Annotated in this window: 57 protein-coding genes (1 of these 57 cut by a window edge); 23 read left to right on the forward strand and 34 right to left on the reverse strand. The window is 31.9% G+C overall.

The window, feature by feature from the left end; all coding sequences use genetic code 11:
- From PQF96_RS03285 to PQF96_RS03305, 5 genes are all read left to right on the forward strand, one after another.
- Positions 1-158, forward strand: the 3' portion of a protein-coding gene (locus tag PQF96_RS03285) for a hypothetical protein (protein WP_167571735.1). The gene continues 10 nt to the left of window position 1, outside the view; 158 of the gene's 168 nt are visible here — the last part of the coding sequence; the start codon falls outside the window, past its left edge; the stop codon is at positions 156-158.
- An 18-nt stretch (positions 159-176) separates the two neighbouring features.
- Positions 177-752 carry a cob(I)yrinic acid a,c-diamide adenosyltransferase gene (locus tag PQF96_RS03290; RefSeq protein ID WP_109437179.1) on the forward strand — a complete coding sequence of 192 codons (576 nt, stop codon included), beginning with the start codon at positions 177-179 and terminating at the stop codon, positions 750-752.
- A gap of 136 nt (positions 753-888) precedes the next feature.
- Positions 889-1,110: a DUF2795 domain-containing protein gene (locus tag PQF96_RS03295; RefSeq protein ID WP_008272287.1), complete on the forward strand. Its 222-nt coding sequence runs from the start codon at positions 889-891 to the stop codon at positions 1,108-1,110.
- Between the two features lie 234 nt (positions 1,111-1,344).
- Positions 1,345-4,716 carry a preprotein translocase subunit SecA gene (secA, locus tag PQF96_RS03300; RefSeq protein ID WP_271765078.1) on the forward strand — a complete coding sequence of 1,124 codons (3,372 nt, stop codon included), beginning with the start codon at positions 1,345-1,347 and terminating at the stop codon, positions 4,714-4,716.
- A 419-nt stretch (positions 4,717-5,135) separates the two neighbouring features.
- A complete protein-coding gene (locus tag PQF96_RS03305; RefSeq protein WP_271765079.1) occupies positions 5,136-7,064 on the forward strand; it encodes an Ig-like domain-containing protein in 1,929 nt (642 codons plus the stop codon).
- Positions 7,065-7,164: 100 nt separating this feature from the next.
- On the opposite strand, the gene PQF96_RS03310 is transcribed toward PQF96_RS03305, so the two are convergent.
- From PQF96_RS03310 to PQF96_RS03325, 4 genes are all read right to left on the reverse strand, one after another.
- The gene (locus PQF96_RS03310) at positions 7,165-7,851 is read right to left on the reverse strand and encodes a peptidoglycan DD-metalloendopeptidase family protein (RefSeq protein ID WP_271765080.1); all 687 of its coding nucleotides are present in this window, start codon (positions 7,849-7,851) and stop codon (positions 7,165-7,167) included.
- Between the two features lie 3 nt (positions 7,852-7,854).
- Positions 7,855-9,183: a flavin-containing monooxygenase gene (locus tag PQF96_RS03315; protein WP_271765082.1), complete on the reverse strand. Its 1,329-nt coding sequence runs from the start codon at positions 9,181-9,183 to the stop codon at positions 7,855-7,857.
- A 91-nt stretch (positions 9,184-9,274) separates the two neighbouring features.
- Positions 9,275-9,664, reverse strand: a complete 390-nt coding sequence (locus PQF96_RS03320; RefSeq protein ID WP_109437184.1) for a hypothetical protein — start codon at positions 9,662-9,664, stop codon at positions 9,275-9,277.
- Positions 9,648-10,235 (reverse strand): RNA polymerase sigma factor, encoded by a 588-nt coding sequence (locus tag PQF96_RS03325; RefSeq protein ID WP_109437185.1) that lies wholly within the window; start codon positions 10,233-10,235, stop codon positions 9,648-9,650. Before PQF96_RS03325 ends, PQF96_RS03320 begins: the two co-directional genes overlap by 17 nt.
- 150 nt (positions 10,236-10,385) lie before the next feature.
- Between PQF96_RS03325 and PQF96_RS03330 the strand changes: the two genes are divergently transcribed.
- Positions 10,386-10,736: a DUF6249 domain-containing protein gene (locus tag PQF96_RS03330; RefSeq protein ID WP_109437186.1), complete on the forward strand. Its 351-nt coding sequence runs from the start codon at positions 10,386-10,388 to the stop codon at positions 10,734-10,736.
- 355 nt (positions 10,737-11,091) lie between these two features.
- On the opposite strand, the gene PQF96_RS03335 is transcribed toward PQF96_RS03330, so the two are convergent.
- From PQF96_RS03335 to PQF96_RS03350, 4 genes are all read right to left on the reverse strand, one after another.
- On the reverse strand, positions 11,092-11,730 hold the full coding sequence (locus PQF96_RS03335) for a hypothetical protein (protein WP_109437187.1): 639 nt from the start codon (positions 11,728-11,730) through the stop codon (positions 11,092-11,094).
- A 526-nt stretch (positions 11,731-12,256) separates the two neighbouring features.
- Positions 12,257-13,627 carry a hypothetical protein gene (locus PQF96_RS03340; protein ID WP_271765083.1) on the reverse strand — a complete coding sequence of 457 codons (1,371 nt, stop codon included), beginning with the start codon at positions 13,625-13,627 and terminating at the stop codon, positions 12,257-12,259.
- Positions 13,611-14,225 (reverse strand): hypothetical protein, encoded by a 615-nt coding sequence (locus PQF96_RS03345; protein ID WP_109437189.1) that lies wholly within the window; start codon positions 14,223-14,225, stop codon positions 13,611-13,613. Before PQF96_RS03345 ends, PQF96_RS03340 begins: the two co-directional genes overlap by 17 nt.
- On the reverse strand, positions 14,209-14,700 hold the full coding sequence (locus tag PQF96_RS03350; protein WP_109437258.1) for an RNA polymerase sigma factor: 492 nt from the start codon (positions 14,698-14,700) through the stop codon (positions 14,209-14,211). Before PQF96_RS03350 ends, PQF96_RS03345 begins: the two co-directional genes overlap by 17 nt.
- A gap of 290 nt (positions 14,701-14,990) precedes the next feature.
- On the opposite strand from PQF96_RS03350, the gene PQF96_RS03355 reads away from it, so the two are divergent.
- The 3 genes from PQF96_RS03355 (at position 14,991) to meaB (ending at position 17,013) form a co-directional block, all read left to right on the forward strand.
- Positions 14,991-15,215 (forward strand): hypothetical protein, encoded by a 225-nt coding sequence (locus PQF96_RS03355; protein WP_271765084.1) that lies wholly within the window; start codon positions 14,991-14,993, stop codon positions 15,213-15,215.
- Positions 15,216-15,293: 78 nt separating this feature from the next.
- Positions 15,294-15,848, forward strand: a complete 555-nt coding sequence (locus PQF96_RS03360) for a DUF2911 domain-containing protein (RefSeq protein WP_271765085.1) — start codon at positions 15,294-15,296, stop codon at positions 15,846-15,848.
- An 88-nt stretch (positions 15,849-15,936) separates the two neighbouring features.
- The gene (gene meaB / locus PQF96_RS03365) at positions 15,937-17,013 is read left to right on the forward strand and encodes a methylmalonyl Co-A mutase-associated GTPase MeaB (RefSeq protein WP_143915465.1); all 1,077 of its coding nucleotides are present in this window, start codon (positions 15,937-15,939) and stop codon (positions 17,011-17,013) included.
- Positions 17,014-17,018: 5 nt separating this feature from the next.
- Here the strand turns inward: meaB and PQF96_RS03370 are convergent, their stop codons facing one another.
- Complete coding sequence (locus PQF96_RS03370) at positions 17,019-18,290, reverse strand: acyloxyacyl hydrolase (RefSeq protein ID WP_271765086.1); 1,272 nt, start codon at positions 18,288-18,290, stop codon at positions 17,019-17,021.
- Positions 18,291-18,780: 490 nt separating this feature from the next.
- On the reverse strand, positions 18,781-19,059 hold the full coding sequence (locus PQF96_RS03375; protein WP_271765087.1) for a hypothetical protein: 279 nt from the start codon (positions 19,057-19,059) through the stop codon (positions 18,781-18,783).
- 436 nt (positions 19,060-19,495) lie between these two features.
- Here PQF96_RS03375 and PQF96_RS03380 point away from each other — a divergent pair, with 436 nt between their 5' ends.
- The gene (locus tag PQF96_RS03380; protein WP_271765088.1) at positions 19,496-21,739 is read left to right on the forward strand and encodes a transglycosylase domain-containing protein; all 2,244 of its coding nucleotides are present in this window, start codon (positions 19,496-19,498) and stop codon (positions 21,737-21,739) included.
- Between the two features lie 52 nt (positions 21,740-21,791).
- On the opposite strand, the gene PQF96_RS03385 is transcribed toward PQF96_RS03380, so the two are convergent.
- From PQF96_RS03385 to PQF96_RS03405, 5 genes are all read right to left on the reverse strand, one after another.
- Positions 21,792-22,136 (reverse strand): hypothetical protein, encoded by a 345-nt coding sequence (locus PQF96_RS03385; RefSeq protein WP_109437196.1) that lies wholly within the window; start codon positions 22,134-22,136, stop codon positions 21,792-21,794.
- Positions 22,137-22,264: 128 nt separating this feature from the next.
- A complete protein-coding gene (locus tag PQF96_RS03390) occupies positions 22,265-22,837 on the reverse strand; it encodes a phosphatase PAP2 family protein (RefSeq protein WP_271765089.1) in 573 nt (190 codons plus the stop codon).
- A gap of 18 nt (positions 22,838-22,855) precedes the next feature.
- Positions 22,856-23,083: a hypothetical protein gene (locus PQF96_RS03395; protein WP_109437198.1), complete on the reverse strand. Its 228-nt coding sequence runs from the start codon at positions 23,081-23,083 to the stop codon at positions 22,856-22,858.
- Positions 23,084-23,151: 68 nt separating this feature from the next.
- Positions 23,152-24,237: an OmpA family protein gene (locus PQF96_RS03400; protein WP_271765090.1), complete on the reverse strand. Its 1,086-nt coding sequence runs from the start codon at positions 24,235-24,237 to the stop codon at positions 23,152-23,154.
- A gap of 161 nt (positions 24,238-24,398) precedes the next feature.
- Positions 24,399-25,769 (reverse strand): MATE family efflux transporter, encoded by a 1,371-nt coding sequence (locus tag PQF96_RS03405; RefSeq protein ID WP_271765091.1) that lies wholly within the window; start codon positions 25,767-25,769, stop codon positions 24,399-24,401.
- Between the two features lie 98 nt (positions 25,770-25,867).
- On the opposite strand from PQF96_RS03405, the gene PQF96_RS03410 reads away from it, so the two are divergent.
- Positions 25,868-26,233 (forward strand): hypothetical protein, encoded by a 366-nt coding sequence (locus PQF96_RS03410; RefSeq protein WP_109437201.1) that lies wholly within the window; start codon positions 25,868-25,870, stop codon positions 26,231-26,233.
- A 5-nt stretch (positions 26,234-26,238) separates the two neighbouring features.
- Here PQF96_RS03410 and PQF96_RS03415 read toward each other — a convergent pair whose 3' ends face one another.
- Positions 26,239-26,793 (reverse strand): hypothetical protein, encoded by a 555-nt coding sequence (locus tag PQF96_RS03415; RefSeq protein WP_271765092.1) that lies wholly within the window; start codon positions 26,791-26,793, stop codon positions 26,239-26,241.
- A gap of 515 nt (positions 26,794-27,308) precedes the next feature.
- Here PQF96_RS03415 and PQF96_RS03420 point away from each other — a divergent pair.
- Positions 27,309-27,818, forward strand: coding sequence for a hypothetical protein (locus tag PQF96_RS03420; protein ID WP_271765093.1), 510 nt, complete (start codon positions 27,309-27,311; stop codon positions 27,816-27,818).
- Between the two features lie 158 nt (positions 27,819-27,976).
- Here PQF96_RS03420 and PQF96_RS03425 read toward each other — a convergent pair whose 3' ends face one another.
- From PQF96_RS03425 to PQF96_RS03470, 10 genes are all read right to left on the reverse strand, one after another.
- Positions 27,977-29,365 (reverse strand): M20/M25/M40 family metallo-hydrolase, encoded by a 1,389-nt coding sequence (locus PQF96_RS03425; protein ID WP_271765094.1) that lies wholly within the window; start codon positions 29,363-29,365, stop codon positions 27,977-27,979.
- 20 nt (positions 29,366-29,385) lie between these two features.
- Complete coding sequence (locus PQF96_RS03430) at positions 29,386-30,264, reverse strand: PPK2 family polyphosphate kinase (RefSeq protein ID WP_271765095.1); 879 nt, start codon at positions 30,262-30,264, stop codon at positions 29,386-29,388.
- A 122-nt stretch (positions 30,265-30,386) separates the two neighbouring features.
- Positions 30,387-30,908, reverse strand: coding sequence for a hypothetical protein (locus PQF96_RS03435; RefSeq protein WP_160114241.1), 522 nt, complete (start codon positions 30,906-30,908; stop codon positions 30,387-30,389).
- Between the two features lie 51 nt (positions 30,909-30,959).
- The gene (locus tag PQF96_RS03440; RefSeq protein ID WP_109437207.1) at positions 30,960-32,123 is read right to left on the reverse strand and encodes a sigma-54-dependent transcriptional regulator; all 1,164 of its coding nucleotides are present in this window, start codon (positions 32,121-32,123) and stop codon (positions 30,960-30,962) included.
- A complete protein-coding gene (locus PQF96_RS03445; protein WP_271765096.1) occupies positions 32,123-33,022 on the reverse strand; it encodes a DUF6268 family outer membrane beta-barrel protein in 900 nt (299 codons plus the stop codon). Before PQF96_RS03445 ends, PQF96_RS03440 begins: the two co-directional genes overlap by 1 nt.
- A 46-nt stretch (positions 33,023-33,068) precedes the next feature.
- The gene (locus PQF96_RS03450) at positions 33,069-33,956 is read right to left on the reverse strand and encodes a mechanosensitive ion channel family protein (protein ID WP_200825129.1); all 888 of its coding nucleotides are present in this window, start codon (positions 33,954-33,956) and stop codon (positions 33,069-33,071) included.
- Between the two features lie 4 nt (positions 33,957-33,960).
- Positions 33,961-35,259: an ABC transporter permease gene (locus PQF96_RS03455; protein WP_271765097.1), complete on the reverse strand. Its 1,299-nt coding sequence runs from the start codon at positions 35,257-35,259 to the stop codon at positions 33,961-33,963.
- Positions 35,252-36,181: an ABC transporter ATP-binding protein gene (locus PQF96_RS03460; protein ID WP_109437209.1), complete on the reverse strand. Its 930-nt coding sequence runs from the start codon at positions 36,179-36,181 to the stop codon at positions 35,252-35,254. Before PQF96_RS03460 ends, PQF96_RS03455 begins: the two co-directional genes overlap by 8 nt.
- 284 nt (positions 36,182-36,465) lie before the next feature.
- The gene (dnaJ, locus tag PQF96_RS03465) at positions 36,466-37,578 is read right to left on the reverse strand and encodes a molecular chaperone DnaJ (protein ID WP_109437210.1); all 1,113 of its coding nucleotides are present in this window, start codon (positions 37,576-37,578) and stop codon (positions 36,466-36,468) included.
- 6 nt (positions 37,579-37,584) lie between these two features.
- Entirely contained in the window at positions 37,585-38,127 is a 543-nt protein-coding gene (locus PQF96_RS03470) for a nucleotide exchange factor GrpE (RefSeq protein ID WP_109437211.1), read from the reverse strand.
- Positions 38,128-38,292: 165 nt separating this feature from the next.
- On the opposite strand from PQF96_RS03470, the gene PQF96_RS03475 reads away from it, so the two are divergent.
- Positions 38,293-38,964, forward strand: a complete 672-nt coding sequence (locus tag PQF96_RS03475; protein ID WP_109437212.1) for a YceI family protein — start codon at positions 38,293-38,295, stop codon at positions 38,962-38,964.
- A gap of 65 nt (positions 38,965-39,029) precedes the next feature.
- On the opposite strand, the gene PQF96_RS03480 is transcribed toward PQF96_RS03475, so the two are convergent.
- The 3 genes from PQF96_RS03480 to PQF96_RS03490 all read right to left on the reverse strand — a co-directional run bounded on the left by PQF96_RS03480 (position 39,030) and on the right by PQF96_RS03490 (position 41,325).
- On the reverse strand, positions 39,030-39,935 hold the full coding sequence (locus PQF96_RS03480) for a TIGR01777 family oxidoreductase (protein ID WP_271765098.1): 906 nt from the start codon (positions 39,933-39,935) through the stop codon (positions 39,030-39,032).
- A 176-nt stretch (positions 39,936-40,111) separates the two neighbouring features.
- A complete protein-coding gene (gene mnmD / locus PQF96_RS03485) occupies positions 40,112-40,807 on the reverse strand; it encodes a tRNA (5-methylaminomethyl-2-thiouridine)(34)-methyltransferase MnmD (protein ID WP_271765401.1) in 696 nt (231 codons plus the stop codon).
- 11 nt (positions 40,808-40,818) lie between these two features.
- Positions 40,819-41,325 (reverse strand): DUF4920 domain-containing protein, encoded by a 507-nt coding sequence (locus PQF96_RS03490; RefSeq protein ID WP_109437214.1) that lies wholly within the window; start codon positions 41,323-41,325, stop codon positions 40,819-40,821.
- A gap of 181 nt (positions 41,326-41,506) precedes the next feature.
- Between PQF96_RS03490 and PQF96_RS03495 the strand changes: the two genes are divergently transcribed.
- The gene (locus PQF96_RS03495; protein ID WP_109437215.1) at positions 41,507-42,574 is read left to right on the forward strand and encodes a branched-chain amino acid aminotransferase; all 1,068 of its coding nucleotides are present in this window, start codon (positions 41,507-41,509) and stop codon (positions 42,572-42,574) included.
- Positions 42,575-42,637: 63 nt separating this feature from the next.
- Here PQF96_RS03495 and PQF96_RS03500 read toward each other — a convergent pair whose 3' ends face one another.
- Positions 42,638-43,024, reverse strand: a complete 387-nt coding sequence (locus PQF96_RS03500) for a pyrophosphohydrolase domain-containing protein (protein ID WP_143915450.1) — start codon at positions 43,022-43,024, stop codon at positions 42,638-42,640.
- A gap of 431 nt (positions 43,025-43,455) precedes the next feature.
- Here PQF96_RS03500 and PQF96_RS03510 point away from each other — a divergent pair, with 431 nt between their 5' ends.
- The 3 genes from PQF96_RS03510 to PQF96_RS03520 all read left to right on the forward strand — a co-directional run bounded on the left by PQF96_RS03510 (position 43,456) and on the right by PQF96_RS03520 (position 46,636).
- A complete protein-coding gene (locus tag PQF96_RS03510) occupies positions 43,456-44,118 on the forward strand; it encodes a hypothetical protein (protein ID WP_271765099.1) in 663 nt (220 codons plus the stop codon).
- 83 nt (positions 44,119-44,201) lie between these two features.
- Complete coding sequence (locus PQF96_RS03515) at positions 44,202-46,013, forward strand: sensor histidine kinase (RefSeq protein ID WP_271765100.1); 1,812 nt, start codon at positions 44,202-44,204, stop codon at positions 46,011-46,013.
- A complete protein-coding gene (locus PQF96_RS03520; RefSeq protein WP_109437220.1) occupies positions 46,010-46,636 on the forward strand; it encodes a response regulator in 627 nt (208 codons plus the stop codon). The genes PQF96_RS03515 and PQF96_RS03520 overlap by 4 nt, the downstream gene beginning before the upstream one ends.
- A gap of 67 nt (positions 46,637-46,703) precedes the next feature.
- Here PQF96_RS03520 and PQF96_RS03525 read toward each other — a convergent pair whose 3' ends face one another.
- On the reverse strand, positions 46,704-48,755 hold the full coding sequence (locus PQF96_RS03525) for a dipeptidyl-peptidase 3 family protein (protein ID WP_109437221.1): 2,052 nt from the start codon (positions 48,753-48,755) through the stop codon (positions 46,704-46,706).
- Positions 48,756-48,848: 93 nt separating this feature from the next.
- Here PQF96_RS03525 and PQF96_RS03530 point away from each other — a divergent pair, with 93 nt between their 5' ends.
- From PQF96_RS03530 to PQF96_RS03545, 4 genes are all read left to right on the forward strand, one after another.
- Positions 48,849-49,883, forward strand: coding sequence for an SRPBCC family protein (locus PQF96_RS03530; protein ID WP_271765101.1), 1,035 nt, complete (start codon positions 48,849-48,851; stop codon positions 49,881-49,883).
- A gap of 61 nt (positions 49,884-49,944) precedes the next feature.
- Positions 49,945-50,310, forward strand: a complete 366-nt coding sequence (gene crcB / locus PQF96_RS03535; protein WP_109437223.1) for a fluoride efflux transporter CrcB — start codon at positions 49,945-49,947, stop codon at positions 50,308-50,310.
- A 15-nt stretch (positions 50,311-50,325) separates the two neighbouring features.
- Positions 50,326-50,664 carry a P-II family nitrogen regulator gene (locus tag PQF96_RS03540; protein ID WP_109437224.1) on the forward strand — a complete coding sequence of 113 codons (339 nt, stop codon included), beginning with the start codon at positions 50,326-50,328 and terminating at the stop codon, positions 50,662-50,664.
- Between the two features lie 303 nt (positions 50,665-50,967).
- A complete protein-coding gene (locus PQF96_RS03545; protein ID WP_109437262.1) occupies positions 50,968-52,104 on the forward strand; it encodes a porin in 1,137 nt (378 codons plus the stop codon).
- Positions 52,105-52,175: 71 nt separating this feature from the next.
- On the opposite strand, the gene PQF96_RS03550 is transcribed toward PQF96_RS03545, so the two are convergent.
- Positions 52,176-52,790 carry a DUF1684 domain-containing protein gene (locus PQF96_RS03550; RefSeq protein ID WP_271765102.1) on the reverse strand — a complete coding sequence of 205 codons (615 nt, stop codon included), beginning with the start codon at positions 52,788-52,790 and terminating at the stop codon, positions 52,176-52,178.
- A gap of 136 nt (positions 52,791-52,926) precedes the next feature.
- Between PQF96_RS03550 and PQF96_RS03555 the strand changes: the two genes are divergently transcribed.
- The gene (locus PQF96_RS03555; protein WP_143916285.1) at positions 52,927-54,141 is read left to right on the forward strand and encodes an MFS transporter; all 1,215 of its coding nucleotides are present in this window, start codon (positions 52,927-52,929) and stop codon (positions 54,139-54,141) included.
- A 23-nt stretch (positions 54,142-54,164) separates the two neighbouring features.
- Positions 54,165-54,917 (forward strand): DJ-1/PfpI family protein, encoded by a 753-nt coding sequence (locus tag PQF96_RS03560; protein ID WP_271765103.1) that lies wholly within the window; start codon positions 54,165-54,167, stop codon positions 54,915-54,917.
- A gap of 432 nt (positions 54,918-55,349) precedes the next feature.
- Here PQF96_RS03560 and PQF96_RS03565 read toward each other — a convergent pair whose 3' ends face one another.
- Both PQF96_RS03565 and PQF96_RS03570 read right to left on the reverse strand, forming a co-directional pair.
- Positions 55,350-56,672, reverse strand: coding sequence for a hypothetical protein (locus PQF96_RS03565; protein ID WP_271765104.1), 1,323 nt, complete (start codon positions 56,670-56,672; stop codon positions 55,350-55,352).
- A 405-nt stretch (positions 56,673-57,077) separates the two neighbouring features.
- Positions 57,078-57,542: an Lrp/AsnC family transcriptional regulator gene (locus PQF96_RS03570; protein ID WP_109437229.1), complete on the reverse strand. Its 465-nt coding sequence runs from the start codon at positions 57,540-57,542 to the stop codon at positions 57,078-57,080.
- Positions 57,543-57,671 lie beyond the last annotated feature (129 nt).

The following is a 57,671-nucleotide window of genomic DNA, read 5'->3' on the forward strand; positions in this document are numbered from 1 at the left end:
CTCTTTCTGAAGAAACACAACTCATCTTAGTGGTTATTATCATCGCTGTCTTATTTATTATCATTTCATGGAATACAAAACGAAACAAAAGCAAGTTGTATGATCGTGATAAGCGTAATTTTAGAAAGAATTATTTAAAGAAAAAGAAAAATAAATAGTATTAAAATATAATTCAAATGAAGATATATACAAAAACAGGTGATAAAGGAACTACTGCTCTATTTGGAGGAACCAGAGTTCCCAAACATCATATTCGTATAGATAGTTATGGCACTGTTGATGAACTAAATTCACATATAGGTCTTATCAGAGATCAAAAAATCGATGAACTCAGTAAACAAGTATTAATTAAAATACAAGATAAACTTTTTGCTGTAGGAGCTGTTTTAGCAACTGATCCAGAAAAAGCTATTCTTAAAAGTGGTCAGAAAAGACTTAATATACCTACTATTTCTATAGAAGACATAGAACTTCTGGAAAATGAAATTGATCGTATGAATGAATCTTTGCCACCAATGACACATTTTGTATTACCTGGAGGCCATCAAACTGTGTCATTCTGTCACATTGCTCGTTGTGTATGCAGAAGAGCTGAGCGTTTAGCGACAGCATTATATGAAATATCACCTTTTGAAGAAGCTACATTACAATACCTAAACCGACTATCTGACTACCTTTTTGTACTGGCACGAAAGTTGTCCCACGATTTAAGAGCAGAAGAAATAAAATGGATTCCCGCAAAAAAATCTTAAAATTCTACTGTTAAAAAGTTTCTTATAGGAAACCCTAAAAAATCACGTTCTTATAATTATTGTTTAAATAATTAATTTTTTACTTGACTTTTTAAACTAAAAAATTATTTTTGCAAAAAATTAAACCAGTAAGCATATGTATTGGACTTTAGAATTAGCATCATATTTAAGTGATGCACCTTGGCCAGCTACAAAAGACGAGTTGATAGATTACGCAATTCGTACTGGAGCACCTTTAGAGGTTGTAGAAAACCTGCAAGCAATTGAAGATGAAGGAGATTCATATGACTCTATAGAGGAAATATGGCCTGATTATCCTACCGATGAAGATTATCTTTGGAATGAGGATGAATATTAAATAAATGAAATAGTATTAAAAGTCTCGCAAGAGGCTTTTTTTTTGCGTAAATTACGCCGCTTTTGTGGTTATTTACTGCTTAAAAGTATTGTATAATCAGACCTTTTTAGGTCTTGAGATAAGCATGTATTCCAAAATGATTGGAATCAGACTTGACGTTACCTCATTTAGTAGGTTAAACCAATTAGTTTCATTTTGAAATTAAAATCTCAATAAACAACACAACCATATATTATGGGAATTTTAGATTCTGTATTAAAAGTATTTGTTGGAGATAAATCCAAAAAAGACATTAAAGAGATTCAACCAAAGGTTGAACTTATAAAACAAGCAGAAAAGGCATTATCTAGCCTTTCTCATGATGAATTACGTGCTAAAACTATTGAATTCAAAAATAGCATTAATGAAGCTCGTGAAAAAATCAATGAAAAGATTGAAGTACTTATCAAAGAAGCTGATGACACAGAAGATATTGATAGAAAAGAAGATATTTATGGTGAAATTGATGTCTTAAAAGAAGATGCATACAAAGCTACAGAAAAAGCTTTAAACGATATCCTTCCCGAAGCTTTTGCCGTTGTAAAAGAAACTGCAAAACGTTTTGCTGAGAATACATCAATAGAAGTTACTGCATCTGCATACGATCGTGAACTCTCTGGAACCAGAGACCATATCACACTTGACGGCGAAAAAGCAATTTGGTCTACAAGCTGGGATGCTGCAGGTAAAGAAGTAAAATGGGATATGGTACACTACGATGTACAACTTGTAGGAGGAGTCACATTGCATGAAGGAAAAGTAGCAGAAATGCAAACAGGGGAAGGAAAAACTCTGGTAGCAACGCTTCCTGTATATCTTAATGCACTATCTGGTAATGGGGTTCACCTGGTTACTGTAAATGATTATCTTGCCCGTCGTGATAGCGAGTGGATGGCACCTATTTTTCAATTTCACGGACTTACGGTAGATTGTATTGATAATCATAGACCTAACTCTGCAGAGCGTAGAGCTGCTTATAATGCTGATATCACATACGGTACCAACAATGAATTTGGTTTTGATTATTTAAGAGATAATATGTCTCATGCACCAGAGGACTTAGTACAACGCCCTCATAATTATGCTATTATTGATGAGGTAGATTCTGTATTAATTGATGACGCACGTACACCTCTTATTATATCTGGAGCTATTCCAAAAGGAGATGTTCATGAATTTGATGAGTTAAAACCAAAAATTGCAGATGTTGTTTCTGTACAACAAAAGTACCTTACTACAGTCCTTGCAGAAGCCAAAAAACTAATAAAAGAAGGAGACGCTAAAGAAGGTGGGTTTAAATTACTACAGGTATATCGAGGAATTCCTAAAAACAAAGCATTGATTAAGTTTTTAAGTGAAGAAGGAGTTAAACAACTACTTCAAAAAACAGAAAACTTCTATATGCAGGACAACAATCGTGAAATGCACAAGATTGATGCCGATTTATATTATGTAATTGAAGAAAAAAACAACCAAATAGATCTTACTGATAAAGGAGTAGATTATCTTTCTGGTAAAGAAAATCCTGATTTCTTTGTTTTACCACAGATTGGAATGGAAATCGCCAAAATCGAAGGTGAAGGATTATCCAAAGAAGACGAAGCAGAAAAGAAAGAAGATCTTTTTAGAGACTATAGTGTAAAGAGTGAACGTATTCATACCCTTCGCCAATTATTAAAAGCATATTCTTTATTTGAAAAAGATGTTGAATATGTGGTTATGGACAATAAGGTAAAAATTGTTGACGAACAGACAGGTCGTATCATGGATGGACGTCGATATAGTGATGGGTTACATCAGGCAATTGAAGCAAAAGAAAACGTAAAAATTGAAGACGCAACTCAAACTTTTGCAACGGTAACTCTTCAAAATTACTTCAGAATGTACGGTAAGTTATCTGGGATGACTGGTACTGCAGTAACTGAAGCTGGAGAACTTTGGGAAATCTATAAATTAGATGTTGTAGAAATACCAACCAACAGACCTATTGCCAGAAAAGACATGGAAGATTTGGTATACAAAACCAAACGTGAAAAATATAATGCTGTTATAGAACAAGTTACAGAGTTATCTCGAGCAGGAAGACCTGTATTAATTGGTACAACTTCTGTAGAGATTTCTGAATTATTAGGTCGAATGCTTACTATTCGTAAAGTCCCACATAATGTCTTAAACGCAAAACTTCATAAAAAAGAAGCTGATATTGTAGCTGAAGCTGGTAATCCTGGAGTTGTAACTATTGCAACCAATATGGCAGGACGTGGTACCGATATCAAATTATCAGACGAAGTCAAAGCTGCGGGAGGTCTTGCAATTGTAGGAACAGAACGTCATGATTCTCGTCGTGTAGATAGACAATTACGTGGTCGTGCTGGTCGTCAAGGAGATCCAGGAAGTTCACAGTTCTATGTGTCCTTAGAAGATAACTTAATGCGTTTATTTGGTTCTGAACGAATTGCAAAAATGATGGATAGAATGGGATTAAAAGAGGGAGAAGTAATTCAACACTCTATGATCTCTAAATCTATTGAAAGAGCCCAGAAAAAAGTTGAAGAGAATAATTTTGGAGTACGTAAACGACTTCTAGAATATGACGATGTGATGAATGCTCAACGTGAAGTGGTGTACAAACGTCGTTATCATGCACTTTTTGGGGAACGTCTTCGTGTGGATATCGCCAATATGATCTATGATACTGTAGAAGTAATCACAGAAGGAAACAAAGGAGCACAAGATTTTAAAAATTTTGAATTTGAATTGATTCGATACTTTTCTATGAGTAGTCCGATTTCTGAACAAGAATTTGAAAAAATGGATGCGCAGAAGATCGCCGGAGAAGTATATAAAGTAGCATATCAGCATTATCAGGATAAAATGAAACGTAACGCTGATACAGCTTACCCTGTGCTTAAACAAGTATATGAAAACTTATCGAAAAGCAATCCAGATGTTGATAAAATTCCAATCAGAGTTCCTTTTACAGATGGAGCAAAAAGTCTTGAAGTAATCACAAACTTAAAGAAAGCATGTGAAACTGAAGGAAAACAATTAATTACTGATTTCGAAAAAAATATTACACTTGCTATTATTGATGATGCCTGGAAAACTCATCTTCGTAAAATGGATGAATTAAAACAGAGTGTACAATTAGCAGTTCATGAACAGAAAGATCCATTACTAATTTACAAATTTGAAGCTTTTGAATTGTTTAAAGTAATGATTGAAGAAGTTAATAAAGATGTTATTTCATTTTTATTTAAGGGTGAATTACCAACTGGCGACTCACAAGACATTTCTGAAGCTCGTCAAGTACGAAAAAGAGAAAACCTGGAAACTTCTAAAGAAGAAATACCTAATATGGATGAGCGTGCCGCTCAAAATAGAGCTGCAGGGCAAACTCAAGGCCAACCACAAGTTACTGAGACTATTGTACGTGAACAACCAAAAATCGGACGTAACGACAGAGTTACTATCAAACATGTAATGAGTGGAGAGAACAAAACCGTAAAATACAAACAAGCTATCCCATTAATCGAAAAAGGAGAATGGGTTTTGGTTAACGAATAAAACTGTATAAACTCTATACATTATTTAAAAACCTGAAGTTAATTCTTCAGGTTTTTTGTTTTTTACTTAAACTATATTGATTGATGTGTATTTCTATATCCAAAAACCCATAAACCAATCAAAAACAACAACTTACTCTTCAGCAAACACCTCATAAACTAGTCCAAATTTATAAATATCACTAATCTTACTTTGTTAATACGTACCATCTTTCTCTACATTTACTTTTTTTGTAAAAAATAAAGGAAGCGTTGCCTTTTAAAATTAAACGTGTATAATACACCTTCTACTAAAGAAGATGGTTTTGGGGAAAACAAAAAATAATTAAAATTCTAAACAAACATTCTAATATTATGATGTCTAAGAAACAATCAAATATGCAGAGTCACAATACTAATGTAAATCACTATTCATTTGCTATGAAAAAATATATAACAAAATCGATACTTTTCTTATCGATAGTTCTATTAGGGATAGGTTGTAGTGAAGATGAAGCTGATCCTATAAACCCCGACAATGAAAATTCTGAAAACTCAGACATTCAATTCGAGGATAATGATATTTCATTTAATTTGGTTAATCTAAAATGGTCAGCGGTTTCCGGACCAAATAACGAAGAGGTAGTATATGACATTTATTTGGGGGATACCAAAATTAAGGACAGTAACGAAGATACAGATTACACTTTAACTAAATTAGAAGCGAATACAGAATATTCTGGTCGTATTGTACCAAAAACTGTAGATAGTAAAACTTCATTATTAAATAGTAAGACCAATCATAAAAATGCTAAAGAAAGTATTGAATTAGATCCTATCTCTTTTATTGTTAAAACGAAACAATTTGCAGATCCTAGTGCTCCAACACCAGAAATTTCGAATATTACAGTAAATAGTATCATCAATAATGGTGCAACGCTTAATTGGGATACAGCTACTATAAGTGATGGATCTCAAATCACTTATAACATATATCTAGAAGGAGATTTAATTGCCAATAGTCTTACAAATAACACGTACATTTTTGAAAATTTAGAACCCAAAACATTGTACAAAGGAATATTGTTAGCAATAAGTACGAATCAAAAATCAGTTGCTTTAGATTTTGAATTCACAACATTACCCAGCTCAGATGAAATCCCTTTAACTGGTTTCGCATTTTTTAGAGGGGCATCAATAAGCTACCCAGCAAGCGATTGGTTACAATTAATCCCTATATTTTCTCCTATAGATGCAAATGCTGTAGATCTTAACTGGACAAGTAGTGATGAATCAATCGCCACAGTAGATGAATCTGGTTATGTACACACTAAGCCAAAAATAGGAGTAATTACAATTACTGCCTCCTCGGTAGACAATCCCCAAATAACCCAATCAATAGAAATAATAGTAACTGAAAGAATACCAAATGGTGATCGATTTATCTCCACACAACCAAGAAGATCTTCTATTTTAATTGGTGGCGTACAAAAAATTCAAATCAATGACTTTAATGTAAAACCAGATGATATAAGAGATTTTGTATTTACATCGAGCGATCCGAGCATTGCGACTGTAGACAATGATGGTAATGTAGCTGGTGTGGCATTAGGAACCGTAGCCATTACAGCAACATCTGCCAGCAATCCTGATTTGACCGATTCTGTAATGTTACGTGTGGTAAAAGACCCTATCCCAATTACCGATTTTATTTTTTACTATGATAATCCACGCTCATTATTTGTTGGGCAACAACAGAATCTTTATCCAAAAATACTACCAGTAGATGCCACAAATCAAGAACTTATATTCACGTCAACTAATCCAAGTATTTTAGAAATATCAAGAGGGTTTGCCAAGGCCATCACCCCAGGGAACACAAGTGTTATTATTACCTCGGTAGAAGATAATTCAATCTCGGAAACTAGAGATTTTAATGTTATCCCAGACCCTATATCACTTAATCAAAATACAGGTTTATATACTGCTCCTGCAAATTCTGAAGTAGTTATGCAATTATTTGCATATTTAGATGTGGATCCACAATCTAGTGCTCAATTCACAGAAATGACTATACAATATTCTGTGAAAGATAGTTCTGGCACAGAATTACTAAATCAATCTAATCCAACAGACATAGTACAGATAAATGTTTCAGAAAATCCTGATGGAACAAAATATGTAGATGCTTACGCTGAAGCAATAAAGTTTCAGATGCCTGCAGATGGTAAAGTGACTATTAGCATTGTTGAAGTTAGGCTTTTTAATAGTCAAGATTTTTTCTTACAACAGTTAGATCTTGATATTACTAATAATCAAGGGCCAAGAAAAACGCTAACTATTCCGATAGATAGTGTTATACTAGATTAATTTTATATAGCTCTAATTCTATAAAGACAAAGGTGTTCATTAAATGAACACCTTTGTCTTTATAGAATATTTTTTTAGTGAGGTACATAGTATTAAACAACTATATTTTCAACAAAAGATTAGGGTCTGGGCAATTTTGCAAATAAAACTCCAGGTCTTTTTTATTAGAAACTCCAGGGTAATCTCCAATATTTCCTTGCATATCTTTAATAACCTGAAAATGCAAATGAGGAGCATAATCTCCATTTACTGATGCAGTTCCCAAAGCAGCTATAGTTTGTCCCGCTTTTACAGGATCTCCAACAGTAATTCCTGAAAGTGACCCTAAACTTAAATGCCCATACAAGCTATAAAACACAACATCATCTAATGCATGTTCTAGAATAATGGTTGGCCCGTAATCTCCAAAATTATTATTGTTTTTGAAGCTATGAATTTTACCATCAAGAGGGGCGAGTATTTTGGTTTCTGCATCACACCAAATATCTATCCCCAAATGAATATTACGTTCTGTTTCTGGATTATGCTGATTAAAATGAGAACTCCTGCTATAAATCCCCCTTACTTCATTATAACCACCATAAGCTACTTTTGCTTTGTTTTGAGCTATATATTCCTTTATATACACCTCAAATGCTCTTGAAGAGGATACATCTATAGTATCTAAGTCTGGATTGGTGGCAGAAAGATCAATCGCAACATAATCTTCTTTAACGAATTCTGAATCTACCACAGAAATAAAATCATGTGAGATATTTTTTATCTTTTTTTTAAAATTATCATTCATTATCTAAGTACTTTGTGAAATAGTTTTTGGTATTTTCGACTTCCATTTTTTGGGTAATTGTTTTAGCAGTGTTTTCTTAAACAAATGATAATCCACTGTTATAGTATGTCTAGGCGTATTAATTTGCTTATAATGTGGATGAGTCACTTCACGTTGGCACAGTTTTTCAATAGTAGAAGGCATTTCCCATTCTCCCACTAAATAATTTGCTAAAATCTTACTCTGTAATTCTGCTCCCGGCCAAATACACCCTAAAGGTTGAAACATCCCAATAAAAAACAGATCATGATATTCTTGATGAAACATTTTTAAATACAAAGGCACTGGTCCGCTACTATAATCAATAAACGATCTATCAAAAAATGTATGTTTCAAAATATATCCTGTGCAAGCTATGATTACATCAAACTCTTCACTCGTACCATCTTTAAAATAAACCATTTTCTCATTTAGTCGTTCAATATCTTTCTTAGGATGTACTTTACCATGACGAATTTTATATAATAATTCATCATTTATAGTTGGGTGTGTTTCTCCAAATTTTGTTTTCACTTCTGGTAATCCATATAGCTTATTTTTACCTAACATCAAGTTTAACAATTTGTCATTAAGCCAGCTTCTAATTTTTACAGGCATCCATGATGAACGAGCTCCTACAATATCAGAGGGTAGTCCAAAGAAAAATTTAGGGATAATACGATAGCCTCTCCTCCAGCTAATACTTGTTTTTTTACTTACCCTACTAGTTTCTACTGCCACATCACAAGCAGAGTTACCACCACCGATTACCAAAACTCTTTTATCTGCAAAAGGCGAAGCTTTTTTATAATGATGAGAATGTATAAACTGACCTGTAAACATACCTGGATATTCTGGTACTCTAGGTACAGAATGATGACCATTGCAAATCACTAAATCTGTAAAAATCTCTATATACTGTTTTCCCTGATGTGTTATAGTAATATGCCATTCATTTTTATGTATACGTTTACAATGTTTTACCGAAGTCTCAAATTGAATATAAGGGTATAGCTCAAAATGTCTGGCATAGGCTTGAAAATAACGTCTTAACTCGTCATGAGAAGGATAATCGGCTACTGTTTCATCAAAATCGTCAAAAGTAAAATCTTCATATTGTGATAATGTTTTAGAACTTATAATATGGGTAGTTTCAAAAACACTAGAATGGCTTTCTTCTTCTGAATAGATCCAATTACCTCCTACTTCATTATTTCTGTCGAAACAGATGACATTAAGCTCCTTATCTTTTATATTTTTTAGCGCTGTTATTCCGCTAGGACCTGCTCCTATAACACAAATTCTTCTTTCCATTTAGATGATATGATCCCTAATTAATAGATCTGTAAAATAGAAAATGTGTTGCAGTTTAAAAAATATTTCCGGGGAGATATACTAATCACCTCTAAAAACTACTATCTATTCTTCTCTTTAGTATTGGTATTTGTACAAAAAATAAAAGTGCGAGAAATAATATACCATAGAGGGTTGTCTTATGAAGTGTAAAGTCTGAAAATGGATTATCCAGATCTATAACCTTTAAAAAAGAAAAGTCAATGGTATGCAAAATAGATACTTCATTATCAGACAAAAGCAATAAAATCCCTAGTATTGACACAATCACCAAAGCAACTATCAACCATGTTTTTTTTGATATTAAGGGAGTGTAATTCAATGATTTTTGAGAAGAAACTTCTATTTCCTTCATTATATTATTCATAAAATTTGCAGAAGGAGATTCTAATCCTGCCTCTTTAACCAAATGTTGGATATCATTTTTATATTGCTCTTCCATTTTTACTACTAATTTCTGGAGAAATGTGATATTTCAATATCGAATATAGTTTTTTTCTACCACGATAGAGTTTTATTTTCACATTATCTGCCGTTAGATCCGTCATTTCAACAATCTCTTTTACACTTTTTTCGTCAAAGTAATACCATGTTATGATAGCAGCTTCATCTTTAGCAAGCTTCATTATACTATCTGAAATTATCTTTTTTCGTTCTTTGGCTTGTAAATAATTTAATGCATCATTTACCAATTCTATTTCACCCTCATTAATTTCTTCGATAAGTTCTGAGGTTATCATACGCTTACTCTTCTTCAAAGCATCCAAACTCTTTCTGTATGCTATAGTATACAACCAAGTAGAAAATTTCGCATCTCCTCTATAATTATCTAGAGATTTAAATGCTTTTATAAAAGAATCCTGCGCCACTTCTTCTGCTTCTTCTTTATTTTTGATCATACGATATACTACAGTGTACACTAAGTTCTGATAACGCTCTATCAAAACAGAAAAAGCATTCACCTGCCCTTCGAGAACTTGATTGATATAATATTGATCTGATTGATGGTTCATTTCTTCATAAGACGATAGCGTATAAGTATAGGTTACATAAATTTTAATAAAAAGTACAAAATATATTTTTTATCTTTTTTTTGTAACCGCTTTGAATCATACTTCGTCTTAATTAGAAAACGAACAGTATAATCATTTAAATCAAAAATTATGAGTTTTATCGAAGCACTAATACCATTATCCATATTTGGATCTATTTTTGGAATATTCTATTTATTTATTGCAGCTAGAAATAAAGAACGCATGGCACTTATAGAAAAAGGGGCAGATGCTTCTATCTTTTATAGTAGCAAAGAGAAAAGAGTTACCCCTATATGGAAAGTTTTTATCTTAAACCTATCCTTATTATTAATGGGAATTGGGATTGGGATTTTTATAGCTGGAATTTTACATTTATCTATCGGTGTTGATGAAGATATAGCATATCCAGGAACAATCTTTTTAATGGCTGGAGTAGGATTATTTACTGGCTTTAACATGACTAAAAACTTAGACAAATAAACAAGCCTTTGTTTTTGTAAAAAAACTATGCCTGTACAATGATGTACAGGCATAGTTTTTTTACCTATTTTTTATTCTTCATATATCTTTATACATCTTTGTCTTTGTATATCTTACGCAAAATAAAGACATAACAAACCTAATGTAAAGCATCAATAACTTCTTTCTTTCATAGACCCTCTATCCTTATTCATATACATTATTTTATCGTTCACCATTTATTTTAAATAAAACGTAAACCGATGCTATATAACACTGTTCTAAAAATAAGAATGCCTAATTGATCAAAATATATTAATACACAAAAAAACCTTTCAAATTATGAAAGGCTTTTTTTATATCTATCAATTTATTATTACATATCTGCCACTTGATCTTCGTCCACAAACTTCTCTAATACTACAGAATCTCCTCTATCATTTTCTAAAACATACACACCTGCAGGCAATTGACTTAAATCAACATAATTTGTTGTTTTAGATAAAACATGAACTGTATTTTTCACTTCAAATAACTTAATTTTATCTCCGTCTTCAAAATCTATCACTTTAACTATATCTCCTTCTCTTTCTACAGCAAGAAGATTTGTTTCTGCGTTTTCATAGTAATGGATAAATTCTTGTTCTACATTAATATCTGCAGGAACAAAAGTTCTTTCACTATCATTTTCTAATACAAAATCAGTTTCACTATGCTCAATAACTCCTTCAATACTAATTTCTTCTTCTAAACGCTCGATAACTACTGATCTACCTTCATTATTTTCTAACAAATAAGATCCCATTGGTAATTGACTAAGATCTATCTCTCCATGTGTTTTTGATAAAACATGGTCTCCAGTCTCTACTTCAAATAACTTAATTTTATCTCCCTCTTGAAAATCTACAACCATCACTACTAGACCATCCATCTCTACTTCTAAAGATTGATCCATGTCATTTGCATAACTGTTTAAGAATAAAAATAAACTAAAAATATATGCTATCAATTTCATCTTTGTATTCTTTATTCGTAATAAGGTTTAATATTAATTTATTACGGTTTTACCATACAATGATATTACATAATTATTGTTAAACAAATTAAAAATCAGACTTTTAGATCAAACGTTTTTGTTTTTCGACAAAAGACACAAAAAATGTTAAATTTTCCTTTATTTAATGTTAATTCATTGATTTTTAATAGATTACACTTATCGAATACTAAAAAAACCAGATAAAAAGCATTATTCACTAGATTAAAAGAAACATCTACCTATCATTCTTACGTTTTATTCTGTATAATTAAGTACAAAAAATGCAATTTGATACTTTAGATTTAATATTATCTAAGTGTAAATACAATACCATTAATCTATCAACTGTAGTAAATATTTTTTGTTTTACCGCTTGTAAAAGGTTATCATATCTTTTTAATTGCAGGGAAACATTTACTACATATAATGACTAAAAAAGCCCTATCAGTTTAAAAAACCGATAGAGCTTTCTTATAATTAACACTACATTACTTACTACGAAAAACTATTTATTATTTAATACAACTTCACTATATTTTGCATTAATAGTGATCATTTTGTCTGTACTACGTGTTTTTTTAAACCCATTAATAAAAACGTTTCCAAAATTCTTTCTAGTATTTATTTCTAACGTTTTGGGTAAAGAAATTATACTTTGTGCTCCAGTATATGATAAGTTAAATGCTGTATCTGGTAAGTTTAACTTAAAATCACTGTTTTGAACTGCCAAATCCAAAGTAGAGAAAGATTCTCCTAACTTAGCAATGGTAATCACACCAAAACTTCCTGAGATGGCACCATTTTCGCTAAGCTCCTGAATATAAATGTTACTAGAATCTGCATTGACCAATAAATTCTTAGCATTTTGAATTCTACAATTCTTCACATAATTTACCACAAGTCGACCGTTATTCCATTCTCTTACAAATACCGGGGAGTAAGAAGCTTTAATAAACGTCTGTTTACCATCAATTACATTAGCAGAAAGCTTTGTATGCGATAGAGATGCTCTAATATCATTAGATTTTTCTGCTAATTGTACGTCCCCATGACGGATATTAAGTCTTAACTTAGCTCCTTTGGGCATACGTATTTTTATAATTTTACTGGTGTTCTTTGTATTTATTTTTCTGGCACTATATTGATATACTGTAATATTAGCAGTTCCTTTTTGTTGATTTTCAACATCTTTTGAAAATTGAGTAGACCAAGCATCCATCTGTCTACCGTATTGTTCTCCCCAAGTTTCTACACGAATTTCTTTTTGACCAGTCACTCCTTTTGATGTATTATCAAACTGAGCCCATTTTTGGTTTTCCTTACTTACATCATCGCTAAGCTTTTCTCGTATTTGGCTCTCCCATTGTTGAATATATTTTTCATCATTCTTATTAACCTTACCATTACTGTAGTTAACATTAGCTTGATGATCAGAAAGAGCACTTGGCATAGGATTTTTTTCAATGTTCTCCATAATAGGGCTCAACATATCAGTAATTACCGGGCCTAACATTCTTAATTCCTGCAAGTTTTTACTCATTCGAATACTAGAAGCTGTAACATTTCCACTCCATAAATTACCAGCGGCAGAACTAATAGTTACTTCACGATTATTTCCTCTTACATTTATTTGCCAACTATCAAGTATACGTTGACTATTTTCGTTAGATCCGCTACCTTCTAAATACGCTTCTACTGCTATTGTATTTTTATTCCAGGTTTCAAAAACAATATTAGTATGACTTGTATTTAAATTTACAACTACATCATCATCTACGGTAAATTTTTTATTTAACTTATCTTGTTTATCCTGAGCTAATAATCCTACACAGCACAATACCCCAAGTACAGTAACACAATTAAGCTTGTATCTCATTGTAATTTTCATTTTCAATGCTCTCTAATTCTTTTAGTTTGTCTTTTAGTCTATTTAATAATGATAATCTTATAGTTAGGTTTTCCATCATAGCCTCTACGCTTTGTACATTTGGCCCCACCTCTATTAATTCTCTATTTAGTTTTTGATATTCTTTATCAAGATTATCCAATCGAGCCATAAAACTTTCTACTAACTCTCTATTTGTATCATCAATCGTGATCTGTGATAATTGAAATTTTATACTCGTCAATATGCTATTTTCTACTTCTTGATATTCTGGAGATATTTCTGCAAGTGTAGAAGATTGTTTATTCAAATTCACTGTAGCATTTACAACATTAGAATCATTTACATCAACTACTTCTATTCCTTCTGGGCTTTCTCCCCCTAGCTGATTAAAAGTTAATACCGAAATAGAAAGAATCACAACTATGCTGGCCGCTATCTTAAGCCATTTATAATTTAAACTTCGTGTTTTTTTCTGGGGAAGTTCTTTTTCTAATCTAGACATAAACCTGAATTCATGTCCTTGTTTTATTTTTTCTGAAGGAATCTGTCTATCTTGTTTTAATAGCTCTCTAATATCTTGTGCCATCTTTCAAATGTTTTAATTGTTCCTGTAGCTGTTTTTTTCCTCTATGTACTAATGTTCTTGATGAAACAGGGGTAATGTCTAATACTTCACTTATTTCATTATGATCATATCCTTCTATCAAAAACAGCATCACCGCATATCTATACTTTTCTGGTAATTTCTCAATCGCTTTTTTTACTTCATCTACAGTTACAGAATCGGATACTGACCAATCATTCTGTTCTTCTACTGTAGTCATAACCTGCTCATTAATTGCAACCATATTCATTTTCTTAGCTTTAAGCATATCAATGCTTTTATTAATAACAATACGCTTAAGCCAAGCTCCAAAGGTTACATCACCAGTAAATTGATGAAGTCTAGTAAATGCCTTAATAAAAGATTCTTGCATAGCTTCCTCTGCCTCAAACGGATCTTTAAGAAATCGCAATGCTACATAATACATACCATCACAGTATTTATTATAGAGTTTCATTTGCGCTCTACGATCGTTAGTTCTACATTGTTCTATTAGCTCGCTTTGTAACAAACTTAATTTACTTTAGGTTAGTGATTATTATTTAAAAAAACAGTTTTAAATCGTATTCATATATAGAGACGATATATACATATACTGTGTTGCAAAATTATACATAAAAAACATATATTCACAACAAAGCGCTGAATATCAAATAATTAATAAAAAATTAACTATTATATAAGTAAGTTTTTAGGCTATAACTGACTATCATACATACTTTTATTAATTATTAACCACACAAAATCATGTATAATTTAAAAAAGAATGTAGAACATAATGATGATGATGTTGAAGATCTATTTAATCTTTTAGAAAAAAACCTTAACTGCACTCAAACACTAATACATCATATTGATGCTTTTATTGAGCGCAAACATCCAAATAAAAACATGCTTAATGTTCTAACCACTGTCAGAAATACTTGCGCTGTAAATGCAATGAACATTACCAGATTAACCAGATCATTTTAAGTTGATCTTTTTTTATGAATTTATAAACATAGTTCTAAACTGTAAAAGGGCTATATTTAAAAATTAAATAACATTATTATGCCAAAACTTTTAAAAAGAATAGTTTTTATTTTACTTGGACTTGTAATCATTGGATTTGCAGGAATGTATTTTATGAAGCAAAATACTAAAAAACATAGTCCAGAAGAAATCGTTACCCATACAGCAAAAGATGCAACTTTTACAGTATTTTATAATCGCCCATATAAAAAAGATAGAGAAATATTTGGAAAATTGGTTCCTTATAACCAAGTATGGAGAACAGGGGCCAATGAAGCAACGACCTTTACTACAGATAAAGACATTTTTGTAGACGGCACCACCCTTAAAGCTGGAACTTATACTTTATGGACTATTCCAAATCAAAAATCCTGGAAAGTAATTTTTAACAGTCAGGAGTATGGATGGGGGGTAAACATGGATGGTACTTCAAAAAGAGATCCAGCGTTTGATGCACTTATTGTAGAAGTTCCTACACAACCTTTGTTAAATATCATAGAACAGTTTTCTATTTATTTTGAAAATGCAAATGAATTTACCATACTCTACCTGGCATGGGATAGAACTGCAGTAGCGGTTCCCATTAAAGTGTAAAAGGTTAATTATTTAATATGATAACACAATCCTATTAATTTTCAGGTTTCCAAATAAGGAATTTATAACTTTGCTATAAAGCTATCTTGTGTCTAAAGATCAAACCAAACATAAAAGTCAATCTCCCAAAGTACCTTCTAGTACTACAGGATATGCCATTGATAGATTTAAAAGACTACAACAAAAAGAGGTTTCTGTAAAAGTTATATTTGACGAAATTATTAATAAAGACACCGCGGCTTTAAGCAAAGGTATTACTCTAATTGAAAGTACGAAGCAAAAGCATTCTAAAAAGGCTCAACAACTTGTTGAAATGTGTCTTCCTTATGCAAACAATTCTATACGAATAGGAATTACGGGAGTTCCTGGGGTGGGAAAAAGTACTTTTATAGAAGCCTTGGGTAATCTATTAATTCAAAAGGGAAAGAAAGTAGCAGTTTTGGCTGTAGATCCTAGTAGTACCATATCTCATGGAAGTATTCTTGGAGATAAAACCAGAATGGAATCACTTGTACGTTCTTCAGAAGCCTTTATTCGTCCTTCTCCATCAGGAAAATCCCTTGGCGGAGTTGCTCAAAAAACCAGAGAATCTATTATTCTTTGTGAAGCCGCTGGATATGATGTTATTATTATTGAAACTGTAGGCGTAGGACAAAGTGAAACAGCAGTACATAGTATGGTGGATTTCTTTTTATTGCTAAAATTAGCAGGAGCAGGAGATGAATTACAAGGTATTAAAAGAGGTATCATCGAGATGGCAGATGCTCTGGTCATTAATAAAGCAGATGGAGACAACCTATTAAGAGCTAGAAAAGCCAAAAATCAATTTAGAAAAGCATTACATTTATACCCACTTGCACAAAGTACATGGTCTCCAGAAGTATTAACGTGTAGTGCTTTAGAAGGTTCTGGCATTGAAGATATTTGGGAATTGATTCTGAAATACCAAGAGGTCACTTCTAAAAATGGCTTTTTTGAAGAAAATAGAATTCAGCAAAATAAATTTTGGCTTCTGCAAACTATAGAAGAACAACTAAAAAGTTCATTTTATAATAACCCAAAAATCAAAGATGAATTAAATTCACAAATCCAAGGGGTCCAACAAAACAAAATTACTCCTTTTGCTGCTGCACATTATTTATTAGAATTGAGTAAAGAAAAGTAAGCAGCTTAATTAGAACGTGTGTGTTTTCTTTCTTTAAAATTAAATCGATATACATACCCTAAACTAAGATCAGAAAAATCAGCTTGTCCTAGGTTAGCATTAATACTAGCCCCGATATAGATATTATTCTTAGGAGACTTGTTAGTATTAAACAAATAGTATTTTATCTCTAGCTTCGACGATATAGTTCGTTTTATTTGGTAATATGAGTCTAACTCTCCAAGTCTGGTATATTCTCCTTTAAAGAAATATCCTTGACTAAGTTGCCAGTCAATTTTATAAAAAGGTTTATAAATATTTATACCAAGGTCTATTTCTACTCCCACATGCCCCATTAAAAACTCTGTACTTGCAAAAAAACCTAAATTTGTTGCATATCGGTAAGGGTTATCTCTAAAATTAGGTACTTGCTCGCTTATTAGCGGTCCATTTTCATTTATATGATCATAATATTGTTCATAAAATCGATAATAAAACCCAGCGCCAAACTTAAAAGTTCTGTTTATAATTTTACCAGCAGACAAGGCTATTGAATATACTTCTTTTTTGTCATTATAAATACGAGAAAGTACATTTTGACCAATCCCTATCCTTCCAGAAAAATAAGTTTCTGAAGAACGAATTCTTTTCTCTTTTTGAATGATTCGATCTTTATCAGAAGTTTTGTCTTCTTTTCCTATATTAGAAGATAAACTAACTAGAAATGAATTAAGTCCTTGATTTGGCAATCTTGTATGGCCATTAGAATAATGAGTATACCCAAAGCCCAAGCGCCAATTTAGTGCCTCTTTTTTAAATATATCATAATAAACAAATGATCGAAAAGCCCAATTAATTTTTGTGGTAACGGCTTGATTAAAAGGATTGGTATCTGGATGAAATTGCTTATCTATATAGGAACTCCCCATACCTATATTTAAATTCCATCTACTAGAATATTTTCGAAATATTCCAACTTCAATAAATGGCATTACTGTATACGCCATTCCTAATTTTTCAGTATTCCCAAAATCGGTTACACCAAGTGAAACTCCTGTTTTTGGATAACCTAATAAGATTGCCCATTGTTGATCAATCATTCTACTACGTCTTCCAAAACTCACAAAAAACGATTTTTGTAATTTGGTTTCTGGAAAACCAGTATTAGCTTCTCCTGTTTTTCCTATTAAAATTTCTGGCACCACAAAGAACGGTCTCTTATCTGTACTATTAGATATTTGACCATGTACCTTTATCCCAATAAAAAAAATAAGCAAATAATATCCCTTATGCTTCATTCACTTTTATTACACAACCTCCAAACAGGCTTCCCCTCACCTTAATTTTTGACAGGTTATATTTGTTAAACTAATCTTTTACTTAAGTATTATTTTATTTTTGATCACATATAATGCAATGAAAGATTGTAAATTAAGTAAAAAAATTAAGTTTTCTATAACATTTTCTTAACAAAAAGATATAATAAAGTACTAGCGCCTATTCACTAAGTAAAAAAAGTACGCATTTTATGTATTTAAGATAATTGACTTCGGGAAGTGCTAATATGATGTATTGACACTATCTTTCATTAGATTTGGTATACAATATTACTCCATACCTCTCTATCCTTGAAGAATTAATCACCAAAAGCATAGCAGAAAAAAAATGCAGAGATAGGTTTATCTTTGATGAAGTTCTTAAAAAGTATTTTAAGTTCAATTATGAAAGGCATACCTAAAAAAGTCGAATGGTAAAGAATATGAATAAAATTAAATTATAATCTTATTACTATTCGACGTCTAACTCTCCTACCTGTTCATCACTGACTGCCGAAGGAATATCAACACCTGGGCCATCAAAACTCTGCATAGAATCAGCTAACCTCTTACTAATTTTAACCAAATAAATTGTATCATTTGTTTTTACTTCAATAGCTTCAATAGCTTCATTATGCTGGTTTCTAAATGAGATAATATCATCATCATTATATCCATCTGGAAATTTCTCTACCAAAAGATTTAAAATGTTTTTATTTAATTTCTTGTAGTCAACAATTACTCTTTTCATGATCTGTAGTAGGTTTAGGTTAATACGTATACAATAACAAATAACATGCACGCATGTATTAGTATAAATCACAAATCTTGAGGAATAAGCTTTTTACATACCTCAAGTAATTCTCAAATAATTAAATAAGTATTTCACTGAGTAATATAGTACTACAAGTCTACTTAAAAAAAATGAAACTTTCCAAAAAAACAGCTTTAAAAAAACAAAAAATATTTCTCTTTTTTCTTGTTATAAATTAAAACAACATACTAGAAAAGAGACCATTGTAAATTTTCTGATCTATTTACATTTATAATTTAGAATATTCCAAATCATAAATACAAATACATTGAGTAAAACATTTTGTGAAGCCTGAGTTTAAGAAAATTCGTATACTATATAATGTTACTTAATAATTTTGTGTTTCAAACGTTATTATTGTCAAGATTGGGGTATGATAAAAAAGATAGTACAAAAAAGATGGACCAAATGGCTTCTGTTCACAATTGGCGGACTTATTTTAATATGCGTCTGCTTTTATGCCAGTATTTATTTTGGTTTTTGGGGGAAATTACCAAATAAAGAAGAATTAAGTTCTTTAAAACAAGCTGAAGCTACTCAGGTATTAGATAAAGATGGTCATTTGATTGGTAAATACTATATCTATGACAGACAACCTATTACATATGAGGAGCTACCTCAACATCTTATTGATGCTCTTGTAGCAACAGAAGATGCTAGATTCTATGAACATGATGGTGTAGATAACAAAAGTTTGTTACGCGTTTTTTTTAAAACCATTTTATTACAAGACAAATCATCAGGGGGAGGAAGTACGATTACTCTTCAGTTAGCCAAAAATCTATTTGGCAGAAAAAAGTATACAATATTTAGTACTGTAATTAATAAACTAAAAGAATCATTTGTTGCAAAAAGAATAGAAGAAATCTATTCTAAACAGGAAATCATTACATTATATTTCAACACTGTACCATTTCCAGATAACACATATGGTATCGAGAGTGCATCTCAAAAATTCTTTAATAAACCAACCCATCAATTAACTTTATCAGAATCTGCTACTCTCATAGGAAGTTTAAAAGCAAATCATAGTTATAATCCAAGACTTTTTCCTGAGAGAAGTCAATTAAGAAGAGATGTTGTTTTACAACAGATGACCAAATACAACTATGTCAGTTCGAATCGATCTAATCAGACTATGAGTCAACCTATTAAAATCGATTACCAACATTTTAATCATGATCTTGGATTAGCTCCTTATTTTAGGGAAGAAGTAAAAAAAGAATTAGCAAAAATTCTTGAAAAACATAAGAAACCAGACAGTAGTATTTATGACATTTACAATGATGGACTAATTGTTTACACTACTATGGATTATAAAATGCAATCTTTGGCAGAGGATGCGATGAAAGAACATATGCAAGTATTACAAAGTAATTATGAAAAATCATATGGAAGCTCGGCTCCATGGAAAGATAATAAGAAGCTTGCAGAAAATGCGATTAAAAATCTCAAAATTTATAAGACATACAAAGAACAAGGGCTCACAGAGAAACAAATTACAGATTCTCTATCAATAAAAAAAGACATTGAATTATTTGAATGGAATGGGAACATTACCAAAAAAATATCTTCTGTAGATAGCCTACAACACTATCTTAAATTTCTTAATACTGGAATGATCGCTATTGACCCCAAAACAGGTGCGGTTAGAACTTATCTTGGCGGAATAGATTATCGTTACTTTAAGTATGATCATGTTTCACAAAGTGAAAGACAAGTAGGTTCTATATTTAAACCCTTTGTATACACAGCCGCAATTGAAAATGGAATGAAACCTTGTACTTATTTTTCTGCAAAAGAAATTACATATACTAATCTTAAGAACTGGACTCCAAAAAATGCTTCAGAAGAGGAAGACCCCTATCTCAATTTTACGTTAGAAAAAGCCCTAAGCACCTCTGTGAATACTATAGCTGTCAAAGTACTTAATGAAGTGGGAATCCCTAAAGTAGTAGAACAAGTAAAAAAATTAGGAATTACAGCTTCACTTTCTGAAGACCCTGCAATGGCTCTAGGTACAGATGGTATTAAATTAAAAGAATTATCTGGGGCGTACGCAAGTTATGTAAATCAAGGAAAGAGTGTAAAACCCTACTATATCTCCAGAGTTGAAGATAAAAATGGCAACCTAATAGCCTCATTTGAACCTGAAGTATCAGAAATACCGGCTTATAATGAGTATACAAGACAAGTACTTTTGGAAATGATGAAATCAACTATAGATGAAGGTACTGCCACCAGACTAAGAACATCTTACAAATTAGAAAATGCAATTGCCGGTAAAACAGGAACTACCCAAGATAATAAAGATGGATGGTTTGTTGCAATTACTCCCAACTTGGTATCCATTACCTGGGTTGGAAACGATAATTATAATATAGGATTTAAAACAACAGCACTAGGTCAGGGAGCTAATACTGCATTACCCATTTTTGCTAAGCTATATCAAAAAATGAATCAAGACCCTATTTTTGATCCTATAACCAAAAGTAAATTTGAGGAAATCTCTGAAGAAGTATTAAAAGATATTGATTGTAAACCCGAAAAGAGAGACAACTTTCTTAAGCGTCTTTTTGGTAAAAAGAAGAAAAAGAAAAAATTTGGAAAAGCATAAGTAGTAGTATATAGCCAATTGCTTCTTGTAAAATTCTTAACTAGAAAAATATTCATTCTGGCAGTTTCATAGGGTGTTCATGCCATACCATTTTTATTTTTCCTGTTTTTTTATCCAGTGTATATCCTTCTGCCCCACCTGTATACCCATTTTTATCTAAATGACTCACTATTAGCTCATAATAGTTTTGAAATTCTTCAACTAAAATACGATCATCTATTTTATATCTTTTTTCAAAATTGATTAGCATTGCCTGTTGTCTTTTATCATTTTCCTTCTGTTTTATAACCTCTTCAATATCAACAATGCTATTAGTCCTTATCGTTTGACTATAACATTCTCTTTGAAAATGACCTATAAAAATGAACACAATCATTATGCTTATTTTTCTAATCATATGATTTACGTTATAATAAATTGATACCTATCAAAAGTATATGAAATGTTTAATAAATAGCCCCCTGTTTTCAGTGAAAATAACAAGTCTATCTGTTTTTAGTACAAAAAGAGAAAGTCAATTAAATTTTACGAAATTTCACCATATTTCTTAATAAGAAGTCCTTGAAGTTTATAAGCACCTACTCCTAATACGATACCGATTGCCATACCTGTGATTATATCTCCAGGATAATGAACTCCTACATAAATCCTACTATACGCTACAATGATAGACCATACTACCATAAAAGGAAAAATGTATTTTAAATGTTTCTGCAAGGTTAAACCTGTAAAAAATGCTAATGCCATAGAGCTGGCTGCATGACCAGAAAAATAACCATGTCTTCCACATCTTTCTGCAATAAAGCGTGCTAACTCTGCAACTCCATCTGCCCTACATGGTCTTGGACGCATAAATAATACATTTTTAAACAAATTTGATAATTGATCTGTAGCGGTAATCAAAGCGGCTACAACAATTAAAGTGATAATTGTTCCTCTAATACCAAAATACTTATAAAAAAAGAATAGCAATACTAAATACAAGGGGATTTGATAAAACTTTTCAGTCATAAATAACCAAAATCCATCCCATGCAGGAGTTCCTAAATTATTGAGATATAAAAAAAGATCTTTATCTAATTGTATAAGCTCTTCCATTCTTAAGATATTGTATTATTATTCATCATATCGCTCTATCTCACGATCATAGAAATCATTAGCTGCTTGAAAAAGGTTCTCTGCTTCTTCCTGTAAATCTTTCTCATCATTTTTATCAAACTCTTCTAACCATTCTACTTCGTCATCTGCAAGATTAATAATAAATCTGGGGAACTCGGTATGAATCACAAAAATAGCATCTGGATAATCTGTATTATCTCCTAATAAGAATTTCGGAAAGCCCATAATCAACACATAAAATTATAAAGCCAAAGGTACTATCTTTTCAGATACATCAGAAAATAATTCTTTAACTATTCGATCTTAATTTCTACTCTATTATTCGATTCTGGATCGAGGTTAGATCCTTCGGTAACAACAGGTTCAGTATTTCCAGCTGCAATTACTTCTATAATAGATTCGTCAATCCCTTGTTCAACAAAGTATTGTTTAACATTAATGGCTCTCATTGCAGACATGATTTCATTTTCAAAAGCCGTTCCCGCATCATCTGCATGACCACTAATTTTAACAGAGGTTACTTTAAATATCTTCACATATTGGATATATGAATCTAATGCTTTTTTAATCTCTGTATATGCTTCACTCTCTCCAATTAAAAATTCTACAGGAGAAAAATCCAAAGCCATATCGCAAACCTGACTAGAAGAGAGGTTCTTAGTATCCCTCATTTCCATTAATAAAACATCATCTATAAAATAATAAGCTGTATCAAACCCACCTCCTTTTACAGATTTTCCTTTTGGCCCATCAGAGAAATATCCTAACGAAAGGTATTTTTCTGTTCCTTTTGCTCTATACACTCCACATACTTTAACCCATTCTTTAGTATCACATACCATTTTTGAAGATTCTATATTTAGTGGAAATCTCGATGTACCTGTTATTTTAGGGCTTCTCGCACTGAAATATGACCCTATAGATGAAGTACATGAATTTGATATACCTTCTCCCAAAGAAACATACATATGAAAATAGTAGTATTTACCCGCTGATAAAGGACGTTTCAGTTTAGCTGTTACTCCTTCTTTATATGCACCTCCAGCGATATACATTCCTACTTTTCCTTCTCCAGTTCTTGGTTCCTGTTTTCCGAATTGTTTTAAGAAATTAGGAGATTTATGAATAAACCTAACCTGTTCTAAATCGGGATGATAAGCATCGGGAGTATTAATAGCTGGTTTCCAATCCTTCATAATCCCAAAATTCTGCATTTCCATGTCTAACCTTTTAACGGCTGCATTGGTTTCTTCGAAACTAGGATTAGGAATAAGATTCTGATTTTTACTATGAGTAAAGTTTTGACTCGTACCACTCTGACTTACCATTAAAGCGAAAACGATAAGCAGCAGACAAAATTTAGAATTTGGGACTCTCATTTTTGTATTCTGTATTTTTTGGAAAGATAGTTAATTATTAGTTAATACCAAATAAACGCAAGAAGTGTAAAAAAGGTATTCAACTTTTATTTTATTTAAAAAAAGAAGCCTTTTTTACATGGTTTTCAGGATAAAAAAACCCTGAACAGCTGTCGGAAATACTATTTGTTTTGAATTAATTTCTTGGTTAAAACATTGAATCTAACATACAATAAAACGGCAGAAGCAGTAAGTCCCGCCAATAATCCAATCCAAATCCCTGAGCTTTTATATTCAGTATACAATCCTAAATAATAACTAATAGGAAATCCTACTACCCAATACGCAATAAATGTAATAAATGTCGGTATTTTAACATCCTGAAGTCCACGTAAAGCTCCTAATACAGTAACCTGTATAGCGTCCGAAATTTGAAATAATGCTGCTATAAGTAACAATTTAGCCGCAATAGTGATCACCTCTGTATTATCCGTAAGATTTTTTACATCTTTTACATCTAAATAAATTTTAGGTAACATTTGATTAAAGATGATAAAAATCAATGCAAAAACGGTTGCTATAAGAAAAGACAACAAAAAAATTGATATGGCAATTCTTCTCAGCTCTGCAAACTGCTGCAATCCTTTTTGATTACCGACACGTACCATTGCTGCCACACTAAGCCCCATAGCGACCATAAATGTCATTGAAGATAAATTCAACGCAATTTGATTTGCCGCTTGCGGATTTTTGCCCAAAATTCCTGATAACCATATGGCAGCGGTAAAAATTGCAACTTCAAAAAACATCTGTAAAGCAGAAGGAAACCCTAATGCTATTATTTTATTGAGCATTTTACTTTCTAAAACGAAGAATTTAATTTGTGTAACATAGGCTTTTGATTTTTCTTTACCTCTAAGCAATATCCACAAAAAAATAACCATTACTAATCTTGAAACCAAAGTCCCTACAGCCGCTCCAACTATTCCCATTTGAGGAAAACCAAACTTACCAAAGATCAATAGATAATTTAAAACAATATTAACCACATTTGCAATGAGCGTAGCATACATTGGATAGCTTGTCATAGATAATCCATCTGAGAATTGTTTTAGTGCTTGAAAACTTACTAATGGAATCAAAGAAAAAGCAACCAAATCCAGATATGGTATTGCTAATTCAACCACTTCTATGGGTTGTTTCATGAAATACATCAATGGTTTTGCTACCAAAATCAATAGAAACAAAGCTATTCCTAAAGTTGTGCATAAAAATAACCCATGTTTAAACGCTGACTTACCTGTTTTAAAATTATTCTCCCCATCTGCTTCTGCAACTAAGGGTGTAATTGCCGTAGAAAAACCAATACCCAGGGACATCGCTATAAACATAAAACTATTTCCCAAAGATACTGCAGCTAATTCTGCGGTTCCCAACTGTCCCACCATAATATTATCGATCAACCCTACAAAAGTATGCCCTAGCATTCCCAACATTACTGGTGCTGCAAGTTTAAGGTTGTATCGAAACTCTTTGGTGTATTGTTGTAGCATTCTTTGATTTTGAACTCGCAAAGGTATTATAACCGATATAAATTAAAATATTCTTATTGTATATTTAACGTTATTTAAAATAAGTCATAAAAGAAAATATGTCTGAAATTATTAATAATGAAAAAGAAATCAAAAAGAGAAATAGGATTAGGATTTATCTTATCATTGTAAGTATTGTTTCTATCATACTTATATTACCAACGATACCATTTATCCTGGCAGCATTTTTTATGTTTAGTGCTCCTCTTACTCATGATAGTATCATACAATCTATTTCAGTTGCAAGCCTAATTTTCTTTCCTTTTATAGTATTTGGTAGTCTTATACCTTCATGGGTATTATTTGCTAGTAAGAAACATTTTCTATCTATACTTTTTGCTAGCATACCAATTTTGGACGCGTTTATCTATGGATTGACTATGGCTTATAAGATGATATTGTGTAATGGAAGTTTTGATTGTTGACAAAACTAGCCTTCTTTTCCTAGCTGAACCAATGACAGTTCATTATCATTTGGGATATTGTATTCATCACATGATGTTTTTTTATTCGCATATGACTCAGGGGTAATTTCTACCCAATAATCATCTCCAAAAAGCTTAAAAAAATAGCGGTTATCAATGTACAATTCAAAAACTTCTTCTACCATATTATAACCATTATTATTGATTTCGGTACTTGTAGTATCTCTTTGAACTGAAATATATTTTTCTTTTAGATAATGAACATAAACTGAATTCTCGCAAAAAAGTATATGTTTAGGCTCACCACTTCCTCCATCCCAATTTACATCACCTCCATCTACAGTAAATTTATAAGTATAACTATGCGTTGTTCTATAATTATGCTTTGAAAAAATTCCTATCTCCTTAGTTGTTTCATTGGTTTTTTCGACCACCAAACGCATACCATTATCTAGTAATTTATTTGTTTTATCAACTTGTTTTTCTGTTTCTGAGGTGCAATTGCTACATACCGCTACAAGAAATAACAAAACCATTACTTTATATAATGTATTCTTCATTTTATTCTTTCTATTTTAATGTAAATGTAAACAATATACAATGGAAAAATCTTACTGTTTTCAGTGAAATACAGATATCTACTGGATGTTTTCAAATATCATTTCCTGATATCATTTATAACAACAGAGCTACCTTACTTTAAATCCTTGACAAAAATGAATGATTAATACTCTATTGCATGAAGCATAAAAAACTGTTCTTCTGAAAAGGTTTTACCTATGTTTATGATACAAGCTTACTAAAAAAAAGTGATCTTCCACTATTCCATTTAACTCATTCACTCATTCTTTTAGCATAATAATTCATTATGTATTAATCTTACAGAGTACTTAAAAAATATTTAACAAAGTAGCCACTATCTATTTTTGTTTACAAAGACGGAATCCGAAAAGTCTTAATCCAAATAGAGTAGGAATTTAATTCAAAGAGTACGTATTGACCTTTCGTTTTATGTTTAATCAAGAAAAAGCGATATTCAATGAGGTAGTATACTTCTCTACAAAACAATAAAATCATGTCATATACTGTAAGTTGTTCACCTGGGGTTGGAAATAACTATATTACCATTACTGGTCTTTTACAATTATTTAGTACACCCAATCCTCCTCAAACTATCTCATTTCCTTCTTTTTCAAAAAAAGACCAAAGAACACTCTCTGAAGGGGAAGGTTCTATCATAGAATTTGACGCTTCTTTTCCCAGTTCTCTAATTTCTATTAGATTAAACACCTGTGCGTCAATTTGTATAGTAAACTCACAAAACACAAAAGCTTATGTTTTACATGCCAAGTCAGGTATTATACGTCGTGAAGAATTTGACGAAGCACTTAATGCTATGGGGAATCAAGTTCGTCCTCGCCATTTAAGTATTGTTTATGCGCATCCCGGACCATCAGATAATAACTATAAAAACAGTATTATGCAGTTAGAATGGTGGAATGTTCCGTCAGATAATATAGTAGAAATAACGAATGTACCAGGTGTCCAATTTGGATTAAACAATCTTCTACAATTAGGATATTAATATAAAATAATGCAAGTCGTATTTAATTAAGGCTAATCAACTATTGATTATCCTTAATTAAATAACAATGCTGTAAAACAAAAGTACAACTTCGTCTATTTTGAGTAATTTAAATATCACTTGATATTAAAAGTTCTCTAACATACTTTATCGAAATACTATTTTACTCCATATTTATCAAAAAGGTACATAAGACTCGTCATTGTTGCTGCTCCTAATTCTAGTTCTCTTTTATTAACTGCATCAAAAGTATCATTCTTTGCATGGTGATAATCAAAGTAACGTTGTGAATCGGGTCGTAATCCTGCAAGTACAATTCCATCTTTTTTAAGAGGCCCTATATCTGCACCACTTCCGCCTTTGGCGAAATAGTGTACTAAGTACGGTTCAAAAAGAGGTTTCCAGCCTTCAATCATATTAAAATTAGCATCATCACAATCAAAAGAAAAACCTCTTGGTGTAAACCCTCCTGCATCGCTTTCTAAAGCAAAAACATGGTTTTCTCCCTTATTTTTAGCAACTTCTGCATATTTTTTTCCTCCACGCAAACCATTTTCTTCATTCATAAATAAAACAACACGAATGGATCGTTTTGGTTTATATCCAATTTCTTTAAATATTCGCAATACTTCCATAGATTGTACAACCCCTGCACCATCATCATGAGAGCCATCACCAAGATCCCAGGAATCAAGATGTCCGCCAACTACCATATATTCATTCGGAAATTCACTTCCTGTAATTTCTCCAATCACATTATATGACTTTACATCTTTCCAGGTACGACAGTTCATATTAATATGAAACTTAATCTTTGGGTTGAGTTTAAGCATAGAACTTAACAGATCCGCTCCATTTGTACTAATTGCAACCGCTGGAATTTTATCTGCATCTTTAAGATTTCCATAACTCATTGCACCTGTATGAGGAAAATCGTCTAATCTAAGATTCATCGAACGCACAATAACTCCTGTTGCTCCATACTTAGCTGCCTCTGCTGCTCCAGAATATCGTTGATCTACACAACCTCCATATGCTCTAAATGTTTCTATTAAATCTGCTTGCATAGGGCGATTATAAAAAACCAATTTTCCTTCAATTTGCTCTTTTCCCAATGCTGAAAGCTCTTCTAATCCTTTTACCTCTATAATCGAAGCTTTAATTCCTCCTATCGGTGTAGGCACCGATCCTCCTAAGGCACAAATTGGCACATTGGTTGTCACTCCTGGTTCTGTTTCTATGTATGCAAATTCAGTTACTCCTCTAGTCCACTTGGGAACCATAACCGATTGTAACCATACCTTATCAATACCAAGTGTTTTTAATTCTTTTTCTCCCCATTCTACTGCCAATTGTGCATTTACAGAACCTGACAGTCTTCCTCCTATCTGATTAGACAAGTAATCTAACCATGAATAACTCTCTCCATTGAGTAATGAGGTATCATATATCTTTTTTAATATGATCGAATCTTCTTTTACATCATTTTGAGCGAAGCTACTTAATGATAAAATTGCAAATATGATTGGGATTATAATTCTTGACATAATGTGTTTTTTACAGGCTTTTATTCGTTTTCTAATTGCTTTTTATAAAGTCCTAAATTTGCTTTTGTTTTATCATCTAATTCTGGTTCCTGTATATCATCATACTCTTTTAAAGTATCATATAATGTTTTAGCGACAATATACCTTGCTACAGGCTTATCATCTGCCGGAATTACATACCAGGGAGCATGAGATAAAGAAGTTCTATTTATTGCTTCTTGATAACAAGCTTGATACGTATCCCAAAGTTTACGCTCTTTTAGATCTCCTGATGAAAATTTCCAATTTTTCTCTTTTTTTTCGAGTCTGCGTAGTAGTCTATTCTTTTGCTCTCCTTTGGATAGGTGTAAGTAAAATTTATAAATCAACGTACCATTTTCTGCAATATGTTTCTCAAAATTTCGTATTTGTTCAAAACGTTTATCCCAGAAAGCATCAGTTATATCCTCAACGCTATTAATATGGGGTATATTTTCGCCCATTATATATTCTGGATGTACTCGAGTAACCAAGACATTTTCATAGTGTGTCCTGTTAAAGACCCCAAATTTACCACGCTGTGGCAAAGCAATATAATGTCTCCATAAATAGTCATGACCTAACTCTAACGCTGTAGGTACCTTAAAACTATGTACGATTATCCCACGGGTATTAAAATCTTTAAAAACTTCTCTAATTAAACTATCTTTCCCAGAAGTATCCATACCTTGAAGACAGACCAATACTGCATATTTACCATGAGCGTATAATGTATCCTGAAGCTTCCCTAGTTTTTCGCGAACTTCTTCAAGTTCCTTTTCTATTTTCTTTTCATCTTCTTTAAGATCAAAAGTGGTAGGAATATTAGACAGTTCTACAGGATCGGATACTTTAAAATCTTCGTGATTTATCTTCTTCATGATATGATTTGTGTTATTATCCGAAAGATACTAAAGTTTTCTATGGGTAAGAAAATTGTTTTGATGTTAAACTCTCATATATTTCGGTTTTAACAACATCTATTTTTTATTGAAACTCTTAACTATTTGGCATTAAAGTCATAACTAAAGCCTATCAGGAAGGTGTCATATCTTCTTCCTAAACTCTTTACATTTAATTCTGCAAAAATATGGACATATCTGGTTGCTTGATGTAATGCTCTAATTTTTATTTGTGCTCCATGATTAAAGTTTCCTGTTCTAAATCCCAAAAAAGCTTCATCTTCGATCTCTTCAAAAACACTCGAATCATTACCAACATACCCCATACCAGCGGTTATAGTTGTAGGATACCAGTTAAACAATATTAAATTTACTCCAAAAGCTAATTCATTAAATCCTTCATAATCTTCATCAGCACCTATAGCAAACGTACGATTATACTCTCCCATAAAAGTAGTATAACAATTAAACGCATACTCTACTCTAGCTCCTAAAGCTATTTCTTTATCCAGTGCAAAACTTTTTGCTGCTATAAAGCCATAATTAGTTGCTCCTGGATCATACTGAGCATTAGCCGTATTTATAATATACGACATTAAAATCAAACATAGAATTCTTTTCATTTCTTAGGGCATATGGAGTATTGGTCGCAAGATCATGTTTTTAATTACTTCTTACTTTGCCGCAAAAAGTTTAACATCTTCCTCACTCACTTCATTACCTCCAAGAATAATCAGGCGTTCAATTACGTTTCGTAACTCCCTTATATTACCTGTCCAATCATACTGTTGTAATTGCTTAATTGCTTTGGGTGAAAAATTCTTAACAGGTGCCCCTTGTTCTCGTGCTATTTTCTTGGTAAAATATTCTACCAATAAAGGAATATCATCCCTTCTGTCATTTAGCGCGGGTACTTTTACCAAAATTACAGCAAGTCTGTGATATAAATCTTCTCTAAATTTATTATCAGCTATTTCTTTCTTTAAATCCTTATTTGTTGCGGCAACAACTCTAACATCGACTTTAATATCTTTGTCATTACCTACTCGTTGTATCTTATTCTCCTGTAAAGCTCTTAATACCTTTGCTTGTGCAGAAAGGCTCATATCTCCTATTTCATCAAGAAATATTGTTCCCCCATTGGCTGCTTCAAATTTACCTGCACGATCTTTATTTGCTGAAGTAAAAGCTCCTTTTACATGACCAAAAAGTTCACTTTCTATTAATTCACCGGGTATTGCAGCACAATTCACCTCTATCATTGGTCCTTTTGAGCGTTCACTTTTTTGGTGAATCCAATGTGCCACCAACTCTTTCCCTGTACCATTAGGTCCGGTAATTAATACTCTAGCATCAGTTGCAGCAACCTTATCAATAATGTTTTTTATATCAGAAATAGCTTGAGATTCACCTATCATCTCGTAGTTTTTAGAAACTTTCTTTTTAAGCATCTTATTTTCTACGACCAATTCTTTTCGATCCAAAGCATTACGTACTGTATTGAGTAAACGATTTAAGTCTGGTGGTTTAGAAATATAATCAAAAGCGCCTAAACGCATTGTATTTACAGCGGTATCCAAATCACCATGACCAGAGATCATAACAATAGGAATTTCTGGTTTTATCTTTTTTATAGCTTCTAATACCTCTACTCCATCCATTTTAGGCATTTTAATATCACAAAGTACAAGATCGTACTCGTCTGCTTTAATTTTTTCAATCCCAACAAGCCCATCTTCGGCTTCAAAGACTTCATAATTACTACTTTCTTCAGATAAGATTTTCACAAGAACTCTTCGGATCGCCGCTTCGTCTTCAATTACTAATATTTTTGCCATTATATTTTTAGTTTTATTCCGCTACGGAAATAGAATGTATTTTGATCATTAATCTTCAGTACATTTTCCTGATTCCCATCCCGTAAGCGAATTTCATTACTTAATGTATATCCTCCATATGCATAGAACAATAAGTGTTCCGTAAAATAATATTGATATCCTAATGCTCCTATAATATTTAGCATAGAAGCGTTTTCTGCCACTTTTGTTTCTCCATTTTGATCTACAAACGCTCTGTTGTTTTGCAAATTACCATAAAATCGATCAAGACCAATAAACGCTTGTAAAGTATTCTTCTCATTAAAAAAATACTTAATACTTGTTTTAGGTGTACCCAGCGAATATGACCAACTAGGATGAAATCTTTTAAAATAATTAATAATCGGTAACGGAAAATTTATACTTGCGGGGGTGGCATATCGCAGGCCTAATATCAAACGTGATGTCTTAGGAGCATTTTTATTTTTATAGCTTTTTACAAAATATAGAGATCCTGTATATCTGAAATCATCACTTTCTAATCCAGAACCTTCAAAATTAGATGAAATCCCTACTCCTACCTTAGTTCCAAAGCGCCAGTTATTTTTCATTTTAAACGTATAACCAAGCTCTAGTCCAAAAGTTTGGAAATTATTAAAATCTCCTCTATCATCTATAACCAACCCATCATCTATCTTTAAACTATTATACCTGTATTGTGGACTTATGACCAAATAAGTTCCTTTATCATCCATTTTTATAGGATAATTAAAAGAAAACCTAACTCTGCTATATACATTATCACTGTCTGCTTGTGGAATATAAGCATACTCAAATCTCACCAAGTCAGTGTCTTGCGCTTTTAGATTACTAAAAGCATATAGAAGTATGCATGCTACAAGCAGGGAGTTTTTTATCATCTTGGGGAGTTGTATGTTATATGCACTTCCATATTCTTTTATTCTTTTATTCTTTTACAATAGTGATTTCACGTTGTGGGAAAGGAATATTAATATTATGTTCTCTAAATAGACGATCTATTTCAAATCGAATTTCACTTTTTGGTATTGCTCCCTGAAAACTATCATTAATAGTAAAAATTAATTTAAAATTTAATGAGCTATCTGCAAAATCAGTAAATAAAACTAATGGTGGTGGTTCTTTTAACACGTTTGAATTAGATAGGGCTGCTTTAGTAAGCAACTCCTTAACCAATTCGGTATCACTCCCATATGCCACACCAATGGTAACCGACTCTCTTGTAACTGAACCATTCTGAGTCCAATTATACAACACTGATGTTAAGTATTTATGATTAGGAATAATCAATACTTTATTATCAATGGTCACTGCTCTGGTAGTTCGCAATTTAATTTCTTCTACTCTTCCCACTTTACCATCTAACTCTATAATATCGCCTACATGTACGGTTTGGTCCATGAAAATAAAAACACCTGACAATATATCCTGAATAAAAGTTTGTAATGCAAGTCCAACACCTACTAATAAAGCAGCAGAAGCGGCAAATATCGCTGTAATATTAAAACCAATACTGTCTAAAGTAAAAAAGATAACGATCAGATAAACAAAATATTTTGAAAATGAGAATATGGATTCGAATTTTTGTTTATCCTCTCTACGAAGTTTTTTGGTTACAACTCTTTTAAAGATTTTAAGTAAAAAAGAAGTGATAACCATTATTAAAATAACAAAAAGTAATAATCCAACAGTTAATTTAATTGAATGATCTTTTCCAAAATAAAAAATTTCATAACTCAAAAAATCCTGTATAGTTCCCCAAATATTTTCTTGAATTACTTCTTTTACCTGTTCTGTAAGTTCTTCCTGAATCATAGGGTTAATACTTTATCCATTTAAATAGTTCTTTATAGCTTGGTTTTTTTCCATACATAAGTATTCCTACTCTATATATTTTACCTGCTAACCATATGATAAAGATAATACTTCCTATTAATAAAAAGATAGAGATCAATACTTCCCACCAAGGTACTCCAAAAGGAATTCGCATCAGCATCACTATAGGAGAGGTCAAAGGGATCATAGAAAACACAGTCGATACCGTACCATGAGGATTTTCTATTACAGAGAAGAAACCTACATAAATCCCTAACATCAATGGTAATATAATAGGTAACATAAATTGCTGAGAATCTGTTTCACTATCAACTGCAGCACCTATCGCCGCATAAATAGAACTGTACAAAAAGTAACCCCCTATAAAATAGATGAAAAACGAAAATATTAGAGTTCCCAATGGAAGTTTCAAAATGTCCTGAAGTAACAATTGTATTTCTTCATGATTTCCTTCTTGTAAAACCAATGATTCATCCATTCCTACAGGCTGAGGATCTATACCAAAAACTGATGTCGCTATTGTTAATAAAACTCCTCCCAAAATTACCCAAACCAAAAATTGAAGAATTCCAGCAAAAGAAGTTCCTAATATTTTCCCCATCATTAATTGTATAGGTTTTACCGAAGAAATAATAATTTCTATAATACGATTAGATTTTTCCTCTATTACGGATCGCATAACCATATTACCATAAATAATGATAAACATCATCAAAAAATATCCTGCCGCTCCGCCAAAAACCATTTTTACATAACTAGACATCTTAGAGGTTTTCTCTCCAGAAAAATTCTCTATTTGAATATTTACTTTGGCTTTAGCTTTTTCTATCATGGATAAATCAAGGCCTTTTTCTGTAAAATTTTGATTAGTTAGTTTATTTCCTATTATTTTTTCAATTTTATTAAGGATTGAGATATTAGGAGATTCATCTGCATAAAATTGAATTGAGGTTGCAAGTTCTTTATTTGTGTTCTTTTTAGGAATATATAGCAATCCATCCAACTGTTTAATTACCACAGAATCCTTTGCATCGTTTAAAGGCAATCTACTATAGTCTATATAATCAATTTCATCAGAATCTTTAAAATCAAAAGTAAATAAACCAGTTTCATCAAAAAATGCAACTTTATGAATCTCATCATTATTTAAGGTCGTTAACCACGCAATTAATGAAATCATACCTACAAAGATCAATGGACTTAAGAACGTCATCACTATAAATGTTCTATTGCGAACCCGAGCTATAAATTCTCTTTTAATAATTAACTTAAGGTTACTCATTCTCTGTAATTGTTTTAATAAATATCTCGTTAACTCCTGGTATTACTTCATTAAACCTCATAACCTGCCCTCTTTCTGACAAATATCTAAGTAAGTCATTCGATGATGCATTATTATCCAAAGTTATTTTCATTTTCAATTGATCATCAATCACTTTAAAATCAGCAGGTGTAACAGTAAATTTCTCTTTTAAGTTATTATATATTTTATCATGATCATCTGTTAGAAGACCAACCTCGAAGGTATTAGACTTATAAGTTCTTTTAATCTCTGATACTTCTCCTTCCAGGATTTTTTTTGATTTATTAATTAATGCAATATGATCACATAATTCTTCTACGCTTTCCATTCGGTGTGTAGAAAATATCACAGTGGCTCCCTCATCACGTAACTGTAAAATTTCATCTTTGATTACATTTGCATTTATAGGATCAAAACCACTAAAAGGCTCATCAAAAATCAGTAGTTTAGGTCTATGCAATATAGTTACAATAAATTGTACTTTTTGAGCCATCCCTTTAGAGAGTTCCTGAATTTTCTTGTTCCACCAATGAGTAATTTCAAATTTATCGAACCAAAACTTAAGGCGCTCTTTTGCTTCTGTCTTACTTAACCCTTTTAATTGAGCGAGGTATAATGCCTGCTCTCCTACTTTCATAGATTTATACAATCCCCGTTCTTCAGGTAGATATCCAATATCCTTAATATGTTTGGGATTCAACAATTCATTATCTAAATATACACTTCCTTCGTCTGGTAATGTAATTTGATTAATAATTCGTATTAGTGTGGTCTTACCAGCTCCATTGGGACCAAGTAATCCAAAGATACTTCCTTTGGGTACTTGAATTGATACATCCTCTAATGCTGTAAAAGTTCCAAATCGTTTTGTGGCTTGCCGTACCTCTAAAAGATTAGTCATAGACCGTAAAATATTATTGTAGTTTATTATAGAAGCTGAATGATACGAAAACTTGAAAACTTATACTAATTATGTTAAATATTAATTAGTATATATTTTTAAAATCAAATTATACAAAAAACAAAACCCACCCTGAATACAAGTATTTAGGATGGGAAAAAAATTGCTATGAAAAAGAAAAATTATCACTAAATGCGCTAGTGATGTCTCAAATATACGAATTTTTCTTAATCAAACGTTAATAGAATTGAATCATTCTCAATGGTTAAAATCACTCAATTCTATTACGAAAACATATCTTTTACTTTTTCAAAAAATGATTTCTCTCCACTTTCAGGGTTAGGTCTAAAATGATCATCTTTAGACATTTTTTCGAAAAATTCTCGTTGTTCTTTATTTAATGTTTTAGGTGTCCATACATTTACATGAACCAGCAAGTCTCCTTTTCCATAACCATTAAGGCTAGGAATACCTTTCCCTCTTAATCTCAAGATCTTACCACTTTGCACTCCTTCTTCAATCTTAATACGTACCTTACCCGATACAGTATCAATTTCTCTCGACGCTCCTAGAGCAGCTTCAGAGAAGCTAATATACAAGTCATAATGTAAGTTATTCCCTTCTCGTTGAAGTTCTGGATGTTCTTGTTCTTCTATAGCTACCAAAAGATCTCCAGCGATTCCATCACCTGGAGCTTCATTACCTTTTCCTGAAACCTTAAGTTGCATCCCATCCTCTACTCCTGCAGGAATACTAATACTTACGGTTTCTTCTGTCACTTTTAATCCTTGACCATCTGCATCAGAAGGCCTATAATCCATTACTTGACCTGCTCCTCCACAAGTAGAACATGCAGATGAAGTTTGCATTCTTCCAAGAATTGTATTGGTAACTCTTGTTACCTGTCCTGTTCCGTTACAAGTCCCACAAGTTTTATAAGTGGTTCCTGGAGCCTGGATTTTTCTTTTAACTTTGATTTTTTTGTCTACTCCATTCGCAATCTCTTCTAAAGTAAGCTTAACACGAATACGTAGATTACTTCCTTTAACTCTACGTTGTCTGCCGCCTCCGCCAAAACCGCCAAAGCCACCAAAACCGCCGCCACCAAAGATGTCACCAAATTGACTAAAGATATCATCCATATTCATACCTCCGCCACCTCCAAAGCCACCGCCTTCAAATGCCTGATGACCATATTGATCATAACGTGCTTTCTTATCAGGATCGCTTAAAATCTCATATGCTTCAGCTGCTTTTTTGAACTTCTCTTCTGCTGTAGCATCTCCTGGATTTTTATCAGGGTGATATTCAATAGCTTTTTTACGGTATGCTTTTTTTATTTCAGCATCTGTAGCATTTTTGCTTATCCCTAATATCTCGTAAAAATCTTCCTTCATACCTAATTATTGTCCTGTTACCACTTTAGGAAAACGAATAACCTTGTCTCCCAGTTTATAGCCTTTTTCTATAACATCAACGATTTTGCCTTTAAGATCGTCGCTTGGAGCTGGAATTTGAGTAATAGCCTCATGATCATCTGCATTAAAAGTATCACCTGCAATTACTTCCACTTCTGATAAACCTTTACTCTTTAATGTTTCTTTTAACTTATTATGAATAAGTTCTACTCCTTTGATAAGATTCTTATCCTCTGACTTCTCAATTTCTTTTGATGCTCTGTCAAAATCATCCAATACAGGTAACATAGACTGTATCACATCCTGACTTGCTGTCTTGAATAACTCTAAACGTTCTTTAGAAGTTCGTTTTTTATAGTTTTCGAATTCTGCAAAAAGTCTTAAAAATTTATCTTTTTCCTTGTCTAATTCTTCTTTAAGCTCTGTTACAGGATCTACTTTTTCAGTCTCTGTTTCTTCAACAGGAGTATCAAGTACTTCTTCTACTTGATCCTTTACATCTTCAGTATTTTTATTTTTCTTACTCATGTAATTCGTACCTTTTATACGTTTTCAATTTGAAGTAGCAAAAGTACTGCCATTTTTGAATTGAATGTCATAATGTCACAGGATTTTTTTAGTATATATTTAAGAGTATTTCATTTGTTAAAAAATATTTTTGAAATCGTTTAAAACCCATATAAACTAATTTTCATGAAAATCAAATTAATCAGCGTATTAGCAATCGCTATCATCGGTATTTCTACTTATTCTTGTAAAGGAGAAAAACAAAATGAAACAGAAGCTAATACCGCAGAAGAAGTGCAAAAAGCTTCACCTGAAGCCATTACTTATATTGTGGATTCTGCATCCAGCACCATAGATTGGATAGGCTCTAAACCAACAGGAAAGCATAACGGAACTATTAACATAGCAAACGGTAAGCTTAAAACCAAAGATGGAAAAATTGAAAGTGCATCATTTGAAATTGATATGACATCGATCACTGTAACTGATCTTGAAGGAGAAGAAAAAGCAGGCTTAGAAGGTCATCTAAAAGGCGAGGGAGAAGGTAAAGAAGATCATTTTTTCAATGTAGCTCAACATCCTAAAGCCTCTTTTGAAGTTACCGGAATTGCAGATAAAGAAGGAAAAAATTATATAGAAGGTAATCTTACTATAAAAGGTATTAAAAAGAACATCTCATTTCCTGCAAACATATCTACACAAGGAGACGTTGTTGTTCTAAACACAGAAATTTTTACTATTAACCGTACTGATTGGGGTGTGAATTATGCTTCAAAATCTGTATTTGAAGACTTAGGTGATAAGTTTATTAATGACGATATCGAGTTAAAAATTACGGTAAAAGCTAATAAAGGGTAATGTAGTAATATCCTTAAAAAACTCATTAAAATCCGGTATCATTAAGTGATATCGGTTTTTTTATTTCATTCTATTAATACATCAACTGCCATCACAATGTTATCATAATCAAAATCAAATCCCAAAGATGAAATCTTACCACTACACACCCGTTGACTTGAAAATAAAAGGCTATGCATATCTCCTAGGATTAGTTTCATTGTAAGCCTGGGTACATTAGGCAAAATAATTCTTTTATTATATTTTTCTGCTATTGTACGAGTAAGTTTTTTATTAGAAACGGGATTTGGAGCAACCGCGTTAAAAACACCTGTTAATTCTTCTTGAACAACAAACATAAACATACGAGCAAGATCATGAACATGTATCCAACTTTGCCATTGTTTACCATTCCCGAAAAAAGACCCCATTCCTAATTGGATTGGTTTAGCAATTTTAGGAAATGCTCCTCCTTTTTCTGACAGCACCAATCCTATACGTAACAAACTAACATCTATATTTATAGTTTCAAAATCTAAGACAGCTTTTTCCCATTTCTCTACTACCTCTCCTAAAAAACCTGAGTCTCTTTCTGTAGCATCTTCCATATAATAATTTTGAAATGAGTCTGGATATACCCCAATTGCACTAGCCGAAACAATGTGCCGAACCGAATGTTTTGTAGTCTTTAAAGATTCAAGAATAAGAGAAGCCGTATTGGTTCTGCTCTCCAATATTTCCTTTTTATAAGATGAAGTCCATCGTTTTGCTACAGTAGCTCCTACCAGATTAATAATGACCTCGACACCTACAAAACAATCCGTATCGATCTCACCTTTTTTAGGATCCCAAAAATAACCTGTATAACCAGGATCAGAACTTAATTTGTTTTTACTAGTGGTCAGATAATTAACATCAATATTCTGTTGACGGCACACACTTACTATTTCCTGACCTATTAAACCGGTAGCACCAGTAATTAAAATTTTCATCTGTTCTTTTTATTATTTTTAGCCTTAATAATGAATGATCACTGAATATTCTAATCGTCTTAGTAATTGTGATTCTAATCTATTTTGTGTGCTACAAAGTACTATCACCCTATAACAAAACCAATTCCTTTATTATAGGTTTAACAATCGTTTATTAAAATTTATACCTCACAATTTCAGTTTGCATCACCAATATTATCTTTCTTAGTAGCTCTGAGCATTTCTCTTTTTCCCGGAGGCCCAGGAAGTCTTTCTGTTTCAAAACCAACTTCTTGCATTGCTCTTCTCACACTTCCTTTAGCTGCGTAGGTTACCAAAACTCCATTTGGACGAAGTGCGTTATACATCTTTCCAAAAATTTCTACAGTCCAAAGCTCAGGTTGAACCCTTGCTCCAAAAGCATCAAAATATATCAAGTCAAAATTATTTTGATCCTTTATATCCACAAAAAATTGTTTCCTTTTTGTGAATATAAAATTCGATTTAACTTCGAATGGTTGTTCCCAAGGTGATTCGTGTAAATCATCAAAAATGGATGTGTTCTCCTTTTCAGAAAGTGCTTCGGGATATTTCATCAATCTGGCTTCATGTATTGAAACCGGATATGCTTCTACTCCAACATAATCAATATTCTGGTTAATTTTCTGCGCTTCTAAAAAAGTCACAAAAGCATTTAATCCAGTCCCAAAACCTATTTCTAAAATATGAAGAGGGTTAAAAAAATTTTTCGCCAAAATATGTTTAAAACCAGTATCTATAAAAACATGTTTGGCTTCATTAACTGCTCCATGCTTAGAATGATAATGCTCGTCTAAATCAGGTAAATGAATCGTTTTTGACCCATCTGCCGTAGTAATAATTTTACGTTGTATATGATCTTGCATTAGTTTTTTATCAAAACGCCATCAGCAATAAATGAGTATGTTTTTTTTGGAGTGGTAATACTGGCTATTTCTTCATCTGTTTTTCCTGCATCACTTGCAAAATGACGTTGTTCTTCTACAGATACTTCACTCACATACGCTTTACCTTGAACAATTACTGTATCATTTTCGATATCCTTAGGAACAAAAAAACCATAATCTTTAAATTTTACCATAGTTTCTTTATCATCTCCTAAGGTAACTTTCATCCAACATCCCTTGGCTTTGCAAACATTATTGACCGTGCTCGAAAATGCAATTGCAACCGTATCTCCTTCTTTAAGTGTTTTGTATTGCTCTGCAATTGATTTTTTATTATGAATATTTTCTGAAGACACTTTCCCTCCATAACTTTCATAATTTTTACTATCAATCTCTGCAATAGAGAATGTATTTTGACCATTATTTGATAAATTACAACTCATCAACAATAGTAATACCGCAAAAAATAGTATATTTTTTTTCATAATCTTTTATTATCCTGACGTTTTGTAAAATTAAACATTTTTAAAATTCTTATTTTAACAGAAAAGGGTATTTTTGTAAGGAAATTTATAAGGTGTTAGCATCACCATCATTTTCAGACAAAGAGTATAGTTAATAAACTAGGGATAGTTTACTATCCTTATCTTTAAAATTTAAATTAGGATGAAAAACACAATTTCTCAGACTTTAGAAATTAATGAAGTAAGCGAGTCCAAAATTGGACAGGTAGATTTTGAAAACCTTAATTTCGGGAAAATTTTTACAGACCACATGTTTGTCTGTGATTATATTAATGGAGAATGGCAAACACCAAAGATTGTCCCTTATGGGCCTTTGACGATGGAGCCTTCTGCTCGTGTCTTTCACTATGGACAAGCTGTTTTTGAAGGTATGAAAGCTTACAAAGATGATCAGGGAGATACTTTTTTATTCAGACCCGATGAAAATTATAAACGAATTAATAAATCAGCTGAACGTTTAGCAATGCCCGAATTTCCAAAAGAATATTTCTTTGATGGGTTAAATGCTCTATTAAAATTAGATAACAATTGGATTAAGCCAGGTTTTGGCAATTCCTTATATATACGACCGTTTGTCATTGCTACTCAAGCCAGTGTCTCTGCTTCTGAGGCTGATGAATATAAATTTTTAATTATATGCTCACCTGCACAATCCTATTATAGTGGAGATGTAAGCGTTTTGGTTGCCGAGAAATTTAGTCGTTCTGCCAGTGGTGGTTTTGGATACGCTAAAGCTGCCGGTAATTATGCCGGACAATTTTACCCAACAAACCTTGCAAAGCAACAAGGATATCAGCAAGTGATCTGGACAGATTCTAATACACATGAGTATATGGAAGAGGCTGGAACCATGAATGTGTTTTTTAGAGTTAATGACACCTTACTAACAGCTCCTATAAGTGATCGTATTTTGGATGGAGTAACTCGTAAAAGTTTAATTGCTATAGCTGAAAAGGAAGGAATTAAAGTGGATGTAAGGCCTGTAAAAGTGAGTGAAATTGTTGAAGCCGCTAAAAACGGAAGTCTTAAAGAAATTTTTGGAGCAGGTACTGCTGCTGTTGTAAGTCCTGTAAAAGCCTTTGGATATCAGGGAGAACATTATGAAATCCAAAAACAGGAAAATTCTTATGCAGACTATTTCAAAAAAGCGCTTATGGATATACAATATAATATCTCTGAAGATACTTTTGGATGGAGATATAAGGTATAGATAATCAAAATATTTTGTCATAAAAAAACTCCGAAAAGAATATTCTTTTTGGAGTTTTTTTATTTATCGGTCTAAAATTTCCTTAATATTCGGTTTAAAATAATTTGGGCCTTTTAGTACTTTACCATCCTCTCTATAAATTGGCTGTCCATTTTCTCCCAACTTACTCATATTACTGCGCTGAATCTCATTAAACACCTCTTCTATTTTGTGTTGCATACCATGCTCTATAATAGTACCACACAAAATATACAACATATCGCCTAACGCATCGGCTACCTCTACCAAGTCATTATCCTGAGCTGCTTCAAAATACTCTTCATTCTCTTCTTTCATAAGGTTAAATCGCAATGTGTTTTTTGCTTCTCCCAAATCTGCAATAGGTTCATTTTTATACCCCAATTTAAACGCAGTATGAAACTCTTGTACTGCACTAATTTTATCTTTCATATGTTGATTTTTATTTGATCTCAGTTATTATCTTTGCCGTAAAAATAGCAAATTATGTTTAGTACAGGCCAATTGATATTTGCAGGATGCTTTGTTATAGCTTTCATTCTATTAATGATCTTCAGCTATCGAAAAGATATCAAGCTACATCGCAAATATTACAAAGGCAGTATCTTCATTTTGATTGGTTTTATTATCTTTATTTTGTTGTTATTTATGTTAAAAACGTATTTACAACCTGAGTAAACCATATACACCCCAAGTATTCTGTCAAAATAAAAACTCTTTTGATCAGTATCGTTTTTGATATCTGACCTGAATTTCTTTTGGTTTTTTTGAACCCCTAGGATAAAATACCTTGTATTGGGTATATGTTGATACGCTCTTTTTTAAGAGTTTTGGAGTGTAACTAAATAACTAAACTAAAAATCATGAAACAAAAATTACCAAAATTAACCAAGGTTATTTCTTTAACAATCAAAGCATTTATACTTTTTCTTCTTACGATGTCATGTGCTAATTCTAATAAAAATTATGATTCGAAAATAGAAGATTCAAAGAAAAAAAAGGAGTTAGCAAAACCTACACCTTTTATAGACGATGAAGATTATACTTTGACTTTTGATTTTTCTAAAAAAGAAAAATTCCAACCTGTTCATTTAGATTTAGTTAATGATTTTGGAATATTAGCTAAAATAAAACTAGAAAACGACTCTATATTAAAAAAAATAGACATAAGACTTCGGGAAGTGAAAAATATGAAAAAATATAGTTTAGGTAAGGCCGAATATCTCCCATCATCTATAATCGATTCTTCAACACAAAAAAAGGTGCATCATTTAACCATAAAACTTGTTCCAAATATAGGCAACCGAGAAAAACAAGTAATAGCTAAGCTTCCTAATACTAATATCGTATTTAGAAATAATGAAATAATTGATATTCATATCGATGCCGAAGATCTTGGCTTTCACAAAACAGAATTAATATTTGAAAATGATATTCTAACTCAAACAAAAAAGCATATCTTAAGAGATACTACACATTTTGGTGATCAACAGTGTATAAGTCAAATAATAGGCACTTTAAATTAAAATGACAATTGAAACATAAAAACGTATTAATATTACTTTTCATTATCCAAACCTTCATTGGCTTTTCTCAAAACAAAATAGTATTGAGAAAAGCCTTAGAAGATTTAAAGAGGTATGATATTAAAAATGCAGAAAACAAACTAAATACTATTAGTTCCTCTCCTGAAAAAGAGCTTTTAGAATGGAATATCAAAGTTTTAAAATTTGGTAATAATGATACTACTATTAGCAATAAAGCTAGCTTCAATTCTACTTTTGAGGAAGTTCTTACAACTATTAAAAATGCAGATATATATATCAACCGTAAGGTTCCTAATGATTCTTTAAGTTTCAGTTATTATCAAAAAGCATTTTTAGATTCAAAATCTATTAATGATTCTTTATTGATCCAGTTTTCAATGAGTAAATTGATAAGTCATATGTATTTCAGATATACCCAAACACTAAAAACAATCCCTTCATATGTTGAGGAATATCGTTTATATGCAAATAATAAAAGTGATTTAGCAACAGTTCTCTTTTATGATCTTAGTGTAGATGCTGCAATTAAAAGGAAACCTCAAATTTCAGGACTTAAAAAAGCTGTAAAAATAGCACAAGAAAGTGGAAACAAATTTATTGAAGGAAAACTGCATCAAATGATTGGAATTCAGTACAATTATTTTTTAAAAGAAAGAGATAGTGCCTTTCACAACTATTCAAAAGCAGCAAAAATATTCCAGCCATTGCCATATGCTTTTGCTCAATATGAGATGTTTAATCTCAATAGCAATTTTGCATTAATAAAAAAAGAGGAGAAAAAATATAAAGAAGCTATAGCATTTTTAAATTTAGCAAAAAGTAACAAACTACCTAACAATAGCTATCTAAGAAAGAAAAAATTATATACCAGCCTTTCGAAGATATATAGGCAAATGAAACAGTATGATAGCGCTTTCTATTATAATGACTTAGAAAAATCTCAAACCGATTCTCTAAATGGTTACAAAAATGCTCTGACTATACGTGAAATCAATACCAAATACCAAACAGTAGAAAAAGAAAAAAGAATAGTACAACTTCTTAATACCAACCTTAAAACTGAAGCTAGCCGAATACGAAACCGAAACTTTTTAATAGGTTCTATTTCTATTCTTATCGTAGGATTTATAATCGCATTGCTTATTTACAAAAACACCAGACGTAAACAACGTATAGCCGAACAGGAAAGACAAATTGAAATTCAAAAAACAGAAAAACTGCTCAAAGATCAAGAGCTTACCGATATTGACGCCATGATTTCTGGCCAGGAAAAAGAACGACAACGTTTAGCCAATGAGCTACATGATAATCTAGGAAGTACATTGGCCACCGTCAAACTTCATTTCCAGCACTTGACCAAAAATAGAAATAACTCAAAAATAGAAAACCTTGAAGAACTCTACGCTAAGACAGATCATTTGCTAGAAGAAGCATATCAAAAAGTAAGAACCATAGCTCATGAAAAAAATAGTGGTGTAATGGCCAATCAGGGATTATTACCTGCGATTAAAAAATTTGCAAAAAAAGCCTCTAATGGTGATGCGTTGCAAATCGTAGTACAAGATTATGGGTTGGAAGAACGATTGGATAATGCCTTAGAGATTTCAATCTTTAGAATGATACAAGAATTAATTACAAATATTATTAAACATGCCAACGCAACAGAAGTACATATTTCTTTAACCAATCATGATTCCCTGTTAAACATCATCATTGAGGATAATGGAAAAGGATTTGACACAAAAGTGATTTCTCAAAAAGACGGTATGGGATTAAGAACTATAGAAAAACGCATAGAACATCTCGAAGGAACCTTCGAAATTGATTCGACCATAGGAAAAGGAACTAATATCATCATAAATATACCGATATGATCACTATTGCAATAGCTGAAGATCACCAATCTCTTATCGACGGGGTAGAACTTCTTTTAAGATATGAAGAAGAAATATCTATTGTAGGAATGGCCAACGATGGAGAAGAATTGCTGGACATTGTTCGTAAAAAGCAACCCAAGATAGTGTTAACCGATATTAGAATGCCTAAAATTGATGGGATTGCTGCAACCAAAATCATAAAAAAAGAATTTCCGCATACCAAAATTATTGCTTTTTCTATGTTTGATCAGGAAGATGCGATTAAGCAAATGGTTGATGCCGGCGCATCTGGATATTTATTAAAAAACTCACCGCTGGAAGAAGTGTTGAGTGCTATACATCAAGTAGTACAAGGAGAAACCTATTTTGATGCCGCTATCGATATATCTCTTTTCTCTGAAGATGGTAAACAGTCTGCCAAAAAGCAATTACTTTCTAAAAGTGAAAGAGAAATTTTAAAACTCATCGGACAAGGAAAAACCTCATCGGAAATTGCAGCGATACGTTTTAATTCAGTGTCTACCGTCGAAACTCATCGTAAAAACATTATTCGCAAACTCGGACTTCATGGCAAAGGAGAATTATTACGTTATGCAATCGAGAAAAAGTATAATTTTTAAGTTATTATAACAAAAAAATCTCCTTTACTTTAGGTAAAGGAGATTTTTTTATGTTGAATATTATTTACTAGTTCACTTCTGGCAAAAAGTTATAATGCTTACTATACATCAACATTTGAGATACAAAATCTTCTGGTTGAGTAACATTAATTTTTGTGATTTCTCCATTTTCATCCATTTCAGGAACTAAAACAGGGTTTACAAAACCACTATAAGGAGCAGAAGTAAATTGTTCATTACGTTTTAATACCTCTGCATGAATTGCCTGATCAACTTTTACACCATAGCCTTCTACCAACTCTTCGGCAGCTTTATAATCTCCTTCTGATTTTATACGCTGAGTTTCGCGTAATAAACGTCCAAAGATTTCACGTAACTTTTTATAATCATTAATATTATAATATGTTTTACCGTCTCTTGTTACTTTTTCGATTACATTATCCTTCTTTCCTTGTTCAAAAGACCATGCACTCACCCACTGTCGATTTCTCATATGTGCTTCTTCAACATCATCTCCAAGATTTAAACGTATAAGCTGTCCCAATAAACCATTTCTAATATAACCATCATAAGCAGCTTTTCCAGTTTTCTCCCAATCTTCTACTAATCCTAGTTCCTGTAATTTAGGATCCATTAAATAATATAAGCCTACTAAATCCGCACGACCTTCTTCCATTGTAGAGGCATAGTTCTTCAATGTTTCTTTAGTTTCACCTACTCCAGGGTTTAATTGTCCTGACGCATGTCCTACAACTTCATGCAAAGCAGTATGTAGTTTATCTCCTAACTGTCCATATTGTTCTTCTAGTTCAAACTCTTCATCATCATGTACAAATTCTTTTAAACGCCCAGAACCTCCAGCATTATTATATGCTCCTATAATATTTCCTAAGGATACTGACTTAGAACCTACTGCTGCTCTAATCCAATTTGCGTTAGGTAAATTAACTCCGATTGGTGTACTTGGAGAGGCATCTCCCGCTTCTCCTGCAACAGCAACTACTTTATAAGAAACTCCAACTACACTATCTTTTTTATGTTCATCCATTAAAGGAGAATTATCTTCAAACCATTGTGCATTTTCTGATAATACAGACATTTTTTTAGACATATCAAAATCTTTTATCTGTACAATAGTCTCATATGATCCTCTATATCCAAGTGGGTCATTATACACCTCAATAAAACTGTTGATATAGTCAATATTACCTTCTGTAGCTGCTGTCCATGCTACATTATAATCATCCCAAGTTTGTAAATCCCCGGTTTTATAGTATTCGATTAACAAACCTAATGCATCTCCCTGTGCTTTATTTTCTGCAACACCTTGCGCTTTTTCTAACCACTTAATGATTTCATCAATTGCAGCTCCATATAATCCTCCAGATTTATAAACTCTCTCTTTTAACGTTCCATTTTCTTTTACCAATTGAGAATTTAATCCAAATGACAATGGTTTATTTTTATCAGGAGATTTCATTTTTCCATAAAATGAGGTTACATCATCATTCGTTACCCCAGGGCCATAAAAATTAACCGCTGATAATGCTACATTATCAATTCCTTTTGCTTGATTCACTTTTTTAGCATCTTCATCATTAAAAATTGCTTCATAGACCTCTTTAGAAATCTCTGTACTTGTCGCAGCAAGTAAAGAACTTAAATAATCCTGACTAAACTCTGGTTTGATTTTATCATTACTATAATGATGGTGTATCCCATTAGAAAACCAAACTCTTTTTAAGTATGTTTCAAAAGCCTTCCAGTCTTTAGAAGTTTTATTTCCATCATACGAGGTATAAATTTTCTCTAGTGCTTTTCGAATGGTAAGATTATGACGATAATTCTGATCCCACATAATATCTCTACCGCTCAATCCAGCTTGTGTAAGATAAAAAACCAGCTTTTGCTCTTTTAAAGTAAGATTATCCCAACCAGGAATCTGATACCTTAAAATTTTAAGGTCAGCAAATTGCTCAACCATATAATCAAACTTTTCCTCTACAACCTCTTGTACATCCTCTTGCTGATCACTCTGATCTGTCACTTTAGGATCTTTTTTACATGCGATTAGCAGACTCGCAACAGTAATAAAAAATAATATTCTATTGAGTTTCATTTGTTTTATTTTATTGTTTTTGACAAATGTAACAAAATAAAAGGATGTTAAATTTGTTTATATTAGCTGATCAAACAATCAAAACTAACTAACATGAAAATAATAAAGTATTTATTTTTTCTGCTATTACTAGTAGTCATTGGTGGCGCGGTTTATGTCGCTACAATTAATGGCGAATACCAAGCAGAAGAAAGCAGAATAATAGAAGCTCCCGATGAATTATTATTTAGTACTATTAATGAATATAAAACTTGGGAGAAGTGGGGTCCATGGATGGATGAATCTGATGATCTGGTTATGGAATATCCTGAAAAAACAAGTGGTGAAGGAGGATCTTATACCTGGAGAAGCGAGACACAAGGTGATGGTAAAATTGAAACCAAAAAAGTGTTACCCTTCACCAGTATAGATCAAAAAATCATATTTATTACTCCAATGGGAGAAAGTAAAAGTGATGTATACTGGAAGTTTGAAAAAATTGAAGGCAAAAAAACAAAAGTCACTTGGGGAATGAAAGGTAAGCAGTCTTTTATGGAAAAAGCATTTTGGGCTACTCAAGATAGTAGTTTATCGCAAACAATAAAACCAATGTATGCAAGAGGACTAGAAAAGCTCGATGCTTATGTAAATGATGAGATGAAAAAATATGCGATTCATGTTGACGGCGTTACAGAACATGAAGGAGGATTTTATATGTATAGTGCAACTACATCTTCAATTGCCGTAATTTCAGAAAAAATGGCAGAAATGATACCTGCTGTTAGCACATACATGAGACAAAATAATCTTCCACAAACCGGAATGCCGTTGACGATATACAATGAGTATAATGTAGAGCAAGGTACTGCCATTTTCTCAACAGCTATTCCAACACGAGACAAAGTAGTAACTCCAGAAGAAGGTGCAATACAATGTGACTTCCTGCCTAAACAAAAAGTTGTAAAAACTACACTTAAAGGAAACTACACAAATCTTAAAGAAGCATGGGAAGCTGGCTATAAGTATATCGCCGAAAATGGTCTTGAACCTAATACAGAATCTCCGGCTTTTGAAGTGTATCGAGAAGAACCAACATTGCAGCCTAATCCTGCAGAATGGGTTACAGAAATTTATATTCCCATAAAATAAAAACTTTATATAAACTGCATTTTACCAAATGATGTAAAATGCAGTTTTAATTTTACCAGTAATGAAGCAAATACTATTAGTATTTATCGGGGGAGGCACAGGAAGTATAGCTCGTTATCTAATTAGTAAATATCTAAATAGTACAGCAACCGGAATTCCTTATGGAACCTTTACAGCTAATATATTAGGTAGTCTATTAATTGGAATTATTTTAGGACTAGCTCTTAAAAACAATGCCATATCCCAAAATGCAGTTGCATTATTAGCAACAGGTTTCTGTGGAGGCTTTACTACTTTTTCTACATTTGCATATGAAAACCATATGTTACTAAAATCTGGAGATTTCATTACTTTCTTTGCATATACAATTGGTTCTTTTGTTATTGGATTCCTTTTTGTATTTTTAGGAATGTTCCTTGTAAAATAAACCGATATTGTAATCATGAAAAAAATCGAAGCTATTATCCGCAAATCAAGATTCAAAGCTGTTAAGGATGCGCTACATGAGATTGAAGTAAATTTCTTTACATATTGGGATGTTACTGGAGTCGGTAACGAAAAAAAAGGACAAACCTACAGGGGAATTTCTTACAGTACTTCTGATATCCAACGTAGATACCTTTCTATTGTTGTCTCTGATGAATTTGAAGAAAAAACGATTCAGACCATTATTGAAGCCTCAAAAACAGGCGAAGTCGGTGATGGTAAAATTTTTGTATCAGACATACAAAATGTATATCGAATCAGAACCGAAGAAAAAGGTGAACAAGCTCTAAGCTGATTTTTTCTAATTATTCATAATTTTATCTCCTTCATCTTAGTTTTTACAATTTTTAGCATCTAAAATGTTATAATTAGATTTACTTATCTCTTTATTTTCCTTAAAAACTCTTAAAAATCCAAAAAAGAGACTTTTAAATTCTTAAAAATTACACAAATAAACATTAAACCTTAATTTTTTTAGGGTAAAAAATAAAAAAAGCATAAAAATACAAGCATACCCCCTATTTTTTATTGGGGTAAAATTCTTTTGACATAGTTTTACAGTTCCAATTAAAAACAATTACAATAATTAATGTTTATTATGAAAACAAAAACTGTAACAAATTTTTTAAGAAAAGTAGGTCTTGTTGCTTTGGCTCTTGTGAGCTTCACCACAATTGCACAAGAAGAGGAAGAAAAAAAATGGTTTGATAATTTCTCTGTGAATGGATCTGTAGACGGATATTTTAGATATAATATCGGAGCTCCTAATGAGTCAGATGATTTTGACGGCGATGCTAGTACTGACGATTCATTTATTGCTCCTGGAACTTCTTTTGCAAATCAATCTGGTTTTGCGTTAGGTATGGCTAACCTGATTTTAGGATATGAAGGTGAAAAAGTTGGTTTTGTAGCTGATCTTGTATTTGGACAAAGAGGAGAAGATGCTGTATTTAATTCTGATGGTTCGGCGCAAATTGTCAATCAATTATATGCATATTGGAATGTTTCTGATAAAGTTAAACTTACTGTTGGTAACTTTAATACTTTTCTAGGGTATGAAGTAATTTCTCCAACAGGAAACTTTAACTACTCTACTTCTTACATGTTCTCATATGGTCCTTTTTCTCATACCGGTTTAAAAGCAGATTTTGCACTTAGTGAAAAGTGGTCTGCAATGCTTGCTGTTATGAATCCTACTGATTATACAGAAAACAATCCTTTTGACACATACATTGTTGGTGCACAATTAGGATACTCTACTGATAGTGGAAGTGCATTTCTTAACTTTAGATATGGTAATGAAGGAGATACAGATGAAGTAGATCCTACTTTTCAGGTAGATCTTACTACAGGATGGGATGTATCTGAAGATTTTTATCTTGGTATAAATACTACATACCTATCTACCGAACCACAAGGAGATGGAGATGCTTCAGGTTTCTATGGAGTAGCACTTTACCCACAATACAAAACTTCAGAAAAATTTACTATCGGACTAAGAGGAGAATATTTCTCTGTATATAATGGGGGATTAACAGGTGTTATTGGATTAGACTCAGAAAATGATGGTGATGTTATTGCAGCAACATTAACAGGAAGTTATGCTATTGGTGATTTAACACTTAAACCAGAATTAAGATTAGATTCTGCTTCAGAAGATTCATTTTTGGATAATGATCGTGAAGCTACAAAAAGTCTTTCTTCTTTTGTGTTAGGCGCAATCTATAAGTTTTAATATATATTTTTAGTCAATATATTATTTGTTTAAAGCAAAAAGCGTTCTGAAGATTCAGGACGCTTTTTATTTTATTCATTTTCAGGATATTTCTTATATTTTTTAACCCCGGCAAATATCTTCACATCCAGATGATTTTCTTCGGGAGGGATTGGACAAGAATATCGATCATTATATGCGCAATACGGATTATAAGCGGTATTAAAATCAATTAGAATTGATTCTCCTTCGGGTATTTTGAGATCTATAAAACGTCCTCCACTATAACTTGATTCCTCATTTGACAAATCAGTAAAAGGAAGAAACAAATAGTCTTCATATTCGGGTTGAGTTTTTAATCCCTGATTTTGATATATACACAATACATATTCTTTTTCTTGGAGTATAAATCTTGCTTCTCCATATTTTACGTACAAAGGTTCTGCCCCTGTAGTAGTTTTCATTATAAAAGGAGTCTCATAAGGAGTACGCTCAAATTTTGCTTTAATACAAAGCGAGGTATCTATTTTAAAAAATTCTAGTTTCTTAAAACGTTTAAAATCTTTTGTAGTTAATGGTGAAATTTCTTCAGAAGAAAACTCTCTATTGATCTTTTCCTGAAAAGACAATATTCTTTTAATTGCCGTAGAATCCTGAGCAATAGTATTTCCTGTGAAAAATATAAGTAGCAATAATAACCTAAACACTTCCCTTTTGTTTTTTTGCAAAAGTACAATTTACAATTAGTTAACTAATTAATTTTAATAAAATTGTACCCAAATAATAGATAAAAAGCTACTTTTACTCCTTAAATTCAAGGGAACAACACAAATCATCAATTCATTGCGCAAGATTTTACTTCAATATATTGATTCTTTTTCTGGACTATCAAAAGAAGTATGGTGGTTAGCATTAATTACATTAATCAATCGGGCTGGAGCAATGGTAATTCCATTTTTATCCCTCTATCTCACCGATGATTTAGATTTTTCATTAGAACAAGTAGGTTGGATCATGACTAGTTATGGCTTAGGTTCATTTACAGGAGCTTGGCTTGGAGGTAAACTAAGTGATCAGATTGGGTATTATAAAGTCATCCTCACCTCTCTTATGTTAACCGGAGTTTCATTTCTTGCTATTCAGTATTTTTCTAGTTTCTGGAGTATTTGTATTGGTTTCTTTATTCTTATTGCCATCGCTGATATGGCTAGACCTGCTTTTTTTGTTGCATTAAGCGCTTATAGTAAACCCGAAAATAAAACACGATCATTAACTTTTATACGGCTAGCTATTAATCTTGGATTCTCAGCAGGACCAGCACTTGGCGGTCTTATCATTACATCTATTGGATATAACGGTCTATTTTGGGTAGACGGAATCACTTGTATTATAGCAGGTTTTGTAATGATACAAACGCTTAACCCTAAAAAAGCCAAAGAGCAAGACAAAGAAATTGTTGTTAAAAACCCTATAAAACCTTATAAGGATGGCATCTATATCATATTCTTAATTGCACTTGCTTTATTTGGTTTTATATTTGTTCAATATTTCTCTACGTTACCTTTATATTATAAAGAAATACATAAATTATCTGAAGAAAAAATTGGTCTTTTACTCGCCTTAAATGGTGCACTTATATTCTTTTTTGAAATGCCTCTAATTGCGTATTTAGAAAAATCTAGATTTTCAAAAATAGGGAATGTAATCAATGGTTTTATCTATACCGGAATAAGCTTCGCTCTTTTATTAGTTACACCTTGGGCAGGAATTCTGGTTGTGGGAATGATTATAGCTACATTGGGTGAAATGGTTGCTTTTCCATTTGGAAACGCTTTTGCATTGGATCGAGCAAAAAAAGGAAGACAAGGTGCATATATGGGCTTATATAGTATGTCATTTTCTGCTGCTCATATTTTTGGGCATAATTCTGGAATGCAATTTATAAATCAATATGGATATAACAATACCTGGATTTTTATGACTTGTATTGCTGTTTTAGGAACATTTTTACTTTACATTGTAAAACAAAAAATTACTAAGGAAAAAAGTACTGATTAAACTTCTATTTAAAATCTAGATTCATGAAAAATTTCATTTTGGTTCTCCTTACCCTATTTCTTTTTGGATGTACTCAGGTACAACAAGAAAAAAAACAAACCATCAAGGAAGAAAAAATAATCGAAAAGAAGACGTTTCCAAAATTAGAACCCAATCGATATAACGTTGCTTTTTTGATTATGGACGGAACGTACAATACAGAATTCACCGCTCCTTATGATATTTTTCAACATACACAGTATCGAAAGAATATTAAACAAATGAATGTTTTTACTGTAGCAAATACTGATTTGCCAATAACTACCTTTGAAGGAGTAAAAATTATTCCTGATTATAATTATCTTAAAGATTCTTTACCTCATATTGATATTTTGGTAGTTCCCAGTGCAGAGCATCACCTCGATACCGACTTAGATGATCATGCCATGATTGAATTTATAAAACAAGTGGACAGTAAAGCTACATTTATGACTTCACATTGCGATGGAGCTTTTGTTTTGGCAAAAGCAGGAGTCTTAGACACTATAGTTTCTACAACATTTCCTAGTGATATTGATAAAATGCGTGCCATGTTTCCAAAATTGGATATCAGAAAAGAAGTATTATTTGTTCATGATGGAAAATACATAACCTCTGCAGGAGGTGCCAAAAGCTTCGAAGCTGCTCTCTACTTATGTGAATTCTTATACGGCCCTGAGATAGCACAATCATTAGCAGGAGGTTTAGTCATTGATTGGAAACTTGAAGATGTACCTCATCTGGTAATAAATAAGTAAAGATTTAGAAATAATTTGATTTATCTTGACTCCAAGAATAGAAGTCATTTCTATTCATACAAATCATAGAGAACATATATAATTCATACTTTCTTACCAGTATTTTTACATTTAAATAAAGGAGTAAGGTGGGTAAAAAAAATGAAAGCGTTCAATGAACGCTTTCAGTCTTTAGGGCAAATTACGTACTCTCTTTAGTTTCAAGATTTGGGGTCTTTAGACTAATGTCCTCACACCTAATTCGACCCTGATGTATTCCAAACTAATATTTTAATTTATATCGTCATACAAGTTAAAATGTTAGTTTTTGGCCATACATCAAAGTTTTTTATTGATGATGTAAATATAGTGTAAAAAAATTGTTAATTCAAAAAAAATCACGACAAAAAACACAATAAATCGATGAAATACACAAAATTTTATGATTTCAGCTTAATTTGAAAACAAATATTTAGAAGTACCGAGGTATTTTTTTATGAGTTCGTTGTATTCTTTAGAGAGTTTCAAAGCCAGAGTACCTTCGATAACATAAAGCGCATCTACATCTTTATATCCATTTTGTAACATTTTTTCTAAATAGAATAAAGCAGTTTCATAATCTTGATCTTGGGCACTTAGAGAAATGATTTTTTTATACGATTCAAAATCTTGTTCATCTACAATTGTACTCAGTATATTAAGAAATAGTCTTTTTACCAGATATTTGTTATTATCTTTTAATAATTCTGCTTTATAAGCATCCACCAGATATTTTAAATACCCCTTTGCCCTAAGCCCTGTATCATGGGCATATTTTTCTTTATTCTGAACCAATGTATCGACTAATGACATTTGATATTTCCACCAACCTAGATTTTCAAAATCTTCTATTTCAACATCTTCTTCAAGAGCAAACATATATTTTTCTCTAATTAGCCTTTCTTTATAATTATATTTAGACTCTAATCGTTTTTCACGTTTATATTCTTTGCGCTTTTTAATTTCCTTTTGTTCTTCTTTCAAATAACTTGTATTAAAAAACATACCGTATTTAATTCGGATTCTCTTGAGTTCTTCATTTGCGAATAAAAACTCTCCTTTGCCTATATAGGAATCAACCTCTGCTAAATCTTTTTTGAACAAACGCTGAACCCTGATAGAATCCTTTGGTATTCTACCTTTGAGCATCGCTTGAAGCGTAAAAGTAGAAAGTGCTTTATTTATAATCCTTTGATTAGGTAATTTGGATGTATCATTGTAGACAAAAACATCTGCTGGAATTGCTTTACTTTTAAGATATGCTTTATTATTAAAAAAGTCTCTATATCTATAATTAGAAGTATTCACGACACCCAAATAAGAAAAACTCTTTTTAATTCTTACACTCGAATTATAATAATAACTATCTCCTATAGCAATAACCCCCGAAATTTTATCAGAATATAATGCTGGTAATAAGCTTACAAGTTTAGCATCATCTCCAAAAGCAGTAACATAGACTCTTCCCTTTTGAATTGAAAAAAGAGAATGAACATAGTCCATAAAAGTTAGCATATATTCAACTTTTTCTTTTGGTTTCTGATGTTCTAAAACATCTGCAATAACCACAATATAACCATATTCTTCTGCAGCTGCTTTATATAATCTTGTGACCCCTCCTGTTTTTCCAGAAGAATCAAAACCAAGTAATAAAGGCCAACTTTTGCTTGTATCGAAAGTTTTTGGGAGATAAACACTAAACATACCTTTTGTAGAAGGTACGGATAAAGAATCCATTACTATTCCTTTTTTAAGTGTAAGCTTGTTTTGTCCATACCCCAGTGAAGAAAGACATAGTATACTAAGAATAAGATATTGTTTCAAGAAAGAAAACGGCACGATATAATTAAATTTTATAGCAAAATAGTGCAAAAAGATGCCTTTATGCACATTTTAGTAGTAATTTATAAAATTTTGTAATGTATCAACTTAAGAATTCAGATTTTTTCAATAAAATACCCATATCTTTTCCTTATAACAAGTGCCTAAACAACATTACTTTCAAAGAAAAAAACGCCTGAATTCCTTCAGACGTTTTTTATCTTTCCCTTGTACTCTCTTTAGTTTCCCTAACTAATGTCCTCACACAAGATAAAGATGGTTCATCGTACAAATATATACACAAATCTCATGCCAAAAAATTTAAATTTCTAATTCATTTAAGCCTGAAGAATTAGTAATAGGATTACTCTCTATGAGATTAGAAAGTACAATATGAGTTTTAACTTCTCCATAGGTAATAAGACTATCAATAAATTCTTGTAAATGCATTTGATCACGTAAAACCACCTCCATGATTATATTTTCATTACCAGTGATTCTATAACAATTCATTACTTCTTTATATGTTGCCACTTTAATTAAAAAAGGTTGTAATCTTCCCATAAAAGCACGTAGTGTAATAATAGCTTTTAACTGGTATCCTGTTTTTGTGTATGAAACTTCAGCTCTATACCCTTTTAAAATACCATAATCTTCCATTTTTTTGATTCTTTCAGCCACAGCTGGAGAACTTAAACCAACTTTTCTTCCTATTTCTGCATTAGACAACCTTGCATTTTTCTGTAAGCATTGTAAAATACCCCAATTGGTAGCATCTATTTTCATACTCTATTTTTAATATTTCTTGCTTGAACTCCCTTTATACATTTGCAATCAAAATGATTACTATACCTTGTAATAATTACACACTCCATTACTTTATTTTTTATTTTAAACCAAAAATACTATTTATAA

Source organism: Aquimarina algiphila, assembly GCF_947494415.1.
Lineage (GTDB): Bacteria > Bacteroidota > Bacteroidia > Flavobacteriales > Flavobacteriaceae > Aquimarina > Aquimarina algiphila.

Excerpts from the sequence above, each read along its gene's own strand:
- PQF96_RS03290 (WP_109437179.1), top strand. The coding sequence starts at position 177 with ATGAAGATATATACAAAAACAGGTGATAAAGGAACTACTGCTCTATTT.
- PQF96_RS03295 (WP_008272287.1), top strand. The coding sequence starts at position 889 with ATGTATTGGACTTTAGAATTAGCATCATATTTAAGTGATGCACCTTGG.
- secA (WP_271765078.1), top strand. The coding sequence starts at position 1,345 with ATGGGAATTTTAGATTCTGTATTAAAAGTATTTGTTGGAGATAAATCC.
- PQF96_RS03305 (WP_271765079.1), top strand. The coding sequence starts at position 5,136 with ATGAAAAAATATATAACAAAATCGATACTTTTCTTATCGATAGTTCTA.
- PQF96_RS03310 (WP_271765080.1), bottom strand. The coding sequence starts at position 7,851 with ATGAATGATAATTTTAAAAAAAAGATAAAAAATATCTCACATGATTTT.
- PQF96_RS03315 (WP_271765082.1), bottom strand. The coding sequence starts at position 9,183 with ATGGAAAGAAGAATTTGTGTTATAGGAGCAGGTCCTAGCGGAATAACA.
- PQF96_RS03320 (WP_109437184.1), bottom strand. The coding sequence starts at position 9,664 with ATGGAAGAGCAATATAAAAATGATATCCAACATTTGGTTAAAGAGGCA.
- PQF96_RS03325 (WP_109437185.1), bottom strand. The coding sequence starts at position 10,235 with ATGAACCATCAATCAGATCAATATTATATCAATCAAGTTCTCGAAGGG.
- PQF96_RS03330 (WP_109437186.1), top strand. The coding sequence starts at position 10,386 with ATGAGTTTTATCGAAGCACTAATACCATTATCCATATTTGGATCTATT.
- PQF96_RS03335 (WP_109437187.1), bottom strand. The coding sequence starts at position 11,730 with ATGAAATTGATAGCATATATTTTTAGTTTATTTTTATTCTTAAACAGT.
- PQF96_RS03340 (WP_271765083.1), bottom strand. The coding sequence starts at position 13,627 with ATGAGATACAAGCTTAATTGTGTTACTGTACTTGGGGTATTGTGCTGT.
- PQF96_RS03345 (WP_109437189.1), bottom strand. The coding sequence starts at position 14,225 with ATGGCACAAGATATTAGAGAGCTATTAAAACAAGATAGACAGATTCCT.
- PQF96_RS03350 (WP_109437258.1), bottom strand. The coding sequence starts at position 14,700 with ATGAAACTCTATAATAAATACTGTGATGGTATGTATTATGTAGCATTG.
- PQF96_RS03355 (WP_271765084.1), top strand. The coding sequence starts at position 14,991 with ATGTATAATTTAAAAAAGAATGTAGAACATAATGATGATGATGTTGAA.
- PQF96_RS03360 (WP_271765085.1), top strand. The coding sequence starts at position 15,294 with ATGCCAAAACTTTTAAAAAGAATAGTTTTTATTTTACTTGGACTTGTA.
- PQF96_RS03370 (WP_271765086.1), bottom strand. The coding sequence starts at position 18,290 with ATGAAGCATAAGGGATATTATTTGCTTATTTTTTTTATTGGGATAAAG.
- PQF96_RS03375 (WP_271765087.1), bottom strand. The coding sequence starts at position 19,059 with ATGAAAAGAGTAATTGTTGACTACAAGAAATTAAATAAAAACATTTTA.
- PQF96_RS03380 (WP_271765088.1), top strand. The coding sequence starts at position 19,496 with ATGATAAAAAAGATAGTACAAAAAAGATGGACCAAATGGCTTCTGTTC.
- PQF96_RS03385 (WP_109437196.1), bottom strand. The coding sequence starts at position 22,136 with ATGATTAGAAAAATAAGCATAATGATTGTGTTCATTTTTATAGGTCAT.
- PQF96_RS03390 (WP_271765089.1), bottom strand. The coding sequence starts at position 22,837 with ATGGAAGAGCTTATACAATTAGATAAAGATCTTTTTTTATATCTCAAT.
- PQF96_RS03395 (WP_109437198.1), bottom strand. The coding sequence starts at position 23,083 with ATGGGCTTTCCGAAATTCTTATTAGGAGATAATACAGATTATCCAGAT.
- PQF96_RS03400 (WP_271765090.1), bottom strand. The coding sequence starts at position 24,237 with ATGAGAGTCCCAAATTCTAAATTTTGTCTGCTGCTTATCGTTTTCGCT.
- PQF96_RS03405 (WP_271765091.1), bottom strand. The coding sequence starts at position 25,769 with ATGCTACAACAATACACCAAAGAGTTTCGATACAACCTTAAACTTGCA.
- PQF96_RS03410 (WP_109437201.1), top strand. The coding sequence starts at position 25,868 with ATGTCTGAAATTATTAATAATGAAAAAGAAATCAAAAAGAGAAATAGG.
- PQF96_RS03415 (WP_271765092.1), bottom strand. The coding sequence starts at position 26,793 with ATGAAGAATACATTATATAAAGTAATGGTTTTGTTATTTCTTGTAGCG.
- PQF96_RS03420 (WP_271765093.1), top strand. The coding sequence starts at position 27,309 with ATGTCATATACTGTAAGTTGTTCACCTGGGGTTGGAAATAACTATATT.
- PQF96_RS03425 (WP_271765094.1), bottom strand. The coding sequence starts at position 29,365 with ATGTCAAGAATTATAATCCCAATCATATTTGCAATTTTATCATTAAGT.
- PQF96_RS03430 (WP_271765095.1), bottom strand. The coding sequence starts at position 30,264 with ATGAAGAAGATAAATCACGAAGATTTTAAAGTATCCGATCCTGTAGAA.
- PQF96_RS03435 (WP_160114241.1), bottom strand. The coding sequence starts at position 30,908 with ATGAAAAGAATTCTATGTTTGATTTTAATGTCGTATATTATAAATACG.
- PQF96_RS03440 (WP_109437207.1), bottom strand. The coding sequence starts at position 32,123 with ATGGCAAAAATATTAGTAATTGAAGACGAAGCGGCGATCCGAAGAGTT.
- PQF96_RS03445 (WP_271765096.1), bottom strand. The coding sequence starts at position 33,022 with ATGATAAAAAACTCCCTGCTTGTAGCATGCATACTTCTATATGCTTTT.
- PQF96_RS03450 (WP_200825129.1), bottom strand. The coding sequence starts at position 33,956 with ATGATTCAGGAAGAACTTACAGAACAGGTAAAAGAAGTAATTCAAGAA.
- PQF96_RS03455 (WP_271765097.1), bottom strand. The coding sequence starts at position 35,259 with ATGAGTAACCTTAAGTTAATTATTAAAAGAGAATTTATAGCTCGGGTT.
- PQF96_RS03460 (WP_109437209.1), bottom strand. The coding sequence starts at position 36,181 with ATGACTAATCTTTTAGAGGTACGGCAAGCCACAAAACGATTTGGAACT.
- dnaJ (WP_109437210.1), bottom strand. The coding sequence starts at position 37,578 with ATGAAGGAAGATTTTTACGAGATATTAGGGATAAGCAAAAATGCTACA.
- PQF96_RS03470 (WP_109437211.1), bottom strand. The coding sequence starts at position 38,127 with ATGAGTAAGAAAAATAAAAATACTGAAGATGTAAAGGATCAAGTAGAA.
- PQF96_RS03475 (WP_109437212.1), top strand. The coding sequence starts at position 38,293 with ATGAAAATCAAATTAATCAGCGTATTAGCAATCGCTATCATCGGTATT.
- PQF96_RS03480 (WP_271765098.1), bottom strand. The coding sequence starts at position 39,935 with ATGAAAATTTTAATTACTGGTGCTACCGGTTTAATAGGTCAGGAAATA.
- PQF96_RS03490 (WP_109437214.1), bottom strand. The coding sequence starts at position 41,325 with ATGAAAAAAAATATACTATTTTTTGCGGTATTACTATTGTTGATGAGT.
- PQF96_RS03495 (WP_109437215.1), top strand. The coding sequence starts at position 41,507 with ATGAAAAACACAATTTCTCAGACTTTAGAAATTAATGAAGTAAGCGAG.
- PQF96_RS03500 (WP_143915450.1), bottom strand. The coding sequence starts at position 43,024 with ATGAAAGATAAAATTAGTGCAGTACAAGAGTTTCATACTGCGTTTAAA.
- PQF96_RS03510 (WP_271765099.1), top strand. The coding sequence starts at position 43,456 with ATGAAACAAAAATTACCAAAATTAACCAAGGTTATTTCTTTAACAATC.
- PQF96_RS03520 (WP_109437220.1), top strand. The coding sequence starts at position 46,010 with ATGATCACTATTGCAATAGCTGAAGATCACCAATCTCTTATCGACGGG.
- PQF96_RS03525 (WP_109437221.1), bottom strand. The coding sequence starts at position 48,755 with ATGAAACTCAATAGAATATTATTTTTTATTACTGTTGCGAGTCTGCTA.
- PQF96_RS03530 (WP_271765101.1), top strand. The coding sequence starts at position 48,849 with ATGAAAATAATAAAGTATTTATTTTTTCTGCTATTACTAGTAGTCATT.
- crcB (WP_109437223.1), top strand. The coding sequence starts at position 49,945 with ATGAAGCAAATACTATTAGTATTTATCGGGGGAGGCACAGGAAGTATA.
- PQF96_RS03540 (WP_109437224.1), top strand. The coding sequence starts at position 50,326 with ATGAAAAAAATCGAAGCTATTATCCGCAAATCAAGATTCAAAGCTGTT.
- PQF96_RS03545 (WP_109437262.1), top strand. The coding sequence starts at position 50,968 with ATGAAAACAAAAACTGTAACAAATTTTTTAAGAAAAGTAGGTCTTGTT.
- PQF96_RS03560 (WP_271765103.1), top strand. The coding sequence starts at position 54,165 with ATGAAAAATTTCATTTTGGTTCTCCTTACCCTATTTCTTTTTGGATGT.
- PQF96_RS03565 (WP_271765104.1), bottom strand. The coding sequence starts at position 56,672 with ATGGATTCTTTATCCGTACCTTCTACAAAAGGTATGTTTAGTGTTTAT.
- PQF96_RS03570 (WP_109437229.1), bottom strand. The coding sequence starts at position 57,542 with ATGAAAATAGATGCTACCAATTGGGGTATTTTACAATGCTTACAGAAA.